Below are 57,671 nucleotides of genomic sequence, written 5' to 3'. Positions count from 1 at the left end.
GGCCCCGAGTGAACGATCGCGTTGTACTTGCACACCTGCACGCATTGCCCGCATCCCACGCAGACGGAGGTGTCGATGTAGGCGCGCGAAGTCTGCTCGTCCTTGCCTATGGCCGGACAGCCGAGTTTGATGCAGATACCACACTTGGTGCACGCATCCTCATCGACCGCGTACGGGTCTTCCTTGGTCTTGATCAGCAGCGCACAGGGTGCCCGGAACACGATGACCGACAGCTCGTTGGCTGCGGTCTCCTCGGCGATTGCGGCGACGCACGCATCGACGTCTTGAGGATCCACGACCCTGACGCGGTTCACTCCCAACGCCTTGACCAGCCCCACCAGGTCGACCTCGTGCGATGGCCGCTCCTGCAGAGTAATGCCGTTCATCGGATTGCCCTGATGGCCCGTCATCGCAGTGATGCGGTTGTCCAAGATCGCTATCGTGCCGACGCCTCCGTTGTAGACCGTGTTCATCAGGCCGGTTATCCCTGAGTGCGCAAATGTCGAGTCGCCGATGACCGCGACGACAGGACGACCCTCAAAGCCTCCGATAAGCTCGGCGCCATGCGCCATGCCGATAGAAGCGCCCATGTCCACGCAGGTGTCCATGGAGGCCAATGGCCGCAGCGCTCCAAGGGTGTAGCAGCCGATATCGCCGGTCACAACCGCTTTGTTCTTGCGCAGCGCGTTGAACACGGGCCGGTGCGGGCAGCCCGGGCACATGAGCGGCGGGCGCGGTGGAAGCGAATCGTCCGCTTCGCGCAGCTCGGGGTCGGGCAGACCGAACGCACGTCGAATTGCGCCGGGGCTCAGCTCACCGGCGGCCGGGAGCAGCGGCAGCGGCGTCGGCGTAAGGCCCATGGCGCGCAACGAGCGCGCGAGGTAGGCGTCGGCCTCCTCAACGACGAAGAGCTCGTCGACCTGCTTGGCGAACTCGGCGAGACGTTTGGGGGGAAGTGGGAACGTCATGCCGAGCTTGAAGGTCGAAGCCTCGGGCAGCGCCTCCCGAACGTGCTCGTAGATAGCCCCGGCGCAGACGATGCCCACCTTGCGGTCGCGGTATTCAACGCGATTGAGCTGCGTGTCCTCAGCGAACGACTCGATCTCCATCAACCTGCGGTCGAGGTCTACTCGGCGAAGCTTCGCCATGCCGGGCATCATGACCCACTTCATCGGGTCGGTCTTGTAGGGCACCGGGGCCGCGAGGACGGCGCGCTTGCCCGTCTCGACGAGCGACTTGGCGTGGCTGACCCGTACCGTCGAGCGGACGAACACGGGAGTGTCGAACTTCTCCGAGAGGTCGAAGGCCTCGCGTGTGAAGGCGCGCGCCTCGACGGAGTCTGAGGGGTCGAGCATGGGAACGCGGGCAAACGCCGCGTAGTTGTGCGAGTCCTGCTCGTTTTGCGACGAGTGCATCCCGGGGTCGTCGGCCACGAGAATGACGAGTCCGCCCTTGACCCCTGTGTAGGCCAGCGTAAAGAGCGGATCGGACGCGACGTTGAGGCCAACGTGCTTCATCGTGACAAGCGACCGGGCGCCAGCGAGCGAAACACCGGCCGCTACCTCGAGCGCCACCTTCTCGTTGGGAGCCCACTCCGCGTACACATCGGGAAGCTTGGCGAAGAACTGCAACGTCTCTGTGGACGGAGTTCCCGGGTATCCGACGCCGACAGCGGCGCCGGCCTCCCACGCACCCTGAGCCACCGCCTCATTGCCTGAAAGCAAGCTACGGCTCACGTGCGTCCTCTCGCCTCGGATCCCCGCTCGGCAGGTAGGCGAATGATATCACAGCTTAGAGGCGCCTTTTGACGCGCTGAGGGGCCCGTGGAGGCCCCGTATCGCGCATGGAGGACTCCGGCTCGGTGCTGCCTGATCTGCACTCGAGGAGGACTCTAGGGACGCACTGCACCGACGTAGTCACCTCTGGCCTCGATGCGGCCCGTCAGTGATGAGATGCGCACGTGGTCTCCGGTCTGCGGAGCCTGGAGGAAGTCGCCGTTGCCTGCGTACATACCGACGTGATGAATCTGCGTCGGGTCGCCGTTGTAGCCGAAGAAGACCAGGTCGCCCGGCGCGAGCAGGTCAAGTCGATTCGGCGGGATATATGCGCCTGCGTGGAACTGCTCGCGGCTCGTGCGCGGCAGATTGATGCGTATCTTCTGATAGACGTACTGCATCAGCCCCGAGCAGTCGAAGCCCGATGGCGTCGTCCCGCCCCAAAGGTACGGCACGCCGAGGTACTTCTTGGCCTCGACGAGTGCGTCCGGGTGAGGCGCACCCAGCTTGCTCTGATCGAACGGCAAGCTCGTCGCCGTGCTCTTGGCAGCCGCCTCGAGCTTGGCAGCGGCCGCCGCGGCACGCGCGGCGGCGAGCTTCTCCTGGCGTATGCGTTCGTCGTTGATCAGCTGCTTGAGCTGCGAGTTGAGGGTCGCGAAGTACGCCTTCTGGTCCTCGTAGGCGCTCTGGTACTCAGTCTGCTTGATCCGCGCCTGATCGCGAAGCGCGACCTGCTCGGCTTCGCGCGACTCGAGCGCCGACTCGGCAGCCGAGACGCTCGACCGGGCATCCTTTACCGCTAGCACGAGCGCCGCATCGCTGCGCCCTATCCGACGCATCAGATCCAGGCGTGTGATCAGATCGCTGAAGCTGGTGGCTCCAACGAACACCTCGACCATGTCGACCTGCCCGTTGCGGTAGATCGACATCGCGCGGTCATCGAGTTGCGCCTGTGACTGCTGGAGCTGCGTAGTAGCGGCATCGAGTTGCGCCTGCGTGACCGAGATGCGCTGACGCGTCTGAGTCAGCGAGTCTTCAATCTGTGCGAGTTCCTCGTAGCGCATCTCGAGTTGCGTTTGGAGGTCATCGAGCTTGGTCTGCGCAGCGTCGGCCTGCTTGCGCTTGGATTGGATTGCGGCGTTCGTGGGCGCACCGAACGCGGGCGCGGCAACGCCCGTGAGGAGAACCAGAGAGAGTGCCGCTGCTGCAACGTGCCGGAGCACATGCCCGCCGGACATCCGCACCCATACCTCCTGCTGCAACTGAACTGCGATCGAGGTGCCGCACAAACAGCGGCCGAGGGACGACCGCTCCATTCTACCATTCGGCACGTGCATACCCCCGCTTGAGCCGCCCAGATGCAGGCGTCACCGCATCGTGACAACAGCAGGGCACGCCGAAGACGTCTTCGGCGTGCCCTGCGAGTAATCACATCGAACGCGATCGAACCTAGGCGACGTGAATCAGCGTGACGATTCGCGAGCCCTCGGGGAGCTTCTTGCGGCCGTTAAAGAAGTCCAACTCGATGAGGAACGCGAACCCAGCCACCTTAGCGCCGGTGGCGTTGACGAGCTCGGCCTTCGCTCCGGCGGTACCCCCGGTAGCCAAGACGTCGTCGACGATCAGCACGACGTCGTCGGGACCGAATGCGTCGGAGTGGACCTCAAGCGTGTCCGTGCCGTACTCCAGCTCGTAGGAGACCGAAGTCGTGGTCCACGGCAGCTTGCCCGGCTTGCGAGCCGGGACGAAGCCGGCGCCCAAACGATATGCAAGCGCACCGCCGAAGATGAAGCCACGGGCCTCGGCACCCATCACCTTGGTGACGCCGGCCTCTGCATACGCGTCGGCCAGCGTGTCGATGGTGGCCTTGAATGCATCGGGATCAGCCAGCAGCGGCGTGATGTCCTTGAACATGATGCCCTCTTTGGGCCAGTCGGGGATGTCCCGGATGTAGCTCTCGAAGTCCACAGTTCCTCCTTTTGGGGGCGCCTTTCAGCGCGCCTAGGTTACCGCGAAAGGGCGTGCCTTTCTACAGCTTGCATGCCTGCTCAGTAAGCACGGCCACTTGATCTGCCGAGCCAAGCACGACGAGTCGCTGACCTGGCGACAGCAGGGTGGCTGCCGTCGGGTTGGCGTCGACCGTCCCATCGGGGTTCAGGATCGCCACGACTTGAGCGCCGGTGCTCTCGCGGATGCGTGCCTCGGCAAGCGACTGGCCCGCGTAGCGCGACGCGGCGGCCAGCTCGACCTCTTGCAGCCGGAAGCCGACGCCCGACGAGCCGCTGACCAGCTCGAGGTAGTCTGCCACGGTGGGGTGCAGCACCATCGAGGCCATGCGCCTGCCGCCGATGACGTTGGGCGTGATGACGCGGTTGGCGCCGGCCTTCATGAGTTTGGCCTCGGTCGTCTCGTGTGCCGAGCGCGCGACGATAAAGGCCCCGGGATTCAACGACCGGGCGCTCATCGTTACGAACAGGTTCTCGGCGTCGCCTGACAGCGCGGTGATGACGGAGCTGGCTCGCTGTACTCCGGCCCGAATGAGCACGTCCTCCTCGGTCGCGTCGCCATGCACCGCGATCCAACCTGCTTCCTCGGCAATCTGAGCCGCCTCGGCGCCCGAGTCGACCACGACGAACGGGGCACCGTCGTCGGCCAGCGCACGGGCCGCCACGCTGCCGACTCGGCCCAGACCCGCCACGATCGTGTGACCTGTCAGCTCGGACAAGCGCTTTTCCATGCGACGGACCTCCAGGATGTTGGTCAGATGCCCTTCGAGCAAAAACTCGATGAACTGCCCGATCGCGAAGGCGAGCGAGCCGACGCCCGCGAAGATGATGAAGATCGTGAAGACGCGACCCGCCGCGTCAAGGGGGTGCACTTCACCAAAGCCGACGGTGCCCACCGTGATCACGGTCATGTAGAACGCGTCGAAGGCGTTCCAGCGCTCGATCAGCATGTAGCCGAGCGTGCCAACGGCATTGACCGCCGCCACGAGCCCAACTGCCCAGGCGACGCGCCGAATCACGAGAAAATCGCTTCCTCTTTGACCGACGCCACGTAGGGCAGGTTGCGGTAGCGCCCTCTCACGTCGAGTCCGTAGCCGACGACGAAGCGGTCGGGCAGCGTGAAGCCGGTGTAGGTGATAGGCACGTCCGCGATGCGTCGCGACGGCTTATCGAGCAGCGTGCACACCTCCAGCCGAGCCGGACCGTGCGCCTTGAGCAGCGAGTAAACGTAGTTGACGGTCAGACCTGTGTCGACAACGTCCTCCACGAGCACGACGCTTGCCCCGGCGATGTCATCCGAGAGGTCCTTGGTGACGCGCACCATGCCCCCCACCCCTGCCGAGTACTGCGAGACGGCCAGGAAGTCGATGGCGAGCTGCGTCTCGCATGCTCGGCACAGGTCGGCCAAGAAGAACAGGCCACCCTTGAGCACGGTGACGAGCCGAAGGTCCTGCCCTGCGAACTCCTCGGCGATCTGCACACCCAATTCGGCAACACGCCGCTGGATGGCGGCCTGGTCGATAACGATACCGTCGCAGATCTGGGGGAGGGGCGTGTCCACGGGCGCTCTACTCCTGCTTGTTGGTTTCGGCGGGTAGCACTCCGCCGCCGTTGGCGTGCGCGACGGGCGTCGTGGCCATGCCGAACCGAGCCAGAAGGGCCCGGAAGTCCTTCTGGTAAAAGATGCGGATGTTGACGTCGGGATACAGCTCTTTGAGCCGTCTGACCTTGCGATTCTTCTTGGTGACGAGCTTCTGGCTCATCGTGGTCAGTTCGATGTAGAGGTCGAAATCGACGAGGTAGAAGTCTGGGCTGAACGAGACGATCACGTTGCCTTTGCCGTCCCACTCCAAGGGGAACGTCTTGGGCTCGTAGAGCCAGTTGATGCGGTAGAAGTCGAGAATCTCAGCGGCAACTCGCTCGCTGGCGTGCGCGAAGTTGATCTCGTCGAGCGGAGGGTGGTTGAGCGGCTGCGGGAGCTGAGGCGTTGCGGGCGTGTCTGGAGCGGCCGTCATCGATCAGCCGAGATCCGCAAACGCTCGCGCCAACGCTCTGCGCAGCAACCGGCCCTTCAGGTCGTCAGTCAGATTGCCCAGATCGTGAAGCGTCTCGGCGAGCTTGGTCTTGCTCTCCGGCGTCCGGTGCCGAAACGCCGGCATCAGGATCTGCGAGAAGAGGGCGGCTTCGCGGTCCGAGAAGTTCTCGTACATGCGCAGGTGACGCGGCTCGACGCCGTACTTGCGCAAGTCCCAGGCGGCGTGAACGATCTGCACGTCTGCACGCTCGATCGAATCGCTGTTGTCGGTCTTCTCGATGGTGACGAGACCAAACTCCGAAAGCTCACGGATGAACGAGGACGGGATACCCAGCGCTGTCTGTGCCTCCTCGAGCAGGAGCGGGCCCTCGTCTTCAGCCGTCAGCGGCAGCGGCTCGGTCATGCCTACCGCGCCTCGCTGCAGCTCGGCGGGAATCTTGCCACGATCGAAATCGGCAAGCTTCTCGCGAATCACGGCCAGAGGTAGGAAGTGCTCCTTTTGGAGCCGCAGGATCATCTCCACGCGGGCGACATCGGCCTGAGAGAACTTGCGGTAGCCGCCGGCAGTGCGCTCCGGAGCCACGAGGCCCTCTTCTTCCAGGAAGCGCACCTTTGAAATTGACAGATCGGGGTAGGCGCCTTGCAGGCGCTGCACGATCTCACCGATGGTCAGATAGTCGCGCGACGACATCACAGGGCTCCTGGGCCAGAGAGAAACAGCATCTGAAACGTTCCGATCTGAACGACATCGCCGTTGTTCAGAACGGTCGACTTGTCGCAAAGCTCACCGTTGATGTAGGTGCCGTTGAGCGAACCCGCGTCCGCAACGGAGACAACGTCGTCCTTGGACTCGACGACGGCGTGAGTGCGCGAAACGGTGATGTCGTTGAGGAAGATGTCGCTCTCGGGATCGCGACCGATTGTGAGCTTGCCGCGGTCGACGAAGAAGCGCTCGCCAGGCTGCGGTCCTTTACGCACGACAAGCACCGGGCCCTCGCCGGCAGGTGCGACAACCGTATCCGACGCCGCAACGCCAACCGGCTCAAAAGACGCGGTCGGCTCGGAGAGTCCAGCCCCGCACGCAGGACAGACGGTGTTCTCGGCGCCTACCTCGGCTCCGCAACCCGGGCACTGTGCCATGACCTGACTCCCCTCTGACGAACTCTAGTCTAGTGCGGGAAACCGATGTCCGGCGTCTGGAAAGCCGACTGAATCTCGGCCTCCATTGCGTCGATGACCTCGGGGTTCTCAAAGATGGCCTGAGTCTTCTCTTCGCTCAGGCGGTTCTTGACGAACGGGTCGTTGATGACTTCCATCAGGCGCCGCCCGTTGTGAACCTCACGGATTACGTACTCGATGACTCGCTCTTCGACCGGGTCGGCAGCGAGATCCTGGAAGAACTGTTTGATACGCTCGTTAATGCTGCTGGCCACGCGTCCTCCTCTACCTGGTCGGGCGAGTGAGCCCGATCCGATTCCTAGTCGTCGCCGAGGTCCTCGTCGTCAAGAGGCGTCGTCACGTCGAAACGCGATGCCCCCCGGAGATCGGTGGCGAGGATGTCGATGAGTCGGTCGACATCGGCACCGGTGATGACGTCCCTGCCGGCCTCGCGATCGGCCTTGAGACGACGCACCAGCTCGGAGCGAAGGATGTCGATCTTGCCGTGCAGCACGCGCCGGCGATATGAGACGTGCTGCTCTTCGTTGTACAGCCCATCGAGCAACTCGCGAATCTCGTCGTCGGACTTGTTGCCCAAGTCGAGCAGGGCTTCGTCGTTGTTATCTTGCTGCGTCATCGCACGTACTCCCCTCAGTGGGTCCTTCAAGCTGGATTGTAGCGTATCGACGGCGCCGAACGTCCGCCTCTACGTAAACTCTACATTGAGCCTCTGACAAGCGACCGAGCAGGCACCACATCCGCCGACGTCTCGCCGAGCAACCCTGCGGCAAGTTCGAGCTCCTCGGCGGTGAGAGGCCCTCGCTCGAGTCGAACGCCCAGGGCCGCCTGCACACCCGCCACTGCAGCATCTATGATGCGCTCGAGCGACGGCGCTTCGCCCAGCGTGTCGGCGAGCGTGGTGGTCTCGGCGGCGAGGCGTCGTGCTGCCTGTGTCGACAGGCGGAACACGGCCGCCTCGCGCGCGACGTCGCGCGATCGAGCGAACGAACCGTGTTGCAGCACCGTGTCGGCGGTCCACACCTGCGCCGATCCGGAGAGCTTCGCGAGTCCGAGCGAGAGGTCGGCCGGTGTCGCATGCAGGTAGCACGCCGCCGAGGAGCCATCGCCTCGCGGTCGGGCCGTCAGCGCGGCGTCGACGCCTAGCAGCCGATACGTCTCGGCAAGTGCCGAGCACAGCATGCGGTACGAGGCGGCCGTTCCACGCGGAACACCGTCGTCGACGCCGACGACGATCGAGTAGGTCAGCTCGTCGTCGTGCAGCACGCCCCGACCACCCGTGTAGCGGCGCACGACATCGATGCCCTCACGCGCGCAAAGCCCGCCGTCCACTCCCGCCGCGTCTTGGAAGCGCCCCAGTGTGACGGTCGGTCGAGCCCAGCGGTAAAGCCGCAGAGTCGGAGGCACGTCGCCGGCTTGGCGGGCAAGCTGAACGGCCCGGTCGAGAGCCATGTTCCAGGCACCCTCGGCCGGGCCGTCGTCGATGACAAGTCGCCATACGGCGCTCACTGTCTTGGTGTCACTCCCCCGCTGACGTCCAACGAAGGTTAGGGTTTCGAGCGGCACCGGCCTCGTCGAGTCGGCGGACGGGCGTGGTGTAGGGCGCACCCTTCACCAGCTCGGGGTCGCTTGCTGCCTCCTCGGCGATGGCGAGCATCGCGTCGGCGAACGCGTCGAGAGCGGACAGGGGCTCGGTCTCGGTCGGCTCGATCATCATCGCTTCGTGGACGAGCATCGGGAAGTAGACCGTCGGCGGATGGAAGCCGTAGTCGAGCAGGCGCTTCGCCATGTCGAGCGTACGCACGCCGTGCTCGTTCTTTTGGCGCTCGCCGGACATGACGAACTCGTGCATGCAACGAGGGCCGTACGGCACCTCGAACGCACACTCGAGTCGCGACTTGAGGTAGTTCGCCGAGAGCACCGCTTGCTCGGCGACCTCGGTGAGTCCCGGGCCTCCGAGAGCGCGTACGTAGGCGTAGGCGCGAACCATCACGCCGAAGTTGCCGTAGCCAGCTTTGATGCGGCCTATCGAGTACTCGGGCCAGCCCAAACCGAAGCCCCCGGCCTCGAAGGCCACGGGGAGGGGTCCGGGCAGGAACGGCGCCAGATCCGCGGTCACGCACACCGGACCGGCACCTGGGCCGCCCCCGCCGTGCGGCGTGGAGAACGTCTTGTGCAGGTTGATGTGCAGCGCGTCAAAGCCCATGTCGCCCGGACGCGCCTTGCCCAGGATCGCGTTCATGTTGGCGCCGTCGCAGTACGCAAACGCGCCCACAGCGTGAACGGCCTCAGTGATCTCGAGGATCTGCGGGTCGAACAGACCGACCGTGTTGGGATTGGTCAGCATGAACGCAGCAACGTCGGCGTCAAGTGCGGCGCGAAGCGCCTCGACGTCAACCAACCCGCGCTCGTCGCTCGGGATGGTGACCGTCTCCCAACCGCACATGGTCACCGATGCCGGGTTGGTACCGTGCGCGGTGTCCGGAACGATGACCTTCTTGCGTGCATCGCCGCGAGCCGTGTGGGCTGCTCGGAAGACCATCAGCGCCGTGAGTTCACCATGGGCGCCGGCGGCGGGCTGGAGGGTCACTCCCGGCAACCCGGAGATCTCGCCCAAAGCGTCGGCCAAGCCGACCATCAACTCCAGAGCGCCCTGAACCGTCTCTTCGGGCTGATACGGGTGAATGCCCGCAAGGCCCGGGAGTCGGCACGCGTCCTCGTTGATGCGCGGGTTGTACTTCATCGTGCATGAGCCGAGCGGATACATACCCGAGTCGACTCCGAAGTTCATCGTCGCCAGGTGCGCGTAGTGGCGCATGATTTCGAGTTCGGTGACGTTGGGCAGCGTCGGCGCGCTCGTGCGTGCGCGACCACCCAGCAGCGAGTCGATGGGGGCCAGCGGCACGTCGATTGCTGGCGGCTCGGTGCAGCGGGACTCTGGCGAGCCGAGTTCGAAGATCAGCGAGCGTGGTCCGCGAACCGGAGCGATGGCGGGTGTGTTGTCCAGACTCTCAGTCACAGGGACGCCACCTCCTCGGAGAACGCGTCGAGTTCTTCACGTGTGCGCTTCTCTGTCACGGCGAAGAGCACGAGCTTGTCGGCTAGTGTCGTGTCGATGCCGGTGGGCCACTCGCTCTCGACGTCTGCCACGCTTGCGCCGGCCAGATACCCCGCACCCAACATCGCGTCTTGCATCTCGGCGACGTCGCCTTTGTAGGCGAGCGCGAACTCGTAACCGAACGGCGTCTCCCACGGAGCGGTGAAGCGACCGGTCGCAAGCAGCTTCTCGCGCAGGTAATGCGCCTTGGCGACACACGCACGCGCGATGCCGGCGAGCCCCTCTTGCCCCACGGCTGAGAGGTAGACCCCTGCGGCGAGCGCGTTGAGCGCGTGGTTGCTACAGATGTTACTGGTCGCCTTCTCGCGGCGAATGTGCTGCTCGCGAGTGGAAAGCGTCAGCACGAAGGCGGTGTTGCCGTCGGTGTCCGTGGTGCGACCCACGACGCGGCCCGGCATCTGGCGAATGTGCGCCATGCGGCACGAGAAGAAGCCGAGGCCCGGTCCTCCATACGACATGGTGTTGCCGAGCGGCTGCCCTTCGCCCACCACGATATCGGCGCCATACGTGCTCGGTGGCTCCATGATGCCGAGAAGAATCGGATTGCTCGCGACGACCAGCAGCGCGCCGGCGTCGTGAGCAAGGCGCGCGATTGCGTCGAGGTCCTCGAGGTTGCCAAAGAAGTTCGGGCAGGAGACGAGTACCGCCGCGACGTCGCCACCCTCAAGCAGCGACGCGAGTCCGTCGTCACCGGCCAGCCCGGTCAGGCCGTCGTTGCCGACTGGCGCGAACGTCGAGAGTTCGATAACGCCCGCCTCGGCGTACGTGGCCAGCGCGTGCTGCCACTCGGGGTGCATCGTCGGCGCGCAGACGATGCGGTGGCGCTTCGTGACGCGTGCGGCCATGAGCGCCGCCTCGACGAGCGCGGTCGCGCCGTCGTACATTGACGCGTTGGCCACGTCCATGCCGGTCAGGCCGCAGATCATCGACTGGTACTCGTAGATGGCCTGCAGCGTGCCTTGGCTGACCTCGGGCTGGTACGGCGTGTAGGCGGTGAAGAACTCGGGCTTGGACAGCACGTGGTTCACAACGCTCGGGATGTAGTGGTCGTACGTCCCGGCGCCAAGGAAGCTGACGAGCTCGGTCGCGGGCGCGTTGATCGTGGAAAGCTGCGTCAGGTGAGCCGCGAGCTCGATCTCGCCCATCGCTTCGGGTAGACCCAGCGGCTCGGTAAGGTGGACCGCCTCAGGGATGACGTCGAAAAGGTCGTCGACCGAAGAGACGCCAACAGCGCGAAGCATGGCTTCGCGCTGCTCGCACGTGACTGGTATATAGCGCATGAGGCTTAAGCCTCGGTGATGAAGGCGTCGTAGTCCTCGCCGGAAAGCAGGGCGTCGAGCTCGCTCTCGTCGGTGAAGCGGACCTTGACCATCCAGCCGGCGCCGTGCGCGTCGGCGTTCACGGTCTCGGGTGAGTCACCCAGAGATTCGTTGACCTCGATGATCTCGCCGGAGACGGGCGCGATGAGCTCGGAGACGGACTTGACCGACTCGATCTCGCCAAACGAGTCGCCCGCGGTCAGTACGTCACCCTCGGCGGGCATGTCGACGTAGACGACCTCGCCGAGCTGGTCTTGGGCGAAATCAGAGATGCCGATGGTCGCGACGTCGCCGTCGACGAGCACCCACTCGTGATCCTTGGAGTACGAACGATCGGTAGGGTGTGCCATTTCTCTCCTGCGCTCCTCTCGAATACGGTGCTCAAGCGCCCAAAGGGCTCTCTATGCGGACAGCGACGTCTGTGACACGAACGGCGGCTTCACCACGGTCGCAGGAACGGTCTTCTTGCGAATCTCGATCTCGAACCGGGTACCCGGGGCTGCGAGTTCGACCGGAACGTACGCGGTCGCTATGCCGATCTCAAGCGTTGGGGAGAAGCTGCCGCTCGCTACCTTACCCACCACGACGCCCTCGTGCAACACGGCGTAGCCATGCCGAGGAATACCGCCTTCGACCGTCAGCCCAACGAGCTTGCGCGCCGGCCCGGTCTCGCGGATCGAGGCGATGGCATCGGCGCCGATATAGCCGGTCTTGGCCTTCGGCACGACCCAGCCCAGTCCCGCCGAGATGGGGTCGTTGGTGCGGTCCATGTCGCTGCCGAACAGCGGATAGCCCATCTCGAGGCGCAGCGTGTCACGAGCCCCCAATCCCGCGGGCGTGACCTCGGCGAAGGACAGCAGCGCGCGCCACAGCGCGGACGCCTGACCGGCACCCACGACGATCTCCACGCCGTCCTCGCCGGTGTAGCCCGTGCGCGCCACGAGCGCCGGAATCGAGTCCAGCATCGCCTCGGCGATCGTGAAGCGCTCGGGCGCAACCCATCCCTGGCCCGCCAGTTCGCCGACGATTCGCAGCGCCTCGGGGCCCTGCAGCGCGATGAGTGCGGTGCGCTCGGACTCGTCAACCAGCTCGAGGTCTTCCGGCGCGTGGCTGGAGAGCCACTCGAAGTCGGCTTCGTGGTTGCCGGCGTTGGCGATGATCATGTACTCAAGATCACCCGTGTGATAGACGATCAGGTCGTCGATGATGTGGCCCTCGTCGTCGAGCATCAGCGTGTACTGGGCTTGGCCCAGCTCGGCGATCCTGTGCAGGTCGTTGGTGAGCATACGCTGCAGGAAGTCGAACGCGCCGAAGCCAAAGACGCGGAACTCGGCCATGTGCCCGACGTCGAATACGCCCGCCGAGCGACGTACTGCGCGATGCTCCTCGATGATGCCGGCATACTGCACCGGCATCTCCCAGCCTGCGAACGGCACCATTCGCGCGCCGAGCGCGGCGTGCTCTTCAAAGAGCGATGTGCGCTTCAGGTCGTCTGACATAAAGGGACGCCACCTCTTGTCGAATTGTGTCGGATCCGAGACGTGCACCGAGTAAGATACCGCACCCGCAGGCCGCAGGAGCGCCGCGGGGCCGACAAGCCAACGGTTCCGAGCCTCAGCCGAAGATTCTCTGCCAGAGACGGACCGTGGCTATCCAGACCGCCTCGAACGGATTGGGGCGTCCGACCCTGGTCGTCGACACGAGCGGTACCGTGGCGATTACCTTACCGCCCTGCTTGAAGGTCGCCACTCCGACTTGTTGCCCCCTATCGACAGGAGCGGGCACCGGTGAAACGGTGATCGTACGCCTGACCGTACCCTCCAAGTCGAGAACCGCCGCGGTAGTGTCAGCCGAGAACGCCACCGGCACCGTCACGTCCAGGTAGCTCGACACCGGCGCCTCGGCGACGACCGTGCCCTTGGTTCCGAGCCCAAGTGGCCTGTAGTGCGCAAAGCCCCAGTCCAGCAACGCCTTGGCTTGGGTGAACCGGTCACGATCCGACTTCGTGCCCATCACGATCGCGTAGAGCGTGACACCACCGCGCTGAGCCGCCGACACGACCGAGTAGCCTGCGCCGTTCGTGTTGCCTGTCTTGACCCCCATCGCACCTTGGTACGTGCTGAGCAGAAGGTCGGTAGAGGCCAACGTCTCTTTGTGCTTGCCCTGCCCGATAGTCACCGACGACTGGCGGACGATGTCCCGAAACGCGGGCTTACTCATCGCGTAGCGGGCCAAGACGCCCAAGTCGTTCGCCGTCGTGTAGTGCCCCGGGGCATCGAGCCCGTGGGGGTTGGCGTAGTGAGTGTTTGCCAGCCCTAGCGCTTGGGCCTTGGCGTTCATCATCTGCACGAAACCGGCCTCGGTGCCACCAACATGGATTGCGATGGCCACGGCGGCGTCGTTGCCCGACTTGACCAGCAGCGCCTCGAGCATCTCGCGCATCGTGAGTTGCTCGCCGGCTACCAGGTTTGCCGAGGACTGCCCTACCACGACCGCCTCGCGTGGAACCGTGACGACGTCGTTGAGGTTTGAGTGCTCGAGCGCGACTACGGCGGTCATGATCTTCGTGATGCTGGCCATCGGACGGCGCACGGCCGGAGTGCGGGCCCACAGAGTGCGCCCATCGCCATCGACGAGCGCACCCTCGGCCATGGTGACGTCGGGCATTGCCGCGAGGTCGACGTGGCGCTTGGCCGCGGTAGAGCCGTCCACCAGATCGCTCGGCGATGGCGCGGCGACGGTAAATGCGGGCGCGACAAGCCCGTCTACGAGAGCAACGAGCAACAGCGCCGAGGCAATCCAGCGCCGAGAGAATCGCTTATCACCGCTTGACTCCCTGCCGATACAAAGCGCGTGAGACCGCTTTCCCGATGGGTCTCTCTCGGTACAGGGGGATCTGTCGTCCATGCGGCTCTTCACAGCAAATGGTGCGCACATGTCGTGTACGGAGTCCTTTTCTGCGTGGTCGAACATCGACGCCGCGTGTGTTGCACATCGCGTTGACGACGAGTCACACGCCGAGTTGTTCGGGCGTGCTGCCGTCTCAGGTTCTGCCGAGGCAGTGTACTACGGTGCCGGGGCCTTCAGGGTACCCCGGACCACGAGCTACACGGAGAAACCATGAGGTACTCGCGGTTCGAGATGCTCGCGCTCGGGGTTGGCGCCGTGTTCATTGTCGCCGCCTTGCTCTTTAGCGCTCACGACGGTGGGCTGACCCTCAGGGAGGTGTCGGCTCAGATCATGCTGCTCGCGGTCTTGGGTACCGCCGTCCACTTCGGCAGGCGCGGGGGCTTCATCGCTGCGGTGGTTGCCTCGGCGATCTACACGCTCATGAGTGTTCCCGAGCTGATCGCGACCAAGGGCCTGACCAGCACCGATCTACTTCTGATAGTCGCCCGCATCGCCGCCTACGGGCTCGTGGGCATCGTAGGCGGAGAGGCATGCGGGCGGTTGCGTTACGCGCTGGCCCGCTTCGGCAAATCCACCGACTACGACGAGTGGAGCCAGGTCTTCAACGAGCGTCACGCATCGCATGCGCTGAATCGGGCGATCATCGGACACGAGCGTTACGGAACGCAGTTCGCGCTCGTGCTCGTTTCGCTTGCACCGTCAGTGACCGCAGACCTCGGTCCGCAGAGGACGCGCACGATCGTGCGCTCGGTCGCCAACCAACTGCGCAGCGACCTGCGGATGGTCGACGAAGTCGCGCGCCTCGACGACGGACGCTTCTTCATCCTGCTGCCGCACACGCCCTACGAAGGCGGCGTTATCGTGGCCGGTCGGCTCACCGCCGGCATCTGCGACCTGCTCGGGGCTCTCGACGAGTCAGTGGCTGCAACATGCCTCAGCTCGCTCGAGGATGCGGCGGCGCTCGCCGAGCTCGCGGCGCGGCTCGGCGACACCGTGGACGATGCGGACGCCGCGATCGATCAGCTCTTGTCGGGCGAGTACAGCTCGGCGGGCGACAGCGCCCTGAACCCTGCCGCGATGAGCGCGCTATCGGCGCCCGGCGCATCGACTTTGAAGATGTCGACCGCAGCGGCGCCGGAAGGCTCCACGAAGCAGTAGGCGTACTCGACGCTGATTCCTTGAGCCTGCAGAGCCTCGAGCACGTCTGCGAGCCCACCCGGCCGATCCGGAATCTCAACTGCCAGCACCGAAGTCACACTCGCCGAGAACCCCTCGGAGTCGAGCAGGTCCTTAGCGGCGATCGGCGTGTCACAGATGATGCGGACAACGCCGAACTCTTCTGTGTCCGCCACCATGAGCGCATGCATGTCGATTCCGGCGTTGCCCAGAGCGCGGCACAGCTCGGCGAGCCGTCCCATCTTGTTCTCGAGGAATACCGAGACCTGATCGATCATGGCTACTTCGCACCTCCATGCTCGGCGCGAAGGTCAAGCACTCGCTTGGCCTTGCCTTCGCTGCGGGCGATCGTCTTGGGTTCGACCAGTTTGACCTCGATGGATACCGCGAGCGCCGACTCGATCTCGGCCCTGACCCGCTTCTGCAAGCGCTCCAGCTCGCGAACCTCGTCGATCCTGAACTCGGGAGCGACCTCCACTTGCACCTGTACGTGATCGAGCGATCCGCGCTTGCTCAGCACGACAAGATAGTGCGGCGCGACCCCAGGAATCGTGCCGAGCACCTGCTCGATCTGACTCGGAAAGACGTTGACTCCGCGAATGATCAGCATGTCGTCGGAGCGACCGCCGATCCGCTCCATGCGGCGAAACGTGCGCCCGCAGGTGCAGGGCTCGGGAATGATGCGCGACAGATCGCGCGTCCGGTAGCGAATGATGGGGATGCCTTCTTTGGTAAGCGTCGTGAAGACGACCTCGCCGTACTCGCCGTCGGGCATACGCTCGAAAGTCTCGGGGTCGACGATCTCGATGAGGAAGTGATCCTCGAAGACGTGCAGCCCGTTCTGGTGGACGCACTCGGCTGCCACGCCCGGACCCATGACCTCCGACAGACCGTAGATGTCGATCGCCTTGATGCCCATCGCATGCTCGATCTGGTGACGCATCGACTCGCTCCACGGCTCGGCGCCAAAGACTCCGACGCGAATGGGCAGGTCGCGCGGGTCGATACCCATCTCCATGGCAGTCTCGGCGATCAAGAGCGCATAGCTCGGCGTGCACGCCAGTACCGTCACGCCGAAGTCCTTCAGGATCTGGACCTGCCGCTTGGTGTTGCCGCCCGAAACGGGGATAGTGAGCGCGCCGAGCCGCTCGGCGCCGTAGTGCGCGCCCAGGCCGCCGGTGAACAGGCCGTAGCCATAGGCCACTTGCACCACGTCATCCGGCGTCGTCCCGCCCGATGCGTACGTGCGCGCCATCAGATCGGCCCAGCGATCGATGTCGCCCCGCGTGTAGCCGACTACGGTGATCTGGCCGGTTGTGCCGGAAGAAGAGTGCACTCGCACGATATCGCGCATGGGCGCGGCGAACATCCCGTAGGGGTACGCCGAGCGCATGTCGTCCTTGACCGTAAACGGCACGCGGACCAAGTCGTCGAGGGACTCAAACGTCGAGGGGTCGAATCCCGCCTCGTCGAACTTGCGCTTGTAGAGCGGGACGTTGGCGTACACACGCTGCAGCACGTCCTTGGTCCGCGCGAGCTGAAGCTTCTCAAGCTCCCCTCGCGGCATCGACTCCAACTCGGGCTGGAACACGGCGCTCACCCCTCTCACGCTGGCGCCGATGAGCCCTAGGGCACGAAGCGGCGCGCTACCCCTTTGTCGCCGTCGGAGTCGTCGTCTTCGACGGTTTGCCGGCTGTTCCCACTTGCACGACCTGGATCTTGGGCTTGTACACCGAACGGAACGTATCGGTCCGTACGACGGTCGAGCCCTTCTTCACCGTCCGCGTCACGACGCACGTCATACCGTTCTCGCCCGGATCTTGAACCACCTTCACTCCGGCGGCCAACGTCGGGTCTTTGACCTCCTGCGTCGGGAACGGCGCCACGTTGGTGAAGTTGCCTGTCGTGTAGCTCACATCGTAACCGGGGTTGGTGCCGTAGAGCGAGATAGTGATCGAATCACTTGTGTACGACACAGAGATCAGCATCCACGATGACGTCGTGTTCTTCCACTTCAAGTCCGGGCCGCCCCATGAGACCGTCGCATCGCGGCCTTGTGGGTAGTGCGAGATGTAGAAGGAGTGGTTCTCGCGCTCGATAACAGGCATTCCCGAGAAGAACACCGTGTTGAACAGCGTCGTGCCTACCTGACAAATCCCCCCGCCAAGCTGCTGAACGAGCTTGCCTTTCACAATCGCATTGGCTTCCTGGTACCCCTTCGCCGCCGTCCGCTCGCCCACGTATCCATTGAAGGAGAAGGTGGCACCCGGGGCAACCAGCTTGCCATCGAGCGCCGATCCAAGCGTATGGATGTTGTTGGTCCGCGCCGCTTGGCTGCCATCGTAGCTGGTGGAGAACGTTGAGATCCGGTCGTCGATGCCCATCGCGCGGGCCTCTTCGGTCGTGAAGCTGGCCGGGGTGATCGTCGAGCGCAACGCCACCGTCCTGTTTGGCGAACCCTTCTTGAGCATCGCTGTGAGGTTTGTGGCGAAATCGACCACATCGGGGCCCATGCCGTCCTTCGACGGGACGATGGTAACCTTGCCACCGGCGGTCTTGAACTGCGCGTTCTTGGGCGGATTGCCTAGTGCCGCTCCCACCTTGGCGACGATGGTCTTGGATGCGTCGGCGGCGGCGACCTGCGGGTCGAGCACCCATCCGCCCGATCCACTCGTTTCAACCGCCGGTGCCGAGATCATCTTGGCGAGTTCGTTCACTGACAGCGGCCACGACTTGGTCGCATACGTGATCGTCACGGGTGCGGAGAGCATCTTCTCAACGACCGCCTTGGCCTGCTCGGCTTCGGCATCGGTGATGCGCGGCTGAGCGGTCGAGGCACGCACGGCGACGGCGCGGGCATCCGAAGCGAAGGCGCCTAGGACGTCGCTCTCGAGCAGAGCACGATCGACCGCGATGCCCGTGGCAGACGGCTTGACCGTGACCGCCGAGCCTGAGACGACGATGTCGGCGTCGCGGGGGGCAACGTCGATGGCGTCCGTGACCCTCGTCAGCGCCGCGTCGAGCTTGGCGCGGTCGGCTGTTGCGGGCGCCGGCAACTTGTCACCGGCGAACCACGCGTGAACGCGCTGGCCGAGTGAGGCGAAGAACCCGTCGCTGCGACCGATCGCCATTGCATTGTCCACGAGGTCGCCGTAGTCGAACGTGGCCCCAACGTCTGCCGCGGTAACCGTCCAGACTTTCGGGCCGTTCTTGATGGTGACGGGGACGGCCGCCTTGGAGGGCAGCTCTGTTTTGAGCAGCGCAACCGCCTCGGGCACCGTCTTCCCGCCCACATTGACGCCAGCGATCGAAACGCCGGGATGGATGCGCCCGACGCTCGCGATTGCGTCGACCGCGACCGCCAATACGAGCAGCGCCACCACGCCAGCAACCACGAGTAGCGCGATGCGGCTCGCGTTGGATTTCGGCCTGGTGGACACGCGACGTCCACGACGATCGGTCGGTCGTGGACGCGGTGATGGAAGGTACTCGTTGGGCTCCTGAGCCACGCGCTTCGTATCTCCTTGGTATGACTGCCACAGCCGGAGGGTCTCGCCACACTCGCGTGGCGAACCGGGCGTGACGTGCTGGATGTGCAAATACTAGCGCCGACAAACCCTCCGGCATGCCTGCCGTGGGCGTGCCGTTACCGCCATGCCGATGCTCCCAGTCGACCGTAAACTCTGGGATACCGGGAGCAAGCGTCAGACCATCCTTGCCGAGAACCACTCCATCGCGCAAGCATCGCCCGAGGAATCAATACAACAGTTTATCACTCTCAAATGCCCACTTCGCGGCTCCGCGGCACGCTAGTGCTGCGTGATCGCATCGGTCACGACCCTCGCCCACTGCTCTGCACGCGCGCTGGCTGCTTGGTCGGTGGCCGCCTCGGCCCAGACCTGTACCTGCGGCTCGCTGGAGTGCGGAAGCACGAGCGCCCATCCGTCGGAGTACAGCACCCGAACACCCTCATCGAGCTGCGAGTTCATTCCAGCGGCACGCTCGGTGACCGCGCGCATGACGGCGCCCTTGCGCTCGGCGGGGCATCGGACAGTGTGGTGTGCCTTGTGGAACTCCGGGAGTTCGGCCACGACCTCGTCGAGGGTGACCCCCAGTTTCGAGAGCATCCGGACGGCCATGCCGGTCGAGAGCACGCCGTCGTACGTCGGGAAGAAGTCGCCGAAGATGAATCCGCCACTCTCCGAGCCGGCGAACACGGCGCGCCCATCCAGCACCGCCGCGGCCAACGCGCGACGGGACCGTCCCGGTCGCACGACTTCGTGCCCGTAGCGTGCGGCGATCTGCTCGACCGCGTGGGACGCCGAGAGCGGCACCGCTATGGCGCCTTCGACGTCGCGTGTGCGGCACCACAGGTCGACCATCGCGTGGAGTTCAGTGTCCGGGTCGAGCAGGTGACCCGAACCCGTCAGCATGCGGATGCGCTCGGCACCCCAGTCGAACATGACGCCGAGGTCCGCGCCGAACATCTCGACGGTTCGTGTCAGGTTGCTGATCGCCTCGTCCTCGGGCACCTCGGAGGGTGCAGAAGCTGCCTCCGAGTCGATCACTCCGTTCAGCGCGATCAGGTTGATGTTCCAGCCGTGGGCAACCTGCGGAAGGATGAACGTTGCCGGGCCGCCGGCCATGTCCGCCACGACCTTGCGCCACTCGCCCATCAGGCCGGCTTCCTCCATGGCGTCGTTCAGCGCGGCACCGTAGTACTCCAGCGGGCGCGGCGGGTAGATGATGTCGCCGATCTCGTCGAAGAACGCGCGCCGGAACTCCTGGCGGAAGTACAGCCGCTCAATCTTCTTCTGTTCCCATGGGCCGACGTCCAATCCATTCTTGTCGAAGAAGCGGATCTCGAGCGACTGCGCCTCGCGCATCGATCCCGAGATGTGGATGCCGCCCACGCAGCGCGTCTTCTGCGTCGTGAAGCGGCTTACCGCAGGCGAGCCCACGCGCAGGTCGCGCACGTTGATGCCGGCAGCGTTGAGGCCGGCGATCATGGCGCGCTTGACCATGCGCGCGGCGCGGGTCGAGTCCCGGGTAACCACCACATGTCCGCCCTTGGGCAGCATCGTGCCGTACGCCTCGGCGACTTTGAGCGCGAGTTCCGGGGTTATGTCGACACCCACAAGTCCCTGCACGCCAGCGTCGCCAAACAACGAGCGGACTCCGGTCGACTCCCAGATGAGCGACGAGTTCACCATCGCCTGAGACTCGATGCGCTTGTACGGGAAGACCTGCACGTCCGTGCCCACGTGCGCGCCCTGTCCCACGACCGACTCGTCACCGATCACCGCGCCCACCGCAACCGATGCGCCGCCCCGAATGTCGACGTGACGGCACAACACAGCCCCCGACACGTTCGCGTTCTTGCCGATAAACGTGTCGCTCCACACCACGGAGTGGGTCAGATGCACGTCTTGCCCCACGACGCAGTTGTCGTCAATGACCACGTAGTCGCCGATCACGGCACCTGCACGCACGGTCACGTTCTCGCCGATGACCACGCCTTTGCCCAACTTAGCGGTGCCGTCTATCTTGGCGCTCTCGGAGACCCAGAGGCCCTCGCGCGCATGCACACCCGGGACGAACGACTTGGACTTGCCGTCGAGGATGTCGCGATGGACCTCCATGTAGCTCTCACGGCTGCCCACGTCACACCAGTAGCCGTCGACCGCCAGCCCGTAGAGCGCGTGCCCATCCTCCATGAGCTTGGGGAACAGGTCCGCCGAGAAGTCGAACGACGCATCGGCGGGAATGTAGTCGAGTACCCATGGCTCGACCACGTAGATGCCGGTGTTGATGGTGTCCGAGAACACCTGACCCCACGTGGGCTTCTCCAAGAAGCGCTCGATGCGGCCGTCCTCGGCGGTGATGACGACGCCGAAGTCCAGCGGGTCGGGTACCCGCTTGAGCGCGATTGTGACCGCTGCACCGCGCTCCTTGTGAAACGCGACGATTTCCGTGAGGTTGATGTCGGTGATGGCGTCGCCCGAGATGACGACGAAAGGCTCGTCGCCCGCGAGCAGATGCGCCGCATTCTTGATCGAGCCGGCTGTGCCCAGTGGCGTCTCCTCGACGGCGTACTCGATCTCGACGCCCCACTCTTCACCAGCACCGAAGTAGTCCTGAATGACCGCCGGCATGAACGCCAGCGTTGCCACAATCTGGTCGATGCCGTGGTGCTTGACCAGCCCGACGATGTGTTCCATCACGGGCTGGTTGACGATCGGAACCATCGGCTTGGGTCGCAACGACGTCAGCGGACGCAGTCGCGAACCCTCCCCGCCTGCCATGATCACGGCCTTCATCGCGTGCCTCCTTGTAGTCGCGTCGGTGCGTCCCGACAAACGGGAACGCCGTCTATTCGGTGGTAGCAAGCTCCTCGCGCGCCTCACGTGCGGTGCGCAGGTAAGTAAACGAGTACTGGATCGCGGCAGCGATCGAGAAGCACATCCCAGCGTAGACGAACCAGATTCCCAACGGCGCGGGTTGCGAACCGAGCCCCGGCAAGAATCTGCTGTCAATCAGACCCGCGCCCCGAATCATCGGCCATGCAAGGATGAGATCCGCAAAGCCGACGAGAAGAAGCGCCGTGGTGATCTTGCCAACGTAGGTCACGTGCAGGCGACGGCCGTAGAGCTGCTCGAGCCGCCACGCGCCGTAGCCCAGGTAGACGTCACGGGCCAAGAGCACGAACACGATCCAACCCGGAAGACGACCCACGAGCCACAGGCCAAACACCCCGGCGGCGATCAGCAGACGGTCTACCAGCGGGTCGATGGCTTGTCCGAGCGCCGTGACCGTTCCCGTTCGCCGCGCAATCTGGCCATCGAGCCAGTCTGTCGAAGCGGCGATCGCGAACAGAATGAACGCGCCGAGGTTGTGTCGGCCTCGAATAAGCACCGTGAAAAAGAACGGTATCAACATCAGCCGCAGCAGGGTCACAGTGTTGGCGATCGTGTAGATATCGCGCGAGCGATCCTGGGGTCGGTCTTGACCCCGTACCGCTTCAGGTTCTGGCCCGCGCTCCTCTACCACCACTGCTTCTTTCTGAAGTAGAGCGCCATGACCACCGCGATGAGGGTCATGCACACCATGACCAAGAGAAACGAAGAGTCTCCCAAAGGCGACGGCCACATGCCTTTGACGAGATTCATCCCGTAGATACCCGAGATGAGCGTCAGCGGCATGAAGATCGTCGCGACGACGGTGAGCTGCTTCATGATCTCGTTCATTCGATTGCTCTGCGCCGAGAGGTAGACGTCCATGACCGAAGCGGCCACGTCCTGGTAGGTCTCGACGGAGTCGAGCGCCCGCGAGATGTGGTCGCCGACGTCTTGGAAGTACGTGTAGGCGTCAGCGCTGATCACACCGCTCTCTCGGGCGAGCCCGCGCAACATGTCGCGCTCGGGGGCGATGATCCGATGCAGCCGAACGAGCTGCCTTCGCACACGGTGCAGCGAGATCAGGTCCTCTTGTCGCGGGTTTCCCAACATCGTGTCTTCAATCGAGTCAAGCCGCTCACCCACCTTGTCGACCAGCGGGAGCGTCGAGTCGACCAGGAGGTCGATGATCTTGTGCAGCACCCATGCGGGACCCGTCGCCATCGCCTGAGCACCGTCCTCGGCCGCAGAGTCAACGCCTTTGTTGGGGCCCTTGTGCACCGTTACCAAGTACTCGCTTCCAACGAACACATCCAGCTCGCTGACGACGACTCCATCGCCACGAGGGTGCTCGGGGGTCAACCACACGAGAAACAGGCCGTTGGGATACTGATCGAGCTTGGCTCGATGCTGCTGGTGGGCCGTGTCTTCGATCGCGAGCGGATGAAACGCGAAGCGCTCGCTGAGCGCTTGCAAGGCGTCGTCAGTGGGATCGGCGATATCGGCCCAAAGCCACGTGGCACCCTGAGAGAAGGCGGCGTCGAGGTCGGCCTTCGAGACACTCGATGCCGTCTGCAGCGCCCCTGCCGTGTCGAGCCAGCGAAGCACGACCTCTGGCACCTGGTGCCCTCCCCCGTCTGAAGTTGCGACTCTGTGGACTAGGATAGCGCTGTAGAGTCGCAGCGACAGCGGGTTTCGCCGATTCGGCGCGATGCTTGCATCGACCCGTGGAGCAAGATCTTTAGCAGAGGAGCTAGGTGTCCGAGAAGAAGCCCATCCAGATGCGACGCTCGACCGACGCCGCCGCTGCCCGCAAGCGGGCGCTCGCGCTGGCCGGTGCGGTCGGGGCTGCGGCGCTTGCGATCGCAGTGGTCGCGGTACTCATAGGCACCTTTCCTCGGCCATCAGCAACCACACCTGCGTCATCAAGTACCGAGCGGGCAGTCACGTCAGTCGTGAAGGCTGTAGCGGCGAGCGCCACTGCCGAGGCGACAAGCACGCGCGTGGCGGTCCCGGTTGTGAGCAAGAGCGCCCCGCTCGCAGTAAAGAAGCCCCCGAAGAAGGTCGCGAAGAGAGTCGCGGTCAAGGCGCCGGCGCCAGTCGTACTGCCGCTGGGGATGGCGAGTGTGCTACCAGGCTCCAAGCAGCTCATCGTCGCAACGGGCTCGAAGCTCGGGGCTACCTACGGAACCCTCCGAATCTTCAACCTCGCCAATGGCACTTGGAAGCAGGTGCTGTCTGCCCCCGCCCGTTTCGGCACGTACGGGCTCGTCGACGGAACGAAACGCAAGCAAGGAAGCCGCATGACTCCGACGGGCATCTGGTGGCCGGGCGCATGGGTGTGGGGATGGCATAAGTCGCCGCCCGCAGGCACGTCGATGCCGTATCGGCAGACCACCACGAACGTCTGGTGGAGCGACGAGGCCAACACGTACAACCAGTGGGTGGTCTCTTCGAGGCACGTCAGTGGCGAACACCTTGTCGACGTACGCATCCAGTACGAGTACGCGCTGTCGACCGGCTACAACTCGCCGCCCAACCAGGTCGTCCATGGCCGAGGCACCGCGATATTCCTGCACGTCTTCGATCCGCCCGACTATCACAACGGGCTCTCGGCGGGGTGCGTCGCCATCGCCCGAGCCGACATGATTCGCGTCTTGCAGACGATGAACCCGGCACTCAAGCCGAGCTTCGCCGTGGGCACCGAGGCTGCCGGCGCCGGGGCGATCGCCTCGTACTAGCAGGTCACAGCCTCCAGACCCCCCGCCGAGCGCGCGTCCAGCCGGCGCCCTCGGTAGCTCCCCAACCGCCCCGGTTCGCTCCTTGAGTCGGGGCTTCGCGTTGCTCGGCTCCGTCGATCGGCGGACTCAAGTCCCGCAGGCCGCCGTCCGGCAAACCAACCGACTTCGCATCCCCGAACGTACGGCAGGAGCGCTCCGGCTGGAAGCGAATTACATTTGCATGTGTGATATTCGTCACAAAGTATTACGATTCATAGCTGATGCGCCCTGGTCACCTCCGGACCGCACCAGTAACCGCAGCAGTACGAGTCGCAGCAAATGATGTAGCAGGGAGTGCGCATGCAGGAGAACGCTACCGCTGTCGCCGCGAAAGGCGACAGCTTCTGGGACCTGTACAGCCGGGTCTACGACAGCGTCTACCACCTCATCCCGTACCGCGGACTCCTGTGGCAGGCCTACGAGGCACTCAGCCTCGAGCCCGGGATGCATGTGTTGGACGCTGGATGCGGTACCGGGAACTTCGAGCACTTCATCTCGGGCAAGAACCCGCCTGCGATTCAGATCGACGCCCTGGACGCCTCGGATGGAATGCTTTCGATTGCGCGCCGTAAGTGCCGCGACCTGGGGTACGTGCGGTTCTCGGAAGGCGACCTGAACGGGGCGCTACCTTTTGCGGACGGGACGTTCGACCGCATCGTAACGATCAACGTTCTCTACGCGCTCGACGACCCCGACGGCGTCGTCGGCGAGCTGCTGCGGGTGCTCAAGCCAAACGGCGTGCTCGTCATCTCCAGCCCGCTACCCTGCTACAGCGTGAGTCCCATGATCGCCGACCACTTCCGCCGGCTGCGCAATATCTGGGGTCTGCATCGCCAGATAGGAACCGTCTTGGACACCTTGTGGACGCTCATCACGGGCGGAGCGGCGCAATGGTTGCTGAACAACTTCGTGATCAATGGGCGGGAGGCCGCCGGGGCGTATCGGTCGCTTGACCGAAGCGAGCTTGAGAGCCTGCTCGATCGACAACGTTCGCAGGGAGTGCGTCGGTTCGAGGTCTGCCTGGCCTCTGCCGACCAGAACGTGTTTGCGACCGCTGTGAAAGCGGCTGCAGCCTAACAAGAGGGAGCGTGCCGCGTGGAGTTCATCGTTTGCGAGACGCCGGAGCAGATTCAAGAGGCACAGCGGCTGCGCTACGAGGTCTACTGCCTCGAGAAGTCCTGGGTCGACGAGGAGGCCTGCGAGGGCGGCATCGAGACCGACGCTTCGGACGCGCTCGCCACTCACTTCCTTGCCTACGATGACGGTATGGTGGTCGGCACCGTTCGACTACTGCTTGGCTGGCGCGAGGACCTCCCAGGCGCACGATACCTCGACCTCTCGAGTCTCGGGATTGCTTCTGGTGAAACCGTCGAGGTCTCGCGCCTGGCGACACGGCGACACGGGCGCTCTCAGGATCTGCGAATCTTCCTCGGCCTGAACAAGTTGATGTGGTCATGGGCGACCGATCACTCGGCCAAGGCATGGCTGGCCATCGCCGACGTACCGCTCTACCACATGCTTACGCGTCTGGGACTGCCGGTGCTCATGGAGGCCGAGCCGGTCGACTACCTCGGCTCACGCTGCATCCCGATCGCGTTCGACATGCCCGGCACCGGCCCCGTGCTCAACGGCGCTCGCCGCTAGCGGATGGCGGAATCTGCAAGATTCCCGGGTCGCAGCCGCTCCTGACCATCAAGCGAACCGCATTTGTGGTCGATAAACGGATGGCTAGGGCAAAGACCGCCAAACAAAGCTAGGTAGCAGCCGTGGAGTATGCGCGCGCAATCAGTCTGATCATCGTTGGACTGGTCAACGTCGGATTGGCGTTGGCCGTCTATCTTCGCAACCGTCGAAGCCCGGCCAACAGGGCGTTCGCGCTCACGGTCTTGGCGTCGATTGCTTGGTTGACGCTCGCGTTCCTCTCGGATCTTCCGCAGTTCTCGGCGGTCGCGCTGACGCTGAACCGGCTCGACTTGGCGATGGCGATCGTAATGGGTGGATGTTTGCTCTACTTCACCCTCGTCTTTCCATCATCGAAGCGCACGCCAGCGTGGGGATGGCTGGCATACATGGCTGTCGGCGGCGCCATTGCAATCGTCACGGCAACAACGCCTTTGGTCGTTGCCACGGTCCAGTCTTTCAGTTGGGGCACAAGCATCACCCCCGGTCTGGGCATGTTCGTCTACTCGGCGTGGCTGATTGTTGGAATCGGCCTGCTGATCGCGGTGCTGGTGCGCAAGACTCGCCAAACGCAGGGCAGAGAACACGCGCAACTCAAGTACATGATGCTCGGCATCGGGCTGTTCACCGTCTTCAGCGTCGTACTAGGGCTCGTCTTGCCGACATTTGAAGGTGCGTGGCAGCTGTCGATACTGAACACCTACACCCCACTGTTCTTATTCGGATTCACTGCGTACGCGATGATCAAGCACCGGCTTATGGACATGCGCCTCGTCGTGTTCCGTGGAGTGTTGTACGCGGTGCTTGTCGCCATCCTCATGGGCGTGCTTCTGGTCGTCGCCCAGTTCGCTCGGACTGAGTTGGCCAGCGGACTGGGTCTGAGTGCCGACGCCTCCTTCGTCATCGTCGGTCTGGCCCTTGTCTTCGTGTTTCAGCCGATTCGCCAGAGCCTCGAAAACGCCACGGAGCGCTTCTTCTACCGAAAGCGCCACGACCGCCAAGCACTGATGGCACGGCTGTCTGGTGAACTTGCGGTCACGGTGGACGCGGGGCAGATATTCGCGGCGGTCCAGAGGGTTCTGGATGAACTGCTCAAGGTCGACCGCGCGTCACTCGTCATTGCGGAAGCCGACGGACTCACGGTGCACGGCGTCTTGCTGGCCTCGGACGAGCCGGGGCTGGCCGACATCATGGCGATTTCCGGCGGTGGCCATGCCATTCTCGCCGAGGACCTCGACGACGCCACAGAGACGGCGCGTATGCTGGCCGAGCGCCAGATCTCGGCAGTTGTGCCCCTGACCAGTAGTTCGGGAGTTGAAGCCGTGCTGGTGCTCGGCGGCAAGCGATCCGGCGAGGCGTTCTCGTCGCAGGACGCACGCTTCCTCGAACTGCTCGCCCCCGAGATCTCCATCTCGCTGAAGACCGCCGAGCTCTTCGAACAGCGCAACCAGCGTGTCCGAGAACTCACGGCGCTCAATCGACTGGCCTCAGTGTTGGGGCAGGACATTCAGCTCGAAGCGCTGCTTCGGCGCGCGTTGCAGCAGGTCATCTACGTCGCGGGTGCCGATGGCGGTTCGATCATGCTCTACGACTCAGCTTCGCGCATTCTGACCATCGAGGCCGCCGAAGGCCTCTCGGACAAGGTCATCGCCGACACGCAGGTTCGCCTCGGCGAGGGCATCTCCGGCTGGGTGGCGCAGCACCGCAAGTCGCTGTTGCTCATCGACGGAGCCGGCACGGCGTTCGACGGCGAGCTCAAGGAACAGGGCCTGAAGTCGGCACTCAGCGTTCCGTTGATTGCGAAGGACCGCATGATCGGCGTACTCAACATCGACCGCTCGAGCTCGGCCACGCAGTTCAGCCAGCCCAACCTAAGCGTTGTCGCGTCGTTCGCCGGGCAGCTTGCGATGGCTATCGACAACGCGCGGGTCTACAGCGACCTTGAGGGTCACTTCCTCGGCACGATCACGGCTCTGGCTGCGGCCGTCGATGCGAAGGACCCCTACACGTTCGGTCACTCGAGCGGGGTCACCGACCACGCGATTGCGATCGCCGAGGGGCTGGGTCTGACCGAGCACGAGACGGAAACGCTGCGCAAGGCGGCAATCCTTCACGACATCGGCAAGATCGGCATCGACGGGTCGATTCTGAACAAGCCCGGCCCGCTGGACGCCGGCGAGCGCGAGATCATGCAGCAGCACCCAAGCATTGGAGCCAATATCCTCGGCTCGCTCGATTTCCTCGAAGACGTCGTCCCTATCGTCTTCTACCATCACGAGCACTACGACGGTCACGGCTATCCGGCTGGCATGGCCGGCGAGGACATCCCGCTGGGCGCGCGCATCATCTCCGTCGCCGATGCGTTCAACGCCATGACCTCCGACCGGCCCTATCGCAGTGCCCTTGGCCTTGAGCAGGCCGCGCGCGAGCTCGAACGGAACGCAGGCACTCAGTTCGACCCCCGGATCGTCGACGTCTTCCTCCAGATCCTGGCCCGGAGTGCGAGCGCGAGTTCGCTCTCCGCCCACGTCGGCCAGGCGAGCTAGACCGCCAGCCACCTCGCGACTCTCGTACGTCGCAGGCGAGCGTGGCGCCCCCACTTGCCGCAAGCGTACGAGCGCGGTTGGACACGGGCGGTATGCTGAGTCCATGGACACAGGGGCCCGTGATTCCCGGCACAACGTCGCCGTACTCGTTGAGATCGCCAGAACGGTCGGAGGCCAGCAGGCGGCGGCCGAGGCGATTTGCGCGCACGCCGTCGCGGGGCTCGGCCTGACGGGCGCTAGCATCGGAGTCGTGCGAAACGGAGCTCGCGAGCGACACCTCGAGTCGATTGCCGCGGCCGGCCAACTCTCCCAGTTCATTCGAGACATGTCGACGCCCCTCGGAACCGACACCGACGCGACACGCACGGCTCTCGGTGGCGAGCCGATCTTCGTGGGCAACCCGCACGGCGTGGGAGACAGCGAAGGCGCCGACGGCGTGGGGCGGTGGCGCAACGGCTTCGGGTCGCATGCGTACGCCATCCTTCCGCTCGGGTCGCATGAGGGTCCCATGGGAGTGCTCACCCTCGAATGGCCCGAACCGCAGCCCTTCCCTGCCGAGACTCGCAGCGACATCCAGCTGTTCGCCGACGTTGCGGCGCTGGTCCTTCGGTGCGCTCCGGGAACGCCACCAGGCGTCGTCGAGCACGATGCGAGCCCGTGCGAGGACGCCGAGCAATGCGAGTTCGCGTCCAACTCCCGCGGGCTGATCGTGCCTGCGGTCCTCGCCACGTCTTGGGCCGTTCCACCCACCGCCCGCATCTGGACCGCGGTCACGCGCCCAGGGCGCGCTCGTGAGTCAGCAGCCTTCGCAGAGGTGATGGATGTGCCGAGCGCAGGCTTCATGCTTGTCGCTGGGGCAGCATCGACTTCGTCCGGAGGGGATGCCGAGGAGGCCGTTCGCGCTGGACGAGGCGTGATGCGTGCGGCGGCAACGCATGGTAGCCCGCCTGAAGACGTCCTCGGAATGCTCGAAGGTTCCATGCGCTCGCACCAAGACGCGGCATGGATGTCAGCAGCGGCAGCGACGTATGACCCGATAGCTGGCGCGGTGAGCCTGGCTATGGGCGGCAGTGTGGCGCTGATGACCCTGAGCCGGCAGGGTCGCGACTCCCTGACGCTTCCCGTAGAGGCCGTGGCTGGGTCGCGCGGAGCGCACGCAGAGACGGCGATGCGAATCGTGCTGCCGGGCGATCGCGTGGCACTGCTGAGCGGTCGCGTTTCTGTGCTTGACGAACCCGCCGTAGCTGCCGAGGCCAAGCTCGCGCTCGGCTTGACGGGCGATACGGGTGGCGCGGACGCGGCAGTGCGGCTACTCTCGCTCGTCTGCCAGGCTCAAGCCGGCGCTGCAGTGATCGTCTTGGAGTTCGCGACCGGTGGGGCGCCGCCGACCACCTAGCCCGCCGAGACACTCGTGGGGTTCGCACCCGAGCTCACCGAAGGCGGCGTTCGACAGCAACGCGCTAGCTCGGCACTCCGTCGACCGTGTACTCGGATGCCACCAGTAGCTGGCCGGCCGGCAACCGGTACATCGAGGCGCTGGTCCTAGTCTGGGCACCCACTACCGAGAAGTTCTTCGAGTGCAGCTCGCACGACTTCCCGGTTGCGGCGACTTCCCGCAGCCGCGCCGGGATACCGAGCGCGTCTCCAAAGGGGATCACGTCGCCGACTTGCATCCCAACCGCCGAGTCCCCGCCTCGCTCCGCGACCCGCGCCTCGACATTGTCGTTCGCCCACAAGATCTCGAGCGATTCGGGGTCGATCAACAGAAGGTAGGCGTGGACTCCCTGGCGTTCCATCTCTGTAATCCTCCAGATGCTGGGATTCGGTCCACTCCCAGCTGCCGCGAGTTTGTGCCGCCGATGTCGGGGTTATTCCCGTCGGGCGACCAATGCAGTTCTCGCGCCGTGATGATCGCAGCAGCAGCAGCAGAGACTCGTCGGCGACTACCGCAACAGGCGCTTGGTCTCAATCCGAGCAGACTGGGGCGGCATGAAGAACAACATCCCGTCCCTGGCCACGCTCAGCGGCCCGCCATAGAAGCGCTTCGCATCGCCCAGAAATAGCTTCTCCATCTGCCGAGGTACGGGCGGAATGATGTGGTACAGAACCAGCTGCCTCACCCCGGCACCAGACGCGATGCGCGCTGCGTCCTCGGGCGTGGCGTGGTAGCTCGGGATGTCGTGCATGACCTTGGCCGCGGCGGGAGAACCAGTCACGCCGGCATTGTCCCCAACCATCTGTATCAGTGAGGCACTGAGCGCGTCGTGAAAGAGGAGATCGGCGCCGCTGGATTGCGCGAGAACAGACTCCGAGTACGAAGTGTCACCGCTGATCACCAAGGAGCGGCGCTTGTAGTCGAAGCGGTAGCCGACCGCCGGCTCGACGGGACGATGGTCGACTCGGAAGGCAGTGATCTTGACGCCGTCTCGGTCGAACACGACCGCAGAAGCATCGGACGCCGGCGAGAGCTCGAACGGCTTCGCCCGCCCTCCTGCACCTGTCGGAGGCATAGTGTCGGGGCCGTGATGAGCCGCACGGTACTCCACGTCAGACCGGTAGGCCATGTTGAAGCCCTCCACCACGTCTTGTACACCTTGAGGGCCGATCACATCGACTGGCTCGGCGTTTGAACCGCTCGCCCATCGTTGGAGCATCAACTCGCCGAGATTCGCGATGTGGTCCGAATGGAAGTGGGTCAGGAGGATCGCTTGTGTCTTCGCCAGCGGTAGGTGCATGAGCTGCGCGTTCCTCGTGCTGCCTTGGCCGGCGTCCACGAAGAAGAAGTGCTCGCCAGCTGAGACCGCGATGCACGGACCTGAGCGGTGAGCATCGGCCAAGGGCGAGCCCGAACCACATACGATCGCATACAAACCGTCCTGGCCAAGAACGTCCTTCCACGCCATCCTAGAGCGCACCACTCGGCGCATGAACCACTGGGCCATCGGACCTGGTGCCATGTACTCGACCCACCTCTCAGAGAGCTCGATCAGCCGGGACAGCCACCGAACTCCGACGCGCCATCACCCAGCCGAGGACGGCATCGGATCGGAACACCGAGATCAGACCGAGGGCGATCTCGAACCCTTGAGATACGAGCCACGGGATGAGCATGACGAGCTGCGTGCGAAGAATCTGACCACGCATCGTTGCCGAAGAGGCGAGTTGGAGCGCCTCGTCGAACACCCAGTCTGCGCATCTTCTCCCCCGTCGGACGCCTGACGCGTCGTGCTTAGCGGCGCTCTAGTCAGGATAGCGCTCGCAGCCGTTGTCGACGCGCCTGTTCACCGTCTTTCGGCGATCGCGATTCGCACGTCCTTCAGGAGTCGCGCGCCTTCGGCGAAATCGGCGGACACTCCGGTGGCGATTGTCGCCAGGTCGTCATCCTGGAGTACGGCAAGACCGCGCCCGGCGAGCAACATACGCATCGCATCGGCGGTGAACGACGACCGAAACGGCTCGCCTAACCAGCCAAGGACGAAGCCGCCTAACTGCCGGATGATGGATGGCGACTGATACATGACAACAAGGCGACTTCCCGGCGCCGAACGTGCCTCAACAACCCGAAGCGTCGCCTCGATGTCGGCTCGCTCGAGATACATGACCACCCCTTCCCACACCCAAGTCGTCTGGCGCGCGGGGTCGTGACCGGCGGCCGCGAGCGCGTCCTCTAGACGGTCGCACGTGAAGTCGACCGGCACAAAACGAACGTCGCGCGCCGTCTGCCTCAACGTCGCGCCGCGCACCTGCTTCTCGCGCTGCGAGGCGGGATGGTCCACCTCAAACACGGTCACCTCGGCGAGTTCCGGCATTCGCCACGCTCGCCCGTCCAGCCCAGCGCCGAGAATCACGACCTGCGGAAACGCCGCGGTTCGTATCGCCGCATCGATCGCAACGGTGCGGGCGACCATCATCTGCGACCGTCCCTCGAGAACCGCATTCCCGACACGTTCACGCAGGCTCCTCGGCGGCACGCCCGAGCGAAATCGCTCGACGCGCTGTCGCGCGTCCTGTGGAAGCAGCGCGAGTGCAGTTGGGTCGGAGAATGCGGCCACTCCGATCCTGCCATGAGCAGCTGCTCGCGCCGCGCAGACCATGACGGCAGTCTGGCTCTCGTGGCCGGATCTCACTTGACCCTCCGGCTGTCGGACACCGGAGTGAGGCGCACCCCAGCCACTTCGAACGTGAGAAGTATGAACCCGACCGCCCAAGCCGCGACAATCACAATCTCCAACGTCATCGTCTTCCTCCTTGTGAGCTGGTTGTCGTCTTGCGCCAACCATGCGCGCCCAACGATAGGACGACGGTCGCATGCCCGCATCGCACTCGCGAAGAGTCCTTGGCTTCTCCCGTGGTGGTAGAGGACGAAACCAGCGCTTGGGCCACAGACGCAAAGTTCGGGCAGCCCAGACGCGAGATGTGCAAGGCGGCGCGGGCTCCGTCGGCGCTCGGCATTGCCCGGGCTTCCCAAGATGTCCGCGGCCGACAGCCTCTCATGGACGATTCGAGTTATCGCCTCATGGTTGCGTCAGATCTGCCTGCGCGGCGACGTACTCGCCGTACCAGGCCATGGCCGCAAGGGCACGCACTGCGGCGACCGGCGAGTAGAGAATCACTGGATCGTATCGCGCACCACCCGGGAAGGTCGCGGCTTCCACTGGGCGGAGGGGAACGTTGATGATCGGCTTGCCCGTACTCGCTATGAGCTCTGTCACTCGCTCAAGAAACGAGACCTCTGCAGGGTTGAAGTCACCGCGCCCGGGTCCACCCGGTACGCCAGCGGCCACCGGGTCGTCCGAGGTCCAGCCGGTGGACGGGCTGCGAAGGATGCCGAGCACCACTACCGCGTCGATGACCTCGCTCTCAGAGAGCATCGTCAATGTGCTGGCAGCGAGGTCGGGGCCGACAGCCGCCACAAGATCGACGGGATTGCTTCGGCACCAGTAGCCGGGCAGGAGTTCGTCTAGCGCGGCGAGGATGGTAGGTTCGAGCGCGGCCAACTCAAGGCCGTTGCGGGCCAACTCGTCGGCTGCCAGCACGCCCCATCCTCCGCCGAGCGTCATGATGGCCACTCGGCGGCCCGCCGGCAACGGAAGCGCGGAAAGACACAGCGCCAAGTCCAGGCTCTCGTCAGGGCCCGTTCGCACGAGGCAGCCCGTCTGCCGCGTCGCAGCCAAGAAGACGTCGGTGGAACCCGCCATGGCGCCTGTGTGCGATGCGGCTGCTCGGCGCCCATAGTCCGTCATGCCGCCCGGCAAGACCACCACGGGCTTCTTGCGCGTGATGCGGCGCAGGACATCGATGAAGCGGCGACCGTCGCCGATCTCTTCGAGGTAGATGAGTACGGCCGTGGTCTCCGGGTCGTCCCCAAGGGCGTCAAGCACGTCGATCGCGGTGGTAGAGGCCTGGTTGCCGACCGTAACGTACTTGTCGATGCCGACGTGGCGACGCTCGGCCCGGGTGACCAGCTGCACGCCTATGTTGCCAGACTGGGAGATGATGCTCAGGCCCCCCGGTTGCGGCGTCAACTCGAGGAAGCCAACGGCGTGGAGCCGGCTGTGCGTCGCGAGAAGACCCATGCAATTTGGGCCGATGAGCGTGACGCCGCAGTCCTTGGAAGTCTTGACCAGCTCCACCTCCGCAACGGCTCCCGCCTCCCCTGCCTCGGAGTAACCAGCAGCGACCACAAGCGCGACAGGGATGCCTCGCTCGCCACACTGCTCTATCACGCTGTTCACATGGGTGGCACCCACAGCCACCAGCGCCAGGTCCGGTGCCTCGGGAAGCTCCCTGATGCTGGGAAAAGCTGGGAGGTCGAACACGGTCCCCCCGCGACCGTTCACAGGGTAGATGGGGCCAGGGAAACCACCGTTGATGAGGTTGTGCATGAGGGATCCGCCCCACTTAAGAGGGTCGTTCGAGGCGCCGACGACCGCGACTGCGCGCGGAGAGAACAGTGGGGTCAGATCCGGCGACGAGGCGGCACGAGCACTGGAGGTCGATCCGCCGAGCTCCGCTGCGGGACTGAGGATCACGAGTGCGTCGGCGGCTACAGGCATCGAGCCCTCGACTATGAGGGGGTTCACGTCGATCTCGGTGATGGCCGGGAAGTCCTCGGCGATGCGCGCGAGTGCGCGGACTGCTCCAGCCAATGCCGCGCGATCCACGTCCGGCATGCCGCGGAATGCATCGAGCAGCGCACTCGCCCTGATTCCGTCGAGCATCCCTTCGATGTCCCGGTCCTCCAAAGGCGTCACGCCAAGCGCGATGTCCCTATGGGCCTCGGCGAAGACACCCCCGACGCCGAAGATCACGACCGGGCCGTAGGAAGGATCACGCTTCATGCCGACCATGAACTCGCGTGTTCCTCGGACCATCTGCTCGACGAGCAGCATGGTATCCTGGCCTTCCACGCGTGCCAGAAGGGTGCGAGCAGCGATGCGGACGGGCTCGTCCCCAAGGAGGTTCAGGGCGACCAGCCCATGCTCCGTCTTGTGGGCGATGTGCGGTCCGATGGCCTTGACGACCACCGGCCCGCTAAGCCGCCGAGCAATCGCCACGGCCTCGTCCTCGTTTCGCGCGAGGCCACCGCGCGGGATAGAGACCCCGTACCCGGCGAGCAGGACCTTCGCTTGCCACTCGTCCAAGGCGCCGAGACCGTTAGCTACCGCCGCGGCCAAGACTTCGGCCGCCTCACGCGGGGCGCCCGCTGCGTCCGTCAACATGACGTACTCACGCGAGCTCGCCTTCGCCGTCCCCTATAGAGTCGCAACATGGCCCGTACTCCTGTGTTCCGGATTGCGCTGAGGTAGCACACCAAGCTTGGCGCGCCGCATCCTCGTAGTATAGGGAGAGGTCTCGTCGACTCAAACGTCGCGACCGCACGGTCCGCGGAACATACCGTCCGAAGTGGCCTAGTAATGCAGGCGGACGAAACGAGGCACCCCGTAGGGTGCCTCGATGTGCGCTGGCCCGGCTTGGTGGACGCGTTTGTAACCTCAGAAACCGGCTAGAGACCGGTTTGAGCTTCGAGTCGCCCGCTCTCAACGCTAGCCTTGAAGATGGCGTAGTCGGCTTCGTTCTGATCGGCATAGGCCGCCGAAAAGTCGCCGATCGCCTCATCGAATGCGGTGCCCGAGCCGAGATAGGCCGCGATCGCCGCCCGGTCGCCAGACCGCGCGTGGGCGCGCGCCAGCGTCCAGCCGCACACACCTGAGTAGGCGACCAGCATTGAGGGATCGAACGTTTCAATCTGGGCGGATATCTTCCAATCCCACAACTGTCGGACGTAGAAGTCGCGTTCCACGCCGTCGACTCCCGTGACGTGGACCCATCCGAGGAAGATGTCGCTTGACGCCTGCATAAGGCGCTGGCCTTCGACGACCCGCTGTCCGTGGTTCTTGAACGCACTTGCGCCAACGAAAGGCTCCAAGACCGATGCAGACGCCTCCTTGACCTGGAGAAAGAGCGGATCTTCATCGTCGCGCCCGAGCATCAGCACGATCCAAGCACGCGTCCCAACACTCCCCACGCCGACCACCTTGCGCGCGAGATCTGCGAAGCGGAACCGCTCAACAAGCACGCGCCGGTCGTTTTGCAGACTCGTGCGGTACCGGCGAAGGATAGTCCTGATGCTCTTCTCGAACTCTCGGGCCTCCAATTCGGGCAGGAGTTCCGAGATCGGCACGATTAGAGGAGGAGTGCTCACGATCTTGGGCTCGCCGTCCACGATATGCGTTAGCTTGGCGAAGGCCTTCATGCTGTCTTTCGTGTGCGCCTTCGCAACGTTGTTCGCCACCTGCGCTCCCCGCTTTGCACTGACCTGGCGCTGCAGCTCTGGCAGAATCGCCTCGATATCCAGGCGCGAGTACCAGACGTCGAGATCGCGCATCTCGGCAAATGACGCCATCGCCTCACGATATGAACGAGCGACCGCCATGACCCCGGACCGCCGCTTCTTTGCCGAGAACCCTCGATCGCGACCTGCGATCTCGAAGCTGGCCGCCAGGCGCTTGACGTCCCACTCCCACGGCCCAGGCAGCGTCTCATCGAAGTCGTTGATGTCGAAGACCATCCGTCGCTCGGCTGACGCGAATCCGCCGAAGTTCGAGAGATGCGCGTCGCCACAGAGCTGAACGTTGAGCCCCGAGACGGGCGTCCGAGCCAAATCGGACGCCATGATGTAGGCGCCCCCGCGATAGAACGTGAACGGCGAGACAAGCATTCGGCCATAGCGGATCGGAACAAGTTCGGGAACGCGGGTCGCAGCCTGCTCTTCAAGCAGGTCGACGGGATTAGGGCGACCGTCAAACGGCTCCCAGACAGCGTGGCTTGCACGAGGCACGGCGACGCGCGCCGCTTTGCCGCGTGCGCGGTGCTCGTCCGGTGTCAGGTGAACGATCTCGCGGTTCGTCGAGCGTCGCGGTGTCTGTGCAACGACTCTTGAGCCAGGAGTCGGACTCGTAATGCGTCGTGCCATGGCGTCCTCCTAGGTCTGGGCCTGCGGTGTTGCGACTTGCACGGCTTGGTCGGGCAACCGCCTGACCCACGCGAGCGCAAGCAGTGCGAACAGTGCGAGGAACGCCAAGCCTGCTCGCAACGCAGCGAGCTGGGCGTCCGAGTAGTTCTGCACAATCTCGGCGGTCTGGGCTGCCGGCAGACCAGCTTGAGTCGCGGCGGCCTCTACTTGTGCCGTCGACACGAAGTTCGCATTCTTTTCGGAGGCGACAGTGACCTGCTGTTTGACCGAGTCGGGAAGGTTCGGGTTGGCGAGCACCAGCGACGAGAAGTTCGCGGCAAGAAGACCAATGACGATGGAGCCGACGAGCGCGACGCCGAGCGACGCCCCGAGGTTGAGGGATGTGCCCTGCAGCCCACCGGCCTCGCCGCTGCGGGACGAGTCGACGGACGACATGATGATGTTGCCCACCTGCGACGCGAGCAGTCCGAGTCCGGCTCCCAGCAGCGCCATGGCAACCCCGAATCCAGTAGCGAGTTGCGGCGCCAGGACGTACAGCAGTGCGGCCTCGCCCACGAGCAAGATTGCCAGGCCGACTGTCACGATGCGCTTGGCACCAAAACGTGCCGTCAGAGAAGCGCCGCCGAGGGCGAACACGAACAACGCCACGGACATCGGCAGAATCGTCTTCCCGGTCTTGAGCGCGTCGAAGCCAAGCACGATCTGCAGATACAGCGGGATGACGAAGAACGTGGCTTGGATGATGAACGCCTGGCACCACTGAATGATGAGTCCAGCCCTCATTCTCGGAATACCGAGCAGAGCCAGGTCGAGGAGCGGTTCGTTGCCGCGCATCTTGACCGCCTCTTCGCGCCGGGCGAACAGCGTAATCAGGATGCCGCCGATGATGATGAGCCACAGCGAGGGTGACAGGCCGAGGGGCGCCAGCGGCATGCCGTTGAAGACCGGCACGTTGGCCTTGGGAAGAATCCAGCCCCATTGACTCGACTGGAGCACTCCATAGACTATCGCCCCGAGCCCCGCGGCCGATAGCACGGCACCGCCCACATCGAGCTTGCTCTTGCGTCCGACCGTCGCCGGGATGAGCTTGAGGAACAACATCACAAGCAGCACAATCACGGTTTCGCCGATGAAGACGTAACGCCACGAGAAGTAGGCGGTCACCCAACCGCCGATCAGCGGGCCTGCTGCCATCGACGCGCCTGCCACTCCTCCGAGAATGCCGTAGCACAGCGCCCGCTGCTTGCCTTCGTAGGTCTTCGCGGTTAGGGCCGCGATCGCGGGGATGACGAGGATGGCTCCAAGACCTTCGATCAGAGACCAGCCGAGCAGCAGCACCGTCAGGTTCGGCGCGATGCCGGTGGTAAACGACCCGAGTCCGTAGACGCACAGGCCAATCCAGAAGGCCCGCTTGGCCCCCCACCGGTCGCCGATCTTCCCGCCAATCAGCATGAAAGCAGCCATAACCAGCGTGTACATAGTGATGGCACTTTGCATGCCCACGATTGTCGTGTGCAGGTCCGCCGCCACCTGTGAGATCGACACGTTCATCACTGTGGTGTCGAGCACCATGATGAACTGCGCCGCCGCCAGCATGCCGATGACGCCCCAGCCCGCGTTCTCTTTGGTTGAAGCCACCGTGTCAGCCAATTGCAGTCCCCTCGGTCGTCCCGGGCCTCGGCACACCCCTACCCCCGCAACACTTCAGTCATCAACCCATGCTCGTCATCACAGCGGCAGTCGCACAGAATGCGAACCAGTTCAGTCTCATCACGCGTATCCTGCGAATGCAGCCTCGGGGTTCACTACTCGATGTACTCCCCCACTGGGATGCCCAGTGCCTCTGCCACGCCTTCGCCGTAGAGGGGATCGGCCTTCGCGCAGTTTCCTATGTGGCGCATCTTCACCTCCGCAGGCGCGTCACCCATTGCGCGGGCAGTGTTCGCGAACAGAACCTGCTGCTGATCGGGAGACATCAGTCGGAACAGCTTGCCTGGCTGGGTGAAATAGTCGTCGTCATCGGCACGGAAGTCCCAATGATCGGCGGCACCTTCGAGTGCGAGCGGCGGATCCGCGAAGTCGGGTTGCTGAACCCACTCGCCGTAGCTGTTTGGCTCGTAGCCCAACGTCCCGCCGTAGTTACCATCAACCCGCATGAGTCCATCACGGCTGTACCCATGTACAGGACAACGGGCGGCGTTGACTGGAATCAGGTGGTGGTTCACGCCGAGTCGATAGCGCTGCGCATCCCCATAGGAGAACAGCCGACCCTGCAGCATCTTGTCTGGTGAGAAGCCGATGCCTGGAACCACGGACGCTGGGTTGAAAGCCGCCTGCTCGACGTCGGCAAAGTAGTTCTCTGGATTGCGGTTCAGTTCCATCACCCCAACCTCGATGAGCGGGTAGTCCGCGTGATACCAGACCTTCGTGAGATCGAACGGGTTGTAGGGCATCTTGGCAGCGTCGGCCTCAGCCATCACCTGTATCTGCAACGTCCACTTTGGGAAGTCGCCCTTGTCGATGCTCTCAAACAGATCCCGTTGATGGCTCTCGCGGTCCTTGCCGACCAGCTCCGTTGCCTCTTCGTCGGTGAGGTTCATGATGCCCTGCTGGCACTGCCAGCGGAACTTGACCCAATGCCGCTGCCCTGCCTCGTTGATCATGCTGAACGTGTGGCTGCCGAAGCCATGCATGTGGCGGTAGGTCGCGGGGATTCCTCTGTCGCTCATCACGATCGTCACCTGGTGCAACGCCTCGGGAAGCGACGTCCAGAAGTCCCAGTTGTTGCGCGCACTGCGCATGTTCGTACGTGGGTCGCGCTTCACAGCGTGATTCAGGTCAGGGAACTTGAGCGGATCACGGAGGAAGAACACGGGTGTGTTGTTGCCCACCAGATCCCAGTTGCCCTCCTCCGTGTACATCTTCACGGCGAAGCCTCGAATGTCGCGCTCGGCGTCGGCTGCTCCGCGTTCCCCCGCGACAGTTGAGAAGCGCACAAACAGGTCGGTCTTCTTCCCAACCTCTGAGAAGACTTTCGCCTTGGTGTAGCGCGTGATGTCGCCAGTGACCGTGAAGGTGCCGAAAGCGCCCGAACCCTTGGCGTGCATACGACGCTCAGGGATGACCTCGCGATCGAAGTTCGCGAGCTTTTCCAGGAACCACACGTCCTGTACAAGCATCGGACCCCTCGGTCCAGCGGTCATCGCATTCTGGTTGTCGGGCACTGGTGCCCCGAAGTTGGTGGTGAGTTTCTTGTCGCTCATGGTGGTCTCCCTCGGCCCAGGCGATTGACTCTAGCTTTTGATTCCCTAACAGCTGTTTCTGCCCGCGAGCCAGACACGGGGACGACATGTCTAGTCAGTCAACCAACCCCATCGCCTGCTGCTGAGGGGGTGCAGACGCGCACCAGAGCACTGCTCCGGACCCGTCGGGGCAGACCATCGGATTGAGGCAACTCGGGTCACTGTCGTGCGCCCAGAACACTTGAGGAGACGCGTTTGTGACCACTTTCGGGCGCAAGTGAAGGACATTCCCGCAGCTAGACGAAACGAGGCACCCCGAAGGGTGCCTCGAAATGTGCTGGTCCGCCCTAGTTGTCGCGTTTGTAGCCGCGGCTCGAAGGCCGGCAACCGACATGAAGTCGACTACCGGCCTTCCCGCGCGTCAACTCACGCGCTACTTGACTGTGAAGTTCAGCTTGACCGTTGGCGCCTTGCCGTAGTCGGCCGAGCCACCATAGCTTGCGAAAACGCGCCACTGGCCCTTGGTCGGGGGCTTGATGCTCGACGAGAACCTGCCACTAGCGATCGCGGCGCTGGCCCTGCCGTACTGCCTCCATGCGCCGCCCTTGAAGCGCCAGTAAGTCAGGAACACCCTACCTGATGTGACGGCCGGCGAGAGCGTGCCAGAGAGATTCCAGGTGTGCCGTGCCGAGCCGCTCCGCGGGCCGCTCAGATGCAGAGCGCTGCTGACTCGGGTCGGTGGGGTGTAGGGGGCGTTGAGAGCGAAGTTCGCGGTGTAGGTCGCGTCCGCGATGACGTCGCTATCAGTCCGCGGATTCGCCGTGCTGGTGTCACTCCAGTTCACGAAGTGGTAACCCGCGTCGGGATTGGCGGTGACGGTTGAGCCGACACCGTTGTAGTCCACCGTCTGGGAGGTGGTGCCGCTCAAGGTCCCGTTTGGGCCTGCGGCGTAGTGAAGCTGATACGTGCTAGTCGATACGGTGGGCGCAACCGTGAAGGTCCCCGGAGGTGTCGACGTATCGTCGTCCCGTCCGCTTGTCGTGACCTCGACGATGTACATGCCATGGGAGACGGCGGTGAAGCCTAGGTGGCTGACGCTGCCCGGCAAGAACGCCGCAGAACCCACTCGAACGTCGTTGGAAGCGACAAACACGAGGGGCTTCAAGTTGACGACGTGGGCCCCAGACGTGAGTTCAGCGAGCAGAGTCTGGCCAGGAAAGAGTTCCGTCTTGAAGTAGTATGCCGTGTTCGCACCTGCGCCCGTTCCAGCCACCAAGGTGGTGGTCAGGCTCGAACCGAAATAGTCATTGAGTAGGGTCGCATCGGCTCCGCTGTCGCCGGGAACGCTGCCGAAAGCAGCAGCGCTCAGCGCCAAACTGCACACCAACGCCGACACGATTGCGAGTGAAGCACGCGTGATTCGAGTCATCGGTCCTCATTTCCATTTGCCGCAGACGCTCTCCGTCGAGCGACCTTTGTGTCGTTGTGCGGTCCCCAACGATTCCATCTTGAACGACGGAGGCCCGCATCTGTGTTGGCGCGGCGTTGAGTTTGCGTTGAGTCCACTTCGCACGCGCACAGTGCGGCCAGCCGAGGAGGGCACCCGAAGGTGCGCTGCGGAAGTACGTGGTCGGGCTTGTTAGCCGCGTTTGTAGCCGCTGCAAGCTGCAGGGGCGCCCGGCGGATTGCTGGGCGAACGCGCGTTGCCTGCACGAATTCACTCTCCCGATCCGAACACGACGGTCGAGTTCCAATGCAAATGAAACGAGGCACCCCCGAAGGGTGCCTCGCGAAAGTGCTGGTCGGCCTTGGCGGACGCGTTTGTAGCTGCTGCTGAAGAATTTGGCCGCGGGCACGGCGGCTGAAGGCTAGCGTTTCACCCAGACCTGAGTGATCTCACCGAACACCAACTTGCGTTGGGCTTCGGGCTTCTTGAAGGACTCCTCCACGAAGGCGCGAGCCTCGGGTGTCCGGAAATCGTCGTACGCAGGAGTCGTGATCTCCATGAGTCGGCAGTCTATGACCATGCGCGCCTGCTCGAAGGTCATGCTTCCCGAGGGCGTCTGAAGAGCAGTTAGCTCGGTCTCCGCCATCTTCCGACCATCCCTCCCCGACTCCTTTCCGAACGCAAACAGGTCGGGTTTGTGGTCGTCAGGGAAGTAGGACACGGTGTACGCCAGAGACTCCTCTAGCAACTCAAGGGTGTAGCGGTCGGCCCGAAGCGTGCACCAGGTCGTGGGCTTCATCAGGTGGACTCCCAACCCACCCCCACTTGCTGCCATGGAGTTGTAGTGCTCGCGGGTGCCTGCCGTGACGACGTATAAGTCGCTGCCCACCAGCTTGAAGACGTTGTCGGCTATCTCCTCGGGGGAGATCTGCCTGAACAGCTGCGCGAAGCTCGGCCCCTCGGTGCGCATGCTTGCTTCCACTGCGATCTCCATGTTTCGTTGGTTGACGACCTCGTCAGTGTAGCGGCTACACGAAACGAGGCACCCCGAAGGGTGCCTCGAATAAGTGCTGGTCGGGCTGACAGGATTTGAACCTGCGGCCCCTTGACCCCCAGCAGGCGGCTTCGGGTTCACATGAGTTCGCTGACGTTCGAAAAACGCAGGTCAGCGCGCTATTGCGTCATTGGCGAACCGTTGCGGACTCCCGCGAACGAGGTGCTGTTTACTATGGTATTTACAACGGAGGCGTTCTTACAGGCGCCCGTCGCCCCGAGTCCTCGAGACCCCTGAAGGACCCGAGATCCCGTGACTGCGAGCGGTGACGCAGGGTCATACTAAAGCCGCACTCGCATACTAAACTGCGTCGGTTTCGTGTCCGTTCATAGCTTCGCAATCAATGGGACACGCCTCCTTGGGCTTTGACGATCGAGACGAGGCAGCCGACGGCCTCGTCTCACCACTCCCCGGTCGAGCCCAGTCGCCCGTGTCACGGCCCCGCAATGATGGCATCGCGATTTCGGCGTGCGCCGACAGGCCCGGCCGAAAGCGGACCGTCGTCAGCAGATGGCCTTATGCTCCCTCCTGCATCGACGCGCCCGACGCAGGTGGGTAAGATGCATTGAGCGGCGTGTGCATGCCGACCGAGGGATTAGCTGTGAACCGGCCCATCCTGCTCGTCGAAGCTGTGCCCTCTGAGAGTTGGCTGCAGGAGTTCAGGCAGGCCAGCGCCAGTGCCTCGGTCCGCGCCCGGCACTATGCCACGCGATTCATCTGGCATCGGCTTCGGAGCTCATGATGCTGCTTCCGAGCCTCGGATCGAGCACAGGGCACGTCATCCTGCTCGTGCTCGCAGCCGTAGGTCTCGCGCTCGCCGCCGCCTTCGGCTGGGCGTTGCGGTCCCTCCGTCGTGATGCCGATCGCGTTGGCCGCCTGAACCGGGCGCTTCGAACGATCAGTGACTGTAACCAGGCGCTGATGCATGCGCGCGATGAAGAACAGCTGCTGTCCCAGGTCTGCGATGCCATCGTGAACACGGGTGGCTACCCTTTCGTTTGGGTTGGCTACGCCGAACAGGATGCGTCAAGAACAGTGCGGCCGATGGCCGTGGCTGGGGCCCGGCGAGAGGATGCGGAGGCACTGGGCGTCACGTGGAGTGACACCGAGTGTGGACGCGGTCCGACAGGTGCTGCGATTCGCATGGGGCGGCCCGTCATCACTCGAGACATTGCCGGCGACCAGGTCTTCGACCCATGGCGCGAGGCCGTTGTGAAGTTCGGCGTCGCGTCGTCGATCGCTCTCCCCCTCTCCGCACGGGGCCAAGTCTTCGGCGCGCTGACAATCTATGCCACGCATGTTGATGCCTTTGATGCGGCCGAGGTTGCCCTTCTGACCGAACTGGTCGACGACCTGGCCTACGGCATCGAGGCTTTGCGCACCCAAGCTGCCCATGAAAGCGCCCAGAAGGCGCTGGAGGCGAGCGAGCGTCAGCTGGCGTTGGTCCTCAATAACGTCTCCGATGTCGTATTCACCATAGCCGTGGAATCTGACGGCGGATTCCACTTCGCCTGGGTCAACCACCGCTTCTTGGACCTGACCGGGCTCTCCGAAGACCAGATCATCGGCGCCCGCGTTCAAGACGTCATCCCGGAGCCGGCGCTCACCATGGTCGTCGGCAAGTACCGGGAGGCGATTGAAACTGGACGGCCTGCCCACTGGGAAGAGGCCTCCGAATATCCCGCCGGCAGGAGAATCGGTCAGGTCACGGTCGTTCCCGCACTCGATTCCTCCGGAACCTGCAGCCAGCTCGTGGGCGTCGTTCACGACGTGACCGAGCGCGAGGAGGCCGCGCGCGCGCTGGAGGAGAGCGAGCGTCAGTACCGTGAGCTGGTGGAGAACGCCAACAGCATCATCCTTCGCTGGGCGCGCGACGGGCGGGTCACCTTCCTCAATGAGTTCGGCCAGAAGTTCTTCGGCTACTCCTCCGATGAGATCGTCGGCCGCCACGTCATGGACACCATCGTTCCGGCGACGGACACTGCGGGACGCGACATGGCCGAGCTCATGGAGGAGATCCTGTCCGACCCGGTGGCCTTCGAGCAAAGCGTCAACGAGAACATGCGTCGTGATGGGCAGAGCGTCTGGATCTCCTGGACGAATCGGATCGTGTGCGACGCCGACGGCGAGGTTTCCGAAATCCTGAGCGTCGGCACCGACATCACGGCGCGGCGACGCGCCGAGCAGGCCATCAGGGATTTGAATGCCACTCTCGAGCAGCGCGTGGCCGAGCGTACCGCCGAACTGGCCGTCGCCAAAGACCGCGCGGAGGCGGCGGACCGAGTGAAGTCTGCCTTCCTGGCGACTATGTCGCACGAACTCCGCACGCCGCTCAACTCAATCATCGGTTTCACCGGCATCATGCTCCAGAAGCTGGCGGGACCACTCACCGCCGAGCAGAGCAAGCAGTTGGGAATGGTACGCGACAGCTCCCGGCATCTTCTCGCGCTGATCAACGACGTCCTCGACATCTCCAAGATCGAGGCCGGGCAACTGCAGGTGAGTCGCGAGCATTTCGACCTTCCTGGCACGATCAAGAAGGCGGTGGCCACGGTGGCGCCTCTTGCGGAGAAGAAGGGGCTGGACCTGCGAATCGAGGTTGCCCCGGAGATCGGTGACATGCTGAGCGATCCGCGGCGCATCGAGCAAGTGCTGCTCAACCTCCTGAACAACGCGATCAAGTTTACCGATGACGGGGTGGTCACCCTGACCGCGGACATCGTGCCCGGCGCCAGCCCAGCCGCGCCGTCTACGATTCGCATCGCGGTCGCCGATACCGGAATCGGCATAAGGGCAGAAGACATGGGGCAGCTCTTCCAGTCGTTCCGGCAGATCGACACCGGCCTTGCCCGTCAACACGAAGGCACTGGTCTGGGGCTGTCCATCTGCCGACGACTCGCCGAGCTCCTTGGCGGGGAGATGAACGCGGCGAGTGAGTTGGGTACGGGAAGCGTCTTCACACTTACGCTGCCCGCGGAAGGACTGGTGGAGGCATGAAGCCACGAGTACTGCTCATAGAAGACAACGAGCAGAACCGCTACCTTGCCACGTTCTTGCTCGAAGGCAGGGGTTATGAGGTCAAAGCGGCGGTCGACGGGCCGCTCGGCATCGAGCTGGCGGGGACCTTCCTGCCGGAGATGATCCTGCTAGACATCCAGCTTCCGTCGATGGATGGGTACGAGGTCGCCCGGGCCCTGCGCGCGAATCCCGCGCTGTGCCACTTGCCGATCATCGCCGTGACCTCCTACGCGATGCCGGGCGACCGCGAGAGGGCGATGGAGGCCGGATGCACCGGCTACATCGAGAAGCCGATCGACCCGGATACGTTCGTAGCCGAGATTGAGCGCTATCGGGATGAGGCGCCAAAGGAGTGTCCATGAGCGCGAAACACGTTCTGATAGTGGACGACGTAGAGGACAACCGCTACCTGTTGCGAGTTCTCTTGGAAGGCCACGGCTACGAGGTCGATGAGGCTGCCGAAGGCGCCGAGGCACTTGAGATGGCGCGCCGCCAGGCACCAGATCTGATCGTCAGCGACATCCTCATGCCCGTGATGGACGGGTTCACCCTGTGTCGCGAATGGAAGCAAGACGATCGCCTCAAGAACATCTCGTTCGTCTTCTACACGGCGACGTACACCGACGCACAGGACGAGGAGTTCGCGCTGAGCCTCGGCGCCGAGCGGTTCATGGTGAAGCCGGCGGAGCCGGACGTGTTCATGGCGATGATCGAGGAGACGATCGTCACAGTCGGAAGCCCACCGCCAGTCCGCACGGGACCGAAGGCGGAACGACCGACTCCGCCTGCGACAGAGGCGTCCTCGGGTGACGAGCGAGCGTTTCTGCAGAACTACAACGCGACGCTCGTCCGCAAGCTGGAAGACAAGATGCAGCAGCTCGAGAGCACGAACCGCGAACTCGAGCTCGACATCGCCGCCCGGCAAACCGCCGAAAACGCATTGCGGGAGAGCGAGGAGCGCTACCGCGGCTACGTCGATAACTCGCCTTACGGCGTCTTCGTAACCGACGAGCTAGGCCACTACGTGGACATCAATGCCACGGCAGCCGACATCACCGGCTACGCGCCCGAGGAACTCACTCACATGAGCATCGCCGATCTGCTCTCTGGAGAGTCGCTCGGGTGGGGAAAGGAGAGCTTCGCCAGCCTCCTCGAAACGGGCACGTCAACCGGCACTGGGCTCTTCTTGCGCAAAGACGGAACGACATTCCACGGTCGCGTGGACGCAGTGCGGCTTTCCGACACGCGCTTTCTCGGCTTCCTCGCCGATGTCAGCGACCAACAGCATGCCGAGGAGGAGTTGCGCTCGCAGGCCGCGCTGATCGACCTCGCCCACGACGCGATCATGGTTCGCGACATGGAGGACCGCATCGTGTTCTGGAGCCATGGGGCCGAGGAGACGTACGGCTGGTCGCCTGACGAAGCCGTCGGCGCCACCCCTGCCACGTTGCTTGCGACCGAGTTTCCTGAGCCTCGCGAAGCGATCATGGCGACCCTGGATTCGTCGGGGCGGTGGGCTGGACAGTTGGACCACACGACCAAGGACGGTCGCCGAATCGTCGTGACCAGTCGCTGGTCGTTGAGACGCGGCAGCGCCGGTCAACCTCCTGTGGTCCTCGAGATAAACCGCGATATCACCCTTCAGGTCAAGGCGACCGTCGACTTGGCTGAGAGCGCCGAAGACCTACGGCGGGCCTTCGCTGGTGCTATCTCCGCCTTGGCGGCGACGGTCGAGATGCGCGATCCGTACACGGCCGGCCATCAGCGTCGGGTCGCCCAGCTCGCTTGCGCGATCGCCTCGGAGCTCGGCTGGGAAGATGCCAGGATTGAGACGTTGGGCATGGCGGCTTTGCTTCACGACGTTGGCAAGATCGTGGTGCCCACCGAGATCCTCACCAAACCGGGCCGGTTGGAAGACATCGAGATGATGCTCATCCGACGACATGCGGCCGCTGGAGCGGACACCGTCGCGATGATCGGCATCGGCGGCGACATGGCCGATGTGGTCCGCCAACATCACGAGCGCCTCGACGGTTCGGGCTACCCCGACGGCCTGAGCGGAGATCAGGTGCTGCCAAGCGCGCGTATCCTCGCTGTCGCCGACGTGGTCGAGGCCATGATCAGCCATCGCCCCTACCGGGCGGCACTTCCGCTGTCCGTTGCGATGGCGGAGATCCGCGAAGGTGCAAGTGTCAAGTACGACGCGGACGTCGTAGCTGCCTGCTTGCTAATCGTTGAGGAGCGGGGCTTCCAGTTCGCGGACTGAGGTCGTCTCTCAAGGCGTGAAGGCCTGTGAGGGGCCGCCTCGCGCCTCATGGGCGGAGGGTCTCGGGGTTGGGCGCCGCCCGCTCCCGAGGGGGGGGATGTGGTCGCCCGCCTGGATGCGAGGCGCTCGACAGATGCCCCGATCAACCGCCTCACCCACAAATGCGAGCAGCTACCGGGCGCATCGACGTGCTCCTCGACTCTACTACTGGCTGGAAGGGGTTCTCCCTTTCCCGGCAGACAGAGGCTACGCCGCTCACGGTTGCTCCACGTGCCGCGCTCGGTTCGCATGCGGGCGATATTGGACGCGTCCCGACCGAGCCTCCCGCCCAATCGCCGACCGCCTACCTCTGGCTCGACCGCTTGTCTTCATACATCCGGGTGTCGGCCTCAGCCAGCACCGTGGATGTGTCCGAGTCTCGAGTGATCGCGGCCGAGCCGATGCTCAGGCCTACGTCGAGTCCGTGCTCGCGGCCCACATCGGATACGACCTCAGAAAGGCGCGTAACGAGCGCATCGGTGGATTCGGCGCTCATACCCCAGAGCACGATGCCGAACTCGTCTCCCCCGATGCGGGCCACTGTGTCGATATCTCGCACAACGGCCCTCATGCGCTGGGCGATCTCACGAAGCACTTTGTCGCCGAAGACATGCCCGTACAGGTCGTTGCATGTCTTGAAGCGGTCCACATCGGCGAATAGAACCGTCGAGACAGTCCCCCGCCCGGCGAAGGCGGCCGCACGCTCGACTTCCGCCTCGAACGTCCGCCGATTCGGGAGCCCCGTGAGTACATCGTGGCTTGCCAGATGCTCCAGATCGGCGGTCAGCCTGTGAATCTCGGTGGTGTCGACGAGCACCACGAACGCACCTAGCGTATGGCCACTCGCGTCGAAGAAGGGGCCACCGCCGCATGAAACGTAGCGGGGCGGTTGCCCCTCGGCGCGGATGATCATGGGAACGTCATGGACCGTTTCTCCGCGAAGCGCCCGAGCGAGCGGGATTTCATCGGGCGGGAATAGCGTCACACCATCCGGCAGATAAAGACGATAGTATGCAGCCCACTCTCGCGGCGAGATACTGCGTGCGTCAAGGCCATGCCATAGACGGGCGGTGGGATTGAAGACAACGAGGTTACCGTGCTTGTCGCAGGCAACCACGCCGTTCTGCGAGTTCTCAATCACCGCATGATCGAACGCAGCCAGCTCGTGCTCGCCCCATATGGAGCACACGAGCGGCTGTCCGCTGAAGCTGTCGGTCCCATTCATGTTATGCGGACCTCCTGGGCGCCCACGCCCCAAAGAAGGTCTCACGAACGGAGCGTCTGACAACACTATCGTCAGAACGCCGCCCGCGCTAAACATTTGGCCAACTACAGCGTTCTCGCGCGAGTATCGTTTGGATGCCGCAGAATCATCCCAAGGCCGTGTTTATGCCGCAGGCCCAGTCTGGGCTGGGCGCCGCGGTCGTCAAGGGGCTGACGCATCTCGACGTGCAGTCCTGGCAGAGGGCCCGCGCAGTCCACGTCTGCCCGACGCCGGCGCAGAGAGCTCCGCACACGGCCGGAAGGTCGCCTCAATTCGCGCTCGTCGGCGAACGCATGACCCCTTAACTATTCCAAATAGACCATAGCGAGGCCGGTCGTCGCGCGCCGACCTCTCGGCGGCAACGTACCAGCCCGGCTAACCGCTACCACCCGCTCTGAGCAGGCTTTTTGCGTGCGCACCCGTCCACCGCTGGGTTGCGACGAGCTCAGTGCTTCGTCGCTCGCAATCTTCCTTGGGCGCTCGGTTTCGCCGAGCTATTACCACGCTATTACGACGGAGCCATCTCAGAAAGAAGTCAGGGGCCCTCCGATTACTCGGAATAGGCCCCTGACCTGCTCTTTTATGGTCGGGCTGACAGGATTTGAACCTGCGGCCCCTTGACCCCCAGTCAAGTGCGCTACCAAACTGCGCCACAGCCCGACTTATGCCGCTCACGCGGCGAGACGACATACTACCTGCCACCGCGGCGTGCAGCAACCCACTATGCCGGGATGACCGGCTCGCCGCACTCCTCGGACTCGCCACAGTACAGGGCGACGTTGACGTCCTCCATCGTGAGCAGGCCCGCGGGCATCATCGCCGCCCACACCTCGGCCAGAGCGGTGATGCGCACAGCCTCATCGACGACGCTGACCATGACCGGGATGTCGCTGCTCATGCGCAGCCCGTGCTTGGCGACGTCTCGGCTGGAAGCGCCGTATCCGGCAAGACCTCGCAGCGCAGTCGCGCCGGCGCAGCCCTGCACGCGTGCCTGGTCGATGAGCGCCTGGTAGAGCGGCTTGTCCTCGTAGTGTTCGTCCTCGCCCACGTAGGCGGAGAGCTTCTTGGCTTGGCCTTCTAGGTGGTGGATCACGCCTGCCCCTTCCCTGCCCTGCGATCGTGGGCCGCCGTCGCTTCTGGCGTCACGCGATCCCACAGTTCGCGGGCGATCGATGTCTTAGACTGCACGGGCAGCTCCTCAGCGCCCTGCCCCGAGACGAGCCAGACCCGATTGGTATCAGAACCGAAGCCGAGCCCCTCGACAGAGACGTCGTTGGCGACCACCCAGTCGAGGTTCTTCGAACCCAGTTTGCCTTCAGCGGCCTCGAGCACGCCCTCTGTCTCGGCGGCGAAGCCAACCAGCAGGCGGCCATCCTTGCTGGCGCCGAGCTCTGCGAGGATATCGGGCGTGCGCTCCAGCTCGATGGTGAGCGACGCCTCGTCCTTCTTCTGCTTCTGCGGCTCGGGGGACGCTGGTCGAAAGTCGGAGACGGCAGCTGTCGCCACGACGGCGTCGATCTCGGGATAGGCGCTCTGGGTGGCGTCGCGCATCTGCTGGGCGCTCATCACGTGCAGCGTGCGCACGCCAAAGGGCTCGGGCAGCACGGTCGGCCCGCTGACCAGCGTCACGTCGGCGCCACGCCGCGCGGCTTCCTCGGCGATGGCGTAGCCCATCTTGCCGCTGCTTCGGTTGCCGAGGAAGCGCACAGGATCGAGCGCCTCCTGCGTCGGGCCAGCGGTCACGAGCACGCGCACGCCCTGAAGCGAGCGTACGCGCTTGACCTCGGAGAGGACGGCGCGGCTGATGAGCCCGACGTCAGCCAAGCGGCCCTCGCCCACATCGCCGCAGGCCAGCTCGCCGGTCTCGGGCTCGACGACCATGGCGCCGCGCGCCCTGAGCTTGGCGACGGCGGCCACGGTGGTCTCGGCGCGCCACATGTGGACGTTCATCGCCGGTGCGATCACGAGCGTGGCCTGGGTGGCCAGCGCCGTCGTGGAAAGCAGGTCGTCGGCTCGGCCGTCGGCCAGCTTGACGATGGTGTTGGCCGTAGCCGGTGCTACCACGAACACGTCGGCCTCCTTGGCCAGCGAGATGTGATGGATCACCGCGTCGGCCTCATCCCACAGCCCCACAGCGACGGGGTTGCCCGTCAGGGTGCGAAACGTCGTGGGGCCGACGAAGTTCGCGGCCGCCTCGGTCATCACGACTTTGACGCGGCAGCCGTGCCTGATTAGCGAGCGCACCAGCTCACACGACTTGTACGCAGCAATGCAGCCGGTCACGCCGAGAACAACTGTGGGTCGTACAGCCGGTTTCTTCATGCGCCCAGTATCGCACGTGGCCGAGAGAATCGTGCCGGCCGTCCTCCCACCGCTCGGGTACAAACCCCTGAGCGGCCGCCTCTCTCGGCCGCGACCGCACAACCGCCCGAGGAGGTCTCGCAATGCCCCAGCCCGCTCCCTACGGACGCGAGGTTCGCATCCGGATCGGTGGCCCCGCTGGCTTCGGCATCAAAGCCGCAGGTCAGACGCTTGCGCGCGTGTTCGCCCGAGCCGGCTACCACACCTTCGACCTCACTGAGTACCCGTCGCTGATCAAAGGCGGTCACAACACCTACCACCTGCGAGTCAGCGAGGACGAGATCTTCAGCCACGTCATGCCCACGGACATCCTTGTCGCGCTCGACGCCCCGACAATCGCTTTGCACCTCGGCGAGCTCACGAGCGGCGGCGCGATCGTCTTCGACCCGCACGATGTCGCAGCCGACGCCATCGAGCTGGCAGGCCGAGACGACATCTGCCTCGTGCCGGTCCCGCTGACCGACATCGTCTACGAGGTCGGCGGCATCAAGATCATGCGCAACGTCGTGGCGCTGGGCGCGGTGCTCGGCCATCTCGAGTTTCCGCTCGACGGGCTGGTCGACTCGTTGCGCCACCAGTTCGCTCACAAAGCCCCCGAGATCGCCGAGCAGAACGTCGCCGCAGCCACGCGCGGCCATGTGGAGGCCGCCAACGCGCACTGTGACTTCCCATTCAGGCTGGCACCGCGCGGCTCAGTCGAGCCGTTCGTGCTTGCCGACGGCAACGAGGCCGTGGGCGTCGGCGCACTCGCGGCTGGCCTGGGATTCTACGCCGCCTACCCGATGACACCCGCTTCGTCGCTGCTGAGCTTCATGGCCAAGCACGCCGATGCCAGCAGTGTGGTGGTCAAGCATACGGAAGACGAGATCGCCGCCATGAACATGGTGGTGGGCGCGGCGTTCGGCGGTACCCGCGCGATGTGCGCGACGAGCGGCGGCGGCTTCTCCCTGATGGTAGAGGCTTTGGGCTTCGCTGGCGTGAGCGAGAGCGCCGTGGTGGTGGGGCTGTTCACACGCCCCGGCCCGGCGACCGGCCTTCCCACGTGGACCGAGCAGTCCGACCTGCGCTTCGCGATTCATGCCGCACAGGGCGAGTTTCCGCGCGTAGTACTTGCACCGGGCGACCAAACCGACGCCTTCGAGCTTGGCTGGAAGGCGTTTAACCTAGCCGACCAACTCCAGACGCCGGTCATCGTCCTCGGCGACACGTACCTGTCCGACAACCGCCAGACCCAGCCTGCGTTTGATACCGCAGCAGTCACGATCGACCGCGGCCAGCTGCAGACGACCGGCGAGGTCGAGGAGTACGCTCGCTATCGCGTAACGGATTCTGGCGTCTCGCCGCGCGTGGTTCCCGGAGTGGTGGGCGCACAGCAGATCGTCAACAGCTACGAGCACGACGAGCACGGCTGGGGCGCTCCGGGCGAAGAGCGCGCAAACCGTATCGCACAAAGCGAGAAGCGAGCGCGCAAGTTCGAGCTCGCCAAGACGCTCGTCCCCAAGCCAGTCGAGTTCGGCCCGCACGAGGCGGCCGTCTCGGTCATCCTCTTCGGCACCACCAAGATGCCCACCCTGGAGGCCGCCAAGTGGCTTGCCGCCGAGGGCGTCACCGTCAACGTTCTTCAGCTCGTTACCGTCTGGCCCTTCCCCGCCGACGCCGTGCACGAGTTCTTGGAACGCTCCAAGCGCAGCATCGTCATCGAGCAAAACGCGACCGGGCAGCTCGAAGGGCTGATTCGCGAGCACACGCTTCGCGAAGTTGGCCACCGCCTGAATCGGACCGACGGCCGCCCCATCTCGCCAGAGCAGGTCTACGCGTTCGTGCACGACATTCTCGGCAGGCATGTGGAGCTGACGGCCGCGGGGGCCATCGCGACCTCGGAAGGAGGCCGCTGATGCCCGCGGTCAAGGAGTTCGTCACGCCGCTCAAGCCCACCTGGTGTCCGGGATGCGGCAACTTCGGCATGTGGGAGGCGCTCAAGCGCGCTCTGTCCGAACTGGACTGGCAGAAGAACGAGTTCTCGGTGGTATGGGGCATAGGCTGCCACGGTAACGGCGCCGACTTCCTCGACGTCCAGGGCATGCACGCTCTTCATGGCCGAGCGGTTCCACCCGCCACCGCGCTGCGCCTGACGCGGCCCGACCTGAAGGTGATCGTCGAGATGGGCGACGGCGACGGCTACGGCATCGGGTTGGGTCACTTCGTGCACGCGCTCAGGCGCAATCCGGACCTTACGATCATCGCCCACGACAACCAGATCTACGGGCTGACGACCGGACAGGCCTCCCCCACTACCGAGCACCTGATGCCCACCGTCTCGACGCCAACCGGCGTGCTCGAGCAGCCCGTCAACCCCATCGGCCTCGCGCTCGCGCAGGACGCGACCTTCGTGGCGCGCGGCTTTGCCGGCGACATCCCACACCTCACCGAGCTCTACAAGCAGGCGCTCACGCATAAGGGGCTGGCGATCGTCGACGTCATGCAGCCATGCGTGACGTGGAACCACCTCAACACGTTTCAGTGGTTCCGTGAGCGCGTCTACAAGCTCGAGGAGAGCGGCTGGGACACGTCGGACCGAGCCGCAGCCTTCAACCTCTCGATGACGACCTTCCACGACCTGACCTGCACACCCGAGCAGTGCAAGATCCCGATCGGCGTCTTCTACAAGCGCGAAGGCGTGCCCACCTACGAGGACCGCGTTGCGGCATCAGCCGAACCTGGCTTCAAGCGTGCCGAGCAGCCCCGAGACGTCTCAGCGATTCTGGCGGGGCTGGGCTAGGGCCACATCGTCGGAAGCGCACCCCGGCACGCTCGAAGCCCCGACGGCAAGCCCGGCACGCTCGGCCCGCGCTACTGCTCGGCGAGCCCGATGTCGCGGCGACCTGCGGCCAGGCGCCCGGCAATAGGTCGGCCGTGCATGCGCACCACCATGCGTTCGAACGTCTCGGCAAGCTCAGGGTCGAAGCGCGTGCCGGCAAAGCGCTCGATCTCCTCGAGCGCGGCGGCGGTCGAAAGGGCGGGTTGCCAGCGGCGACCCGTCGTCATGGCCTCGAAGGCGTCGCAGATGGCGAGCACGCGGGCTTCCAGCGGGATGTCCTGGCCTGCCAGTAGATCGGGGTAGCCGGTACCGTCCCAGCGCTCGTGGTGCGAGCGCACGATCGGCAGGACTTCGGGCACCTCGGCAGGGGCAAGTAGCCGCTCGCCGAGTTCGCAGTGAGCGCGGATGCACGCCCAATCCTCGTCGGTCAGCGGGTCGACCTTGAGAAGCACGTCGTCGGCGATGCCGACCTTGCCGATGTCGTGCAGCAGCGCCGCGGACTCTAGAACGCGCGTGCGCTCCTCGGAAAGGTCGAGCACGAGCGCAAAGGCGCTGACAAGCTCTGCGACGGCCTGCGAGTGAAACCGCGTCGAGGCGTCGCGCGCATCGACCGCAGCCGCCAAGGCGCGAAGCTTGTTGCGATGCGACTGGCGCCGGGAGCGATCGAGGCGCACCAGGGGATCGGCGGCCTCCACGATCTCTGCGTCGTAGACTACGACGTCGGGCCTCTCTGCCGAGCGCGCAAGCTGCTGCGAGGCGATGGCGCGCGAGACAAGCGAGGCGGCATCCTCGGCGTTCTCGGGGAAGACCGCCACACCCGCCGAAATCGCGACCGGGATTCCGTCGACGCTCACATCGCTGCCCAGCCGCGCATTCACTCGACGCGCCGACGCCTCAGCATCCAACGCCGAGAGCCCGTCGACCACAGCGACGAACTCGTCGCGACCGACACGGTAGACCGTCGCGCTCGCAGGCAACTCGGCGCGGATCACGTCGACGAGTTCCACGAGAAGTTGGTCGCCTGCCTCGGCGCCGGACATCTGCACGATGTCGCGGAAGTCGATGACGTCAAACGCGATTGCCGCAATCTCACGGTGCTCGGAACGTGCGTCGTCAAGCTCGAGGGGGAGCCGCTCGTAGAGATAGCGCTGGTTGTAGGCGCCGGAGATCGTGTCGGTGATCGAGCGCGCCCGGTGGTGCGCGAGCTCGACGCTCCCTAGCCACGAACGCACGATGAGCACCAGCGCGAGCAGAGTCGTCGCAACGACGATGGCCCCACCGCCCGGAAGCCCGGCGACGCGAAGCGCTCCCACGCCCATGACCACCAGCGCCGCGGCGAGGGCGGTCGGATAGAGCATCGGCAGCCACGGCGGGCGGACCTCTGGGACGGGCCAGGGTCGGGCCAGCTCGACATCCTGAGCCGCTGTGAATCGGTAGACAGCGGCCATGAGCAGCAGATACAGGCCGAATCCCAACAAGATGCCGTACCAGTCGGTACGGGCCGGCTCGGTCAGCAGCAGCGCGCTCGTGTAGGTCCACGGCGATACGAACAGAGCGACTGCGTAGCATGCGAAGCAGAACGTGATCAGCCGCTCCCACGAGCGCCAGTGGTACGCCTTCCAACCCAAAGCGATTAGCGTGGTGGTCAAGAGAATGGCCACTGCACTCACCGGATAGAGCGCCATGACCGAGGCCACAGCCCATCCGCCGCGGGGAACGCTGATGAGCAAGGGAAGCGTCCAGAACCAATAGACGACCGCGAACCCGACTATCGCGGCAGACAGAATGTCCAGGTAGAAACGGAGGCGCGCGAAGATCGGGCTTTCGCCGAGTTCGGTCATCGACACGACCAACACGTAGAACACGCAGATCGCAATAAGGTGCCCGACCTCACTCCAGTGCGGCGGTTGTGGACCGTGGAAGTTGATCGAGACTGTGTACCAAGTGAAATACGCCTCGCTGAAGAGAATACCAACGACCGCTGTCCCAAGCAGTCCCCAGAACCGGCGCTCAAGGCCGCTCAGTCGAAACGCGAGCCAGAAGGATGCGACGGCGGCCAGCATCATTGGCAAGAAGAACGTGAGTACTTGGGAGATCAGCGACTCTGTCACGATCGGCAGCCTGAGCTGCCACACAGCGACCTCCGCCACGGCGAGCAGGCCGAAGAGAGCCCACCACGCCCCGCGAACGACGCGTTGGCGTCGGATGTCGACTGCCCCGCTCACCCTGCAAGCCAATCATCGGACCAGCCGAGCGACGCGGTTGCGCCTACGACCTCGATGAACTTCTCGGCAAGCATCGGGTCGAAACGCGAGCCCATGCCCAGATCGATCTCCTGGAGTGCCGCCCCGCGCGACATCGGCACGCGATTTCGCACGCCGGAGGTCATGGCGTCGTATGCGTCGGCGAGTGCGATGACGCGTGACTCAAGCGGCACAGCCTCGCCCGAAAGGCCGTCCGGATAGCCCGCTCCATCCCAGCGCTCGTGGTGGTGACGAATCCACGTCGGGACGTCGGACAGCCCCACGGACTGGGTCAGCGCCTGTCCCAGCTCTGAGTGCTCGCGCGCCGCCATCTGCATCCGCGAGGATCGCAGCACGTCGGCGAGCAACTCGTCGGGCAGTCCCAGTTTGCCGCAGTCGTGCAGTATCGCCGCGATCTCGATGCGCCGCACGACGTCGGATTCCAGCCCAAGCGCCTCGGCGAACAGGACCGCGAGCGACGCGACGTTGCGAGAGTGGTAGTAGTTGCGCGGATCTCGCGCGTCGGC

The 57,671-nt window shown here is 64.4% G+C and carries 47 protein-coding genes, 1 tRNA gene and 1 pseudogene (1 of these 49 running past the window's edge); 11 read left to right on the top strand and 38 right to left on the bottom strand.

What is annotated here, in order from left to right:
- From P4L93_01245 to P4L93_01170, 16 genes are all read right to left on the bottom strand, one after another.
- Positions 1-1,736: the 5' portion of a thiamine pyrophosphate-dependent enzyme gene (locus P4L93_01245; protein ID MDR3685570.1), read on the bottom strand. Its footprint begins 34 nt before the window's first position; the window shows 1,736 of its 1,770 coding nt (coding positions 1-1,736); the start codon lies at positions 1,734-1,736; its stop codon lies off the left edge, out of view.
- 155 nt (positions 1,737-1,891) lie between these two features.
- Positions 1,892-3,013: an NlpC/P60 family protein gene (locus P4L93_01240; GenBank protein ID MDR3685569.1), complete on the bottom strand. Its 1,122-nt coding sequence runs from the start codon at positions 3,011-3,013 to the stop codon at positions 1,892-1,894.
- Positions 3,014-3,224: 211 nt separating this feature from the next.
- Positions 3,225-3,743 (bottom strand): adenine phosphoribosyltransferase, encoded by a 519-nt coding sequence (locus tag P4L93_01235; GenBank protein MDR3685568.1) that lies wholly within the window; start codon positions 3,741-3,743, stop codon positions 3,225-3,227.
- Between the two features lie 61 nt (positions 3,744-3,804).
- The gene (locus tag P4L93_01230; protein ID MDR3685567.1) at positions 3,805-4,800 is read right to left on the bottom strand and encodes a potassium channel protein; all 996 of its coding nucleotides are present in this window, start codon (positions 4,798-4,800) and stop codon (positions 3,805-3,807) included.
- Positions 4,797-5,342 carry a hypoxanthine phosphoribosyltransferase gene (hpt, locus tag P4L93_01225; GenBank protein ID MDR3685566.1) on the bottom strand — a complete coding sequence of 182 codons (546 nt, stop codon included), beginning with the start codon at positions 5,340-5,342 and terminating at the stop codon, positions 4,797-4,799. Before hpt ends, P4L93_01230 begins: the two co-directional genes overlap by 4 nt.
- Positions 5,343-5,349: 7 nt before the next feature.
- Positions 5,350-5,796, bottom strand: coding sequence for a hypothetical protein (locus P4L93_01220; protein ID MDR3685565.1), 447 nt, complete (start codon positions 5,794-5,796; stop codon positions 5,350-5,352).
- 3 nt (positions 5,797-5,799) lie between these two features.
- On the bottom strand, positions 5,800-6,507 hold the full coding sequence (locus tag P4L93_01215; protein ID MDR3685564.1) for a MerR family transcriptional regulator: 708 nt from the start codon (positions 6,505-6,507) through the stop codon (positions 5,800-5,802).
- Positions 6,507-6,956, bottom strand: a complete 450-nt coding sequence (locus P4L93_01210; protein MDR3685563.1) for an FHA domain-containing protein — start codon at positions 6,954-6,956, stop codon at positions 6,507-6,509. Before P4L93_01210 ends, P4L93_01215 begins: the two co-directional genes overlap by 1 nt.
- A gap of 29 nt (positions 6,957-6,985) precedes the next feature.
- Complete coding sequence (locus P4L93_01205; GenBank protein MDR3685562.1) at positions 6,986-7,249, bottom strand: hypothetical protein; 264 nt, start codon at positions 7,247-7,249, stop codon at positions 6,986-6,988.
- 44 nt (positions 7,250-7,293) lie between these two features.
- Positions 7,294-7,611 (bottom strand): hypothetical protein, encoded by a 318-nt coding sequence (locus P4L93_01200; GenBank protein MDR3685561.1) that lies wholly within the window; start codon positions 7,609-7,611, stop codon positions 7,294-7,296.
- Positions 7,612-7,691: 80 nt separating this feature from the next.
- A complete protein-coding gene (locus P4L93_01195; protein ID MDR3685560.1) occupies positions 7,692-8,501 on the bottom strand; it encodes a biotin/lipoate A/B protein ligase family protein in 810 nt (269 codons plus the stop codon).
- Between the two features lie 10 nt (positions 8,502-8,511).
- Complete coding sequence (gcvPB, locus tag P4L93_01190) at positions 8,512-10,011, bottom strand: aminomethyl-transferring glycine dehydrogenase subunit GcvPB (protein ID MDR3685559.1); 1,500 nt, start codon at positions 10,009-10,011, stop codon at positions 8,512-8,514.
- Positions 10,008-11,390: an aminomethyl-transferring glycine dehydrogenase subunit GcvPA gene (gene gcvPA, locus P4L93_01185; GenBank protein MDR3685558.1), complete on the bottom strand. Its 1,383-nt coding sequence runs from the start codon at positions 11,388-11,390 to the stop codon at positions 10,008-10,010. Before gcvPA ends, gcvPB begins: the two co-directional genes overlap by 4 nt.
- A gap of 5 nt (positions 11,391-11,395) precedes the next feature.
- A complete protein-coding gene (gene gcvH / locus P4L93_01180; protein MDR3685557.1) occupies positions 11,396-11,779 on the bottom strand; it encodes a glycine cleavage system protein GcvH in 384 nt (127 codons plus the stop codon).
- A 51-nt stretch (positions 11,780-11,830) separates the two neighbouring features.
- A complete protein-coding gene (gene gcvT / locus P4L93_01175) occupies positions 11,831-12,928 on the bottom strand; it encodes a glycine cleavage system aminomethyltransferase GcvT (GenBank protein MDR3685556.1) in 1,098 nt (365 codons plus the stop codon).
- Positions 12,929-13,043: 115 nt separating this feature from the next.
- Entirely contained in the window at positions 13,044-14,336 is a 1,293-nt protein-coding gene (locus P4L93_01170) for a D-alanyl-D-alanine carboxypeptidase (protein ID MDR3685555.1), read from the bottom strand.
- 423 nt (positions 14,337-14,759) lie between these two features.
- On the opposite strand from P4L93_01170, the pseudogene P4L93_01165 reads away from it, so the two are divergent.
- Positions 14,760-15,344 (top strand): annotated as a pseudogene (locus tag P4L93_01165) (diguanylate cyclase).
- Positions 15,345-15,358: 14 nt separating this feature from the next.
- On the opposite strand, the gene P4L93_01160 reads toward P4L93_01165, so the two are convergent.
- The 6 genes from P4L93_01160 to corA form a co-directional block, all read right to left on the bottom strand.
- A complete protein-coding gene (locus P4L93_01160) occupies positions 15,359-15,793 on the bottom strand; it encodes an ACT domain-containing protein (GenBank protein MDR3685554.1) in 435 nt (144 codons plus the stop codon).
- Positions 15,794-15,795: 2 nt separating this feature from the next.
- The gene (locus P4L93_01155) at positions 15,796-17,082 is read right to left on the bottom strand and encodes a phenylacetate--CoA ligase (GenBank protein ID MDR3685553.1); all 1,287 of its coding nucleotides are present in this window, start codon (positions 17,080-17,082) and stop codon (positions 15,796-15,798) included.
- Between the two features lie 79 nt (positions 17,083-17,161).
- Entirely contained in the window at positions 17,162-18,955 is a 1,794-nt protein-coding gene (locus tag P4L93_01150) for a VanW family protein (GenBank protein MDR3685552.1), read from the bottom strand.
- 369 nt (positions 18,956-19,324) lie between these two features.
- Positions 19,325-21,835 carry a sugar phosphate nucleotidyltransferase gene (locus P4L93_01145; protein MDR3685551.1) on the bottom strand — a complete coding sequence of 837 codons (2,511 nt, stop codon included), beginning with the start codon at positions 21,833-21,835 and terminating at the stop codon, positions 19,325-19,327.
- 52 nt (positions 21,836-21,887) lie between these two features.
- Positions 21,888-22,565, bottom strand: coding sequence for a CDP-alcohol phosphatidyltransferase family protein (locus P4L93_01140; protein MDR3685550.1), 678 nt, complete (start codon positions 22,563-22,565; stop codon positions 21,888-21,890).
- Positions 22,559-23,530, bottom strand: coding sequence for a magnesium/cobalt transporter CorA (corA, locus tag P4L93_01135; protein ID MDR3685549.1), 972 nt, complete (start codon positions 23,528-23,530; stop codon positions 22,559-22,561). The genes P4L93_01140 and corA overlap by 7 nt, the downstream gene beginning before the upstream one ends.
- A 137-nt stretch (positions 23,531-23,667) precedes the next feature.
- Here corA and P4L93_01130 point away from each other — a divergent pair, with 137 nt between their 5' ends.
- From P4L93_01130 to P4L93_01110, 5 genes are all read left to right on the top strand, one after another.
- The gene (locus P4L93_01130) at positions 23,668-24,651 is read left to right on the top strand and encodes a L,D-transpeptidase family protein (GenBank protein ID MDR3685548.1); all 984 of its coding nucleotides are present in this window, start codon (positions 23,668-23,670) and stop codon (positions 24,649-24,651) included.
- 339 nt (positions 24,652-24,990) lie between these two features.
- Positions 24,991-25,767: a class I SAM-dependent methyltransferase gene (locus P4L93_01125; protein ID MDR3685547.1), complete on the top strand. Its 777-nt coding sequence runs from the start codon at positions 24,991-24,993 to the stop codon at positions 25,765-25,767.
- An 18-nt stretch (positions 25,768-25,785) separates the two neighbouring features.
- A complete protein-coding gene (locus P4L93_01120) occupies positions 25,786-26,334 on the top strand; it encodes a GNAT family N-acetyltransferase (GenBank protein MDR3685546.1) in 549 nt (182 codons plus the stop codon).
- A gap of 122 nt (positions 26,335-26,456) precedes the next feature.
- Positions 26,457-28,916 (top strand): GAF domain-containing protein, encoded by a 2,460-nt coding sequence (locus P4L93_01115; protein MDR3685545.1) that lies wholly within the window; start codon positions 26,457-26,459, stop codon positions 28,914-28,916.
- A 103-nt stretch (positions 28,917-29,019) separates the two neighbouring features.
- A complete protein-coding gene (locus P4L93_01110; protein ID MDR3685544.1) occupies positions 29,020-30,312 on the top strand; it encodes a SpoIIE family protein phosphatase in 1,293 nt (430 codons plus the stop codon).
- Between the two features lie 64 nt (positions 30,313-30,376).
- Here P4L93_01110 and P4L93_01105 read toward each other — a convergent pair whose 3' ends face one another.
- From P4L93_01105 to P4L93_01060, 10 genes are all read right to left on the bottom strand, one after another.
- On the bottom strand, positions 30,377-30,712 hold the full coding sequence (locus P4L93_01105) for a hypothetical protein (protein ID MDR3685543.1): 336 nt from the start codon (positions 30,710-30,712) through the stop codon (positions 30,377-30,379).
- A 147-nt stretch (positions 30,713-30,859) separates the two neighbouring features.
- Positions 30,860-31,873 carry an MBL fold metallo-hydrolase gene (locus tag P4L93_01100; protein ID MDR3685542.1) on the bottom strand — a complete coding sequence of 338 codons (1,014 nt, stop codon included), beginning with the start codon at positions 31,871-31,873 and terminating at the stop codon, positions 30,860-30,862.
- Between the two features lie 16 nt (positions 31,874-31,889).
- A complete protein-coding gene (locus tag P4L93_01095) occupies positions 31,890-32,099 on the bottom strand; it encodes a hypothetical protein (GenBank protein ID MDR3685541.1) in 210 nt (69 codons plus the stop codon).
- A 98-nt stretch (positions 32,100-32,197) separates the two neighbouring features.
- Positions 32,198-33,043, bottom strand: coding sequence for a class I SAM-dependent methyltransferase (locus tag P4L93_01090; GenBank protein MDR3685540.1), 846 nt, complete (start codon positions 33,041-33,043; stop codon positions 32,198-32,200).
- A gap of 387 nt (positions 33,044-33,430) precedes the next feature.
- Positions 33,431-35,638, bottom strand: a complete 2,208-nt coding sequence (locus P4L93_01085) for an acetate--CoA ligase family protein (GenBank protein ID MDR3685539.1) — start codon at positions 35,636-35,638, stop codon at positions 33,431-33,433.
- A 284-nt stretch (positions 35,639-35,922) separates the two neighbouring features.
- Positions 35,923-37,392: a DUF2252 domain-containing protein gene (locus tag P4L93_01080; protein ID MDR3685538.1), complete on the bottom strand. Its 1,470-nt coding sequence runs from the start codon at positions 37,390-37,392 to the stop codon at positions 35,923-35,925.
- A gap of 9 nt (positions 37,393-37,401) precedes the next feature.
- Positions 37,402-39,042 carry an MFS transporter gene (locus P4L93_01075; protein ID MDR3685537.1) on the bottom strand — a complete coding sequence of 547 codons (1,641 nt, stop codon included), beginning with the start codon at positions 39,040-39,042 and terminating at the stop codon, positions 37,402-37,404.
- Positions 39,043-39,197: 155 nt separating this feature from the next.
- Complete coding sequence (locus tag P4L93_01070; protein MDR3685536.1) at positions 39,198-40,655, bottom strand: catalase; 1,458 nt, start codon at positions 40,653-40,655, stop codon at positions 39,198-39,200.
- Positions 40,656-41,067: 412 nt separating this feature from the next.
- On the bottom strand, positions 41,068-42,063 hold the full coding sequence (locus tag P4L93_01065) for a hypothetical protein (protein MDR3685535.1): 996 nt from the start codon (positions 42,061-42,063) through the stop codon (positions 41,068-41,070).
- 439 nt (positions 42,064-42,502) lie between these two features.
- A complete protein-coding gene (locus P4L93_01060) occupies positions 42,503-43,063 on the bottom strand; it encodes a flavin reductase (GenBank protein ID MDR3685534.1) in 561 nt (186 codons plus the stop codon).
- Between the two features lie 993 nt (positions 43,064-44,056).
- Between P4L93_01060 and P4L93_01055 the strand changes: the two genes are divergently transcribed.
- From P4L93_01055 to P4L93_01045, 3 genes are read left to right on the top strand one after another with little or no spacing between them, the layout of a single operon-like run.
- Positions 44,057-46,132 (top strand): PAS domain S-box protein, encoded by a 2,076-nt coding sequence (locus P4L93_01055; protein ID MDR3685533.1) that lies wholly within the window; start codon positions 44,057-44,059, stop codon positions 46,130-46,132.
- Positions 46,129-46,515: a response regulator gene (locus tag P4L93_01050; protein MDR3685532.1), complete on the top strand. Its 387-nt coding sequence runs from the start codon at positions 46,129-46,131 to the stop codon at positions 46,513-46,515. Before P4L93_01055 ends, P4L93_01050 begins: the two co-directional genes overlap by 4 nt.
- Positions 46,512-48,419 (top strand): PAS domain S-box protein, encoded by a 1,908-nt coding sequence (locus P4L93_01045; protein ID MDR3685531.1) that lies wholly within the window; start codon positions 46,512-46,514, stop codon positions 48,417-48,419. The genes P4L93_01050 and P4L93_01045 overlap by 4 nt, the downstream gene beginning before the upstream one ends.
- A 343-nt stretch (positions 48,420-48,762) precedes the next feature.
- Here the strand turns inward: P4L93_01045 and P4L93_01040 are convergent, their stop codons facing one another.
- From P4L93_01040 to coaBC, 4 genes are all read right to left on the bottom strand, one after another.
- Entirely contained in the window at positions 48,763-49,683 is a 921-nt protein-coding gene (locus P4L93_01040) for a diguanylate cyclase (protein ID MDR3685530.1), read from the bottom strand.
- Between the two features lie 622 nt (positions 49,684-50,305).
- A tRNA-Pro gene (locus tag P4L93_01035) sits at positions 50,306-50,382 on the bottom strand.
- 61 nt (positions 50,383-50,443) lie between these two features.
- Complete coding sequence (locus tag P4L93_01030) at positions 50,444-50,815, bottom strand: DUF190 domain-containing protein (protein MDR3685529.1); 372 nt, start codon at positions 50,813-50,815, stop codon at positions 50,444-50,446.
- A complete protein-coding gene (gene coaBC, locus P4L93_01025) occupies positions 50,812-52,044 on the bottom strand; it encodes a bifunctional phosphopantothenoylcysteine decarboxylase/phosphopantothenate--cysteine ligase CoaBC (GenBank protein MDR3685528.1) in 1,233 nt (410 codons plus the stop codon). The genes P4L93_01030 and coaBC overlap by 4 nt, the downstream gene beginning before the upstream one ends.
- Before the next feature lie 122 nt (positions 52,045-52,166).
- Here coaBC and P4L93_01020 point away from each other — a divergent pair, with 122 nt between their 5' ends.
- Together P4L93_01020 and P4L93_01015 are read left to right on the top strand one after the other, a co-directional pair.
- A complete protein-coding gene (locus P4L93_01020; protein ID MDR3685527.1) occupies positions 52,167-53,978 on the top strand; it encodes a 2-oxoacid:acceptor oxidoreductase subunit alpha in 1,812 nt (603 codons plus the stop codon).
- Positions 53,978-54,862: a 2-oxoacid:ferredoxin oxidoreductase subunit beta gene (locus P4L93_01015; protein ID MDR3685526.1), complete on the top strand. Its 885-nt coding sequence runs from the start codon at positions 53,978-53,980 to the stop codon at positions 54,860-54,862. The genes P4L93_01020 and P4L93_01015 overlap by 1 nt, the downstream gene beginning before the upstream one ends.
- A 71-nt stretch (positions 54,863-54,933) precedes the next feature.
- Here P4L93_01015 and P4L93_01010 read toward each other — a convergent pair whose 3' ends face one another.
- The gene (locus tag P4L93_01010) at positions 54,934-57,126 is read right to left on the bottom strand and encodes a diguanylate cyclase (GenBank protein ID MDR3685525.1); all 2,193 of its coding nucleotides are present in this window, start codon (positions 57,124-57,126) and stop codon (positions 54,934-54,936) included.
- Positions 57,123-57,671 (bottom strand): HD domain-containing protein (locus P4L93_01005; protein ID MDR3685524.1); only part of this gene is annotated, 549 nt, incomplete at its 5' end. The genes P4L93_01005 and P4L93_01010, both read right to left, overlap by 4 nt.

The organism is Coriobacteriia bacterium (genome assembly GCA_031292615.1).
GTDB lineage: Bacteria > Actinomycetota > Coriobacteriia > Anaerosomatales > JAAXUF01 > JARLGT01.
Note: the sequence above shows the minus strand (reverse complement) of the source record. Positions and strands in the feature narration are given on the sequence as shown.

Excerpts from the sequence above, each read along its gene's own strand:
- P4L93_01240 (MDR3685569.1), bottom strand. The coding sequence starts at position 3,013 with ATGTCCGGCGGGCATGTGCTCCGGCACGTTGCAGCAGCGGCACTCTCT.
- P4L93_01220 (MDR3685565.1), bottom strand. The coding sequence starts at position 5,796 with ATGACGGCCGCTCCAGACACGCCCGCAACGCCTCAGCTCCCGCAGCCG.
- P4L93_01215 (MDR3685564.1), bottom strand. The coding sequence starts at position 6,507 with ATGTCGTCGCGCGACTATCTGACCATCGGTGAGATCGTGCAGCGCCTG.
- P4L93_01210 (MDR3685563.1), bottom strand. The coding sequence starts at position 6,956 with ATGGCACAGTGCCCGGGTTGCGGAGCCGAGGTAGGCGCCGAGAACACC.
- P4L93_01200 (MDR3685561.1), bottom strand. The coding sequence starts at position 7,611 with ATGACGCAGCAAGATAACAACGACGAAGCCCTGCTCGACTTGGGCAAC.
- gcvPA (MDR3685558.1), bottom strand. The coding sequence starts at position 11,390 with ATGCGCTATATACCAGTCACGTGCGAGCAGCGCGAAGCCATGCTTCGC.
- gcvH (MDR3685557.1), bottom strand. The coding sequence starts at position 11,779 with ATGGCACACCCTACCGATCGTTCGTACTCCAAGGATCACGAGTGGGTG.
- gcvT (MDR3685556.1), bottom strand. The coding sequence starts at position 12,928 with ATGTCAGACGACCTGAAGCGCACATCGCTCTTTGAAGAGCACGCCGCG.
- P4L93_01170 (MDR3685555.1), bottom strand. The coding sequence starts at position 14,336 with ATGGACGACAGATCCCCCTGTACCGAGAGAGACCCATCGGGAAAGCGG.
- P4L93_01160 (MDR3685554.1), bottom strand. The coding sequence starts at position 15,793 with ATGATCGATCAGGTCTCGGTATTCCTCGAGAACAAGATGGGACGGCTC.
- P4L93_01155 (MDR3685553.1), bottom strand. The coding sequence starts at position 17,082 with ATGCCGCGAGGGGAGCTTGAGAAGCTTCAGCTCGCGCGGACCAAGGAC.
- P4L93_01145 (MDR3685551.1), bottom strand. The coding sequence starts at position 21,835 with ATGAAGGCCGTGATCATGGCAGGCGGGGAGGGTTCGCGACTGCGTCCG.
- P4L93_01125 (MDR3685547.1), top strand. The coding sequence starts at position 24,991 with ATGCAGGAGAACGCTACCGCTGTCGCCGCGAAAGGCGACAGCTTCTGG.
- P4L93_01110 (MDR3685544.1), top strand. The coding sequence starts at position 29,020 with ATGGACACAGGGGCCCGTGATTCCCGGCACAACGTCGCCGTACTCGTT.
- P4L93_01105 (MDR3685543.1), bottom strand. The coding sequence starts at position 30,712 with ATGGAACGCCAGGGAGTCCACGCCTACCTTCTGTTGATCGACCCCGAA.
- P4L93_01100 (MDR3685542.1), bottom strand. The coding sequence starts at position 31,873 with ATGGCACCAGGTCCGATGGCCCAGTGGTTCATGCGCCGAGTGGTGCGC.
- P4L93_01085 (MDR3685539.1), bottom strand. The coding sequence starts at position 35,638 with ATGTTGACGGACGCAGCGGGCGCCCCGCGTGAGGCGGCCGAAGTCTTG.
- P4L93_01080 (MDR3685538.1), bottom strand. The coding sequence starts at position 37,392 with ATGGCACGACGCATTACGAGTCCGACTCCTGGCTCAAGAGTCGTTGCA.
- P4L93_01070 (MDR3685536.1), bottom strand. The coding sequence starts at position 40,655 with ATGAGCGACAAGAAACTCACCACCAACTTCGGGGCACCAGTGCCCGAC.
- P4L93_01065 (MDR3685535.1), bottom strand. The coding sequence starts at position 42,063 with ATGACTCGAATCACGCGTGCTTCACTCGCAATCGTGTCGGCGTTGGTG.
- P4L93_01055 (MDR3685533.1), top strand. The coding sequence starts at position 44,057 with ATGCATGCGCGCGATGAAGAACAGCTGCTGTCCCAGGTCTGCGATGCC.
- P4L93_01050 (MDR3685532.1), top strand. The coding sequence starts at position 46,129 with ATGAAGCCACGAGTACTGCTCATAGAAGACAACGAGCAGAACCGCTAC.
- P4L93_01045 (MDR3685531.1), top strand. The coding sequence starts at position 46,512 with ATGAGCGCGAAACACGTTCTGATAGTGGACGACGTAGAGGACAACCGC.
- P4L93_01040 (MDR3685530.1), bottom strand. The coding sequence starts at position 49,683 with ATGAATGGGACCGACAGCTTCAGCGGACAGCCGCTCGTGTGCTCCATA.
- coaBC (MDR3685528.1), bottom strand. The coding sequence starts at position 52,044 with ATGAAGAAACCGGCTGTACGACCCACAGTTGTTCTCGGCGTGACCGGC.
- P4L93_01020 (MDR3685527.1), top strand. The coding sequence starts at position 52,167 with ATGCCCCAGCCCGCTCCCTACGGACGCGAGGTTCGCATCCGGATCGGT.
- P4L93_01015 (MDR3685526.1), top strand. The coding sequence starts at position 53,978 with ATGCCCGCGGTCAAGGAGTTCGTCACGCCGCTCAAGCCCACCTGGTGT.